Consider the following 57,671-nt stretch of genomic DNA (forward strand, 5'->3'; position numbering starts at 1 on the left):
CGGCGGCGGGGGCAGCAGCGCGGGAGCGGCGCTCTCCCGGGCGACGGTCCAGAAGCGTTCGGCGACGCCGACGACGAAGACCGTGGCGAGCACGTACGCCACAGCACTGTCCGGGGTCCAGTCGATCCACAGCGGGGCGATGACGAGCAGGGCGATACGGATGCCGTCGGCGCCGATCATGGTCCAGCGGCGGTCCAGCGGTCCGCCCGGCGCGGTCAGTGCGGTGAGCGGGCCGAGGAGTACGGCCCCGAAGAGGAACGTGGCGAGTATCCGGATCCCGAAGACGGCTGCGACGGCGAAGGCGGCGCCCCGGTACCCGCCGCCGAAGGCTCCCTCGGCGACCGCCGTCTGGAGCGCCAGCAGGACCAGCACCAGGAGGGCGAGGGCGTCACCGATTCCGCCGACGACTTGCGCACTCCACAACCGGCGCAGCGCGGGTACACGCAGGAGCGACCGTACGGCGCGCTCGCGTGAGTCCGCGGCCAGTGCGTCGGCGGCACGTGCTTCGGGTTCAGAGGTGGGGCTCTGGGCCGTTGGCTGCTCGGCTCGCGTCATTCGCCCAGCCTATCCGGAGGTGATTGCTCCCCGGAGGCCCCGCCCGAACAAACGGGCGGCGGCGCCCGAAACGGCGGAGGGGCGCCCCGTGGTCCTCCACAGGACGCCCTCTTGCCGGACGCTGGTGACGCCGGAGCCGCGGCCGCTCGCGAACCCGCTACGCGTTACTCGTCCGGGGACGACGTCTTCGCCGCCGCGGTCCTCCCGGCCGTCGTCTTCTTCGCGGCCGACTTCGCCGTGGTCGTCTTCTTCGCCGTGGTCTTCCTGGCAGCCGTCGTCTTCTTGGCGGCCGTGGTCTTCTTCGCCGCGGTCTTCTTGGCCGTCGCCTTCTTCGCGGGAGCCTTCTTGGCGGCCTTCTTCGCCGGGCCCTTGGCGCGCTTCTCGGCGAGCAGCTCGTAGCCGCGCTCCGGGGTGATCGTCTCGACGCTGTCGCCGGTCCGCAGGGTGGCGTTGGTCTCGCCGTCGGTGACGTACGGGCCGAAGCGGCCGTCCTTCACCACGACGGGGCGCTCGCTCACCGGGTCGGTGCCCAGCTCCTTCAGCGGCGGCTTGGCGGCCGCGCGGCCACGCTGCTTCGGCTGGGCGTAGATCGCCAGCGCCTCGTCGAGCGTGATGTTGAAGATCTGGTCCTCGGTCTCCAGGGAGCGGGAGTCCGTGCCCTTCTTCAGGTACGGACCGTAGCGGCCGTTCTGGGCGGTGATCTCGACCCCTTCGGCGTCCTTGCCGACGACGCGCGGCAGCGACATCAGCCTGAGCGCGTCCTCGAGGGTCACCGTGTCGAGGGCCATCGACTTGAAGAGGGAGGCGGTCCGCGGCTTGACCGCGTTCTTGCCGGTCTTCGGCGTGCCCTCGGGCAGGATCTCGGTGACGTACGGGCCGTAGCGGCCGTCCTTGGCGACGATCTCGTGGCCGGTCTCGGGATCCTTGCCCAGCTCGAAGTCACCGCTCGGCTTGGCCAGCAGTTCCTCGGCGAGCTCGACGGTCAGCTCGTCCGGCGCGAGGTCGGCCGGCACGTCGGCGCGCTGGTGGCCCTCCGCGTCCTTCTCGCCTCGCTCCACGTACGGTCCGTAGCGGCCGACGCGCAGCACGATGCCGCTGCCGACCGGGAAGGACGAGATCTCGCGGGCGTCGATCGCACCGAGGTCGGTGACGAGTTCCTTGAGTCCGCCGAGGTGGTCGCCGTCGCCGTTCCCGGCCTCGGCGGCCCCGCCGGTCCCCGTGCCCTCACCGAAGTAGAAGCGCCTCAGCCACGGCACCGCCTGGGCCTCGCCCCGCGCGATACGGTCGAGGTCGTCCTCCATCTTGGCGGTGAAGTCGTAGTCGACGAGTCGGCCGAAGTGCTTCTCCAGCAGGTTGACCACGGCGAAGGAGAGGAAGGACGGCACGAGTGCCGTGCCCTTCTTGAACACGTAACCGCGGTCGAGGATGGTGCCGATGATCGACGCGTACGTCGACGGGCGGCCGATCTCTCGCTCTTCCAGCTCCTTGACCAGGCTGGCCTCGGTGTAGCGGGCCGGGGGCTTGGTCGCATGCCCGTCCGCCGTGATCTCCTCGGCGGTGAGCCGGTCGCCCTCGGCGACCTGCGGCAGCCGTCGCTCGCGGTCGTCCAGCTCAGCGTTCGGGTCGTCCGCGCCCTCGACGTACGCCTTCATGAAGCCGTGGAACGTGATGGTCTTGCCCGAGGCCGAGAATTCGGCGTCCCGGCCGTCGGAGCCGGTGCCGCCGATCCTGACGGTGACGGAGTTGCCGACCGCGTCCTTCATCTGGGAGGCGACGGTCCGCTTCCAGATCAGCTCGTACAGACGGAACTGGTCACCGGTCAGACCGGTCTCTGCCGGGGTGCGGAAGCGGTCGCCCGAGGGGCGGATCGCCTCGTGCGCCTCCTGGGCGTTCTTGACCTTCCCGGCGTACGTACGCGGCTTCTCGGGCAGGTAGTCGCCGCCGTACAGCTGGGTGACCTGCGCCCGGGCCGCCGTGACGGCGGTGTCGGAGAGCGTGGTCGAGTCCGTACGCATATAGGTGATGAAGCCGTTCTCGTACAGCTTCTGCGCGATCTGCATCGTCGCCTTCGCGCCGAAGCCGAGCTTGCGCGAGGCCTCCTGCTGGAGCGTCGTCGTACGGAACGGGGCGTACGGGGAGCGTCGGTACGGCTTGGACTCGACCGAGCGGACCGAGAACGCGGCGTTCTCGAGGGCCGCCTTCAGGGCGCGCGCGTTCGCCTCGTCGAGGTGGAGCACCTGGTCCGACTTGAGCCGTCCGTCCGGACCGAAGTCGCGGCCCTGGGCGACGCGCCGTCCGTCGACGGTGGACAGCCGCGCGGTGAAGGCCGCGGGGTCGGAGGCGTCACCGGCGCGGCCGGTGGAGAACGTGCCGGTCAGGTCCCAGTACTCGGCTGAGCGGAACGCGATGCGCTCACGCTCCCGCTCGACGACGAGACGGGTGGCCACGGACTGGACACGACCCGCGGACAGTCGCGGCATGACCTTCTTCCACAGGACCGGCGAGACCTCGTAGCCGTAGAGGCGGTCGAGGATGCGCCGGGTCTCCTGGGCGTCGACCATGCGCTTGTTGAGCTCGCGCGGGTTGGCGACGGCCTCCTGGATCGCGGCCTTGGTGATCTCGTGGAAGACCATCCGCTTGACCGGGACCTTGGGCTTGAGGACCTCCAGCAGGTGCCAGGCGATGGCCTCGCCCTCGCGGTCCTCATCGGTGGCGAGGTAGAGCTCGTCCGAGTCGGCCAGCTGCTCCTTGAGCTTTCTGACCTGAGCCTTCTTGTCGGCGTTGACGACGTAGATCGGCTGGAAGTCGTGCTCGACGTCCACACCGAGCCGCCGCACCTCACCGGTGTACTTCTCGGGGACCTCGGCGGCACCGTTCGGGAGGTCGCGGATGTGCCCGACGCTCGCCTCGACGACATAGCCGGGGCCGAGGTAGCCCTTGATCGTCTTCGCCTTGGCAGGCGACTCGACGATGACGAGTCGGCGGCCGCCCTGTGCGGTCTCGCTGGTCGGGGACAACTTCGCTCTTCTCTCCGGTCGACGCTCGGTGGGCTCGTACGGCGTACAACGTACGGCGTACGGCCGTACTGCACTTTGCTGTCGCTGCGGAGTGTGACGGTACAACCCGCCCCCGTGTCAAACGGCAAAAGCTCGCAACGGCCACTCGAACGGTAACCCGACTTCGGGCATTCCTGCCGCCCGGACTCCCATCGCGGACGCCGGGGAGTGGGGGCCGGACAAGGAGCGCGAGGCGGTCAGAGTCGGCTGAAGCACCAGACGCCGGCGAGCAGGAAGCCCGCGCCGAAGATCGTGGTGAGGGCGGCGGCCGTGGCGGGATTCACGCCGTGCGCGACCGGGGCCCGGTGCCGGACCCGCGCTCCCGTCCATATCAGCAGTGCGGCTCCGAACAGCGCGAACACCGCTCCCGCGAAGATCGCCGGACCGCTCTCCATACCCGTCTCCCATTTCTCGGCCTGCCCCGGGAGGCCCCGCGGCCGAGGCTCGCACCTCCGGGCGTCCCCCACTCGAATTCCAGGTGAACGCGACACGGGTTCACCCGGGCGGCGCCGCCCGGGGGCGATTTCCGGAGCAATGGCTTCCGAGAGGCGGGCGGGCGGGTGCCCGGGGCAGCCGGGACCCGGAGCGGCCCACCCGCCGGTTCCGCCGCGGACTCACCCGAGGCCGTGCAGACATGCGCACAATGGCCGGTTTCGTGCGGGAGCGATGGCTGACGGGCGCCTCCCGGCCCAGCGGAAGGAGCCGCTCCGGCCCTGCGGACGGAGTGAGCCGCTTCGACGGCCCGAGCGCCGACGGGAGGGAACCCTGCCGGGCCGACGGCGGGAGCGCGTCGGTCCGGCGGCCGCACGGAGATGAGGAAGGAGCCGTTCCGCCGGCGGGGAGGCCCCGGTGAGCGGCCGGGCGGCGCACGGAAGGCCCCGGCACCTCGTGCGCCGGCGCGGACCGCTGCGGACGTCCGGGCCCCCGGCGCGTGGCTCAGCCGCGTGGAGCGGCGGGCTCCAGGAAGCCCTCCTGCACCAGCAGCCTGATCGCCTCGGGCGTGCGGTCGCGCAGCAGCACCGGATCCTCGCCGACCAGCTGGGCGATGGCGTCGAGGATCCTGCCCGCGCTCAGCGTGCCGTCGCAGACCCCGGCGAAGCCTGCACCGACCGTGTCCACCTTCGTGGCCCGCCGCATACCGCGGCTCTGACGCAGCACGACGTGCTCGGGGTCCTCGGCGCCGGGCATCCCGACCTGCTCCTGCACCACCTCGTCCACGAGCACGAAGTGGTCGGCGAGCAGCGCCGCGTCGTCGTGCGTGCGCAGATAGTCCTGTCGGGCGAAGTGGGCCCGCACGGCTTCGCCGAGCGGCTGCTCGACCGGGTGGGGCCACTCCTCGACGACGACCGACGGCCGGTTTGAGTCCGTCTTCCGGAGGGTGATCCAGCCGAAGCCGACCGCCTTGGTCCCGCGCGCCTCGAACTCGTCGAGCCACTCGGCGTACCGCGCCGCGTAGGCGTCGGGAGCGGTGCGGTGGTCACCGCTGTCCCTGAGCCACAGCTCGGAGTACTGGGTCACGTCCTGCACCTCGCGCTGAACGATCCAGGCGTCGCAGCCCCGCGGCACCCAGGAGCGCACCCGCTCCTGCCACTCCTCCCCCTCCACGTGCTGCCAGTTTGCGAGGAACTGCGCGAACCCCCCTTGGTTCAGACGGTCCCCGGCCTGCTGGACGAGCGAGCGGCACAGATCGTCCCCGCCCATCCCGCCGTCCCGGTACGTGAGCCGGGCACCCGGCGAGATGACGAACGGCGGGTTCGACACGATCAGGTCGAACGTCTCCGACCCGACCGGCGCGAAGAGGGAGCCCTCGCGCAGATCCGCCTCGGGAGCGCCGGACAGCGCCAGGGTGAGGCGGGTGAAGGCCAGGGCCCGTGGATTGAGGTCGGTGGCCGTGACCCGGGTGGCGTGCTGGGTGGCGTGAAGGGCCTGGATGCCGGAGCCGGTACCGAGGTCGAGGGCGGAGGACACCGGAGTGCGGACCGTGATGCCGGCGAGGGTGGTGGAAGCGCCGCCGACACCGAGGACGACGCCCTCGTCACGGCCGCTCGCGCCGCCGGCCCCGCCCACCGCGCAGCCGAGGTCGGAGACGATGTACCAGTCCTGCCCCTCGGGCCCGCCGTAAGGGCGGATGTCCACCGTCGCCCGGACGCCGTCGGCGGACTCGGCCACCCAGCCGTCTGCGAACGCCACGTCCAGAGGCAGCGCCTCCCGGACACGCTCGGGTGCCACCGGGTGCTGCAGCAGGAAGAGCCGTACGAGCGTCTCCAGCGGGGACGCGCCGCGCGTGGCGCGCAGGGCCGGGACGGTCTCGCTGCGGGCGAGGGCGCTGTAGGCGGGCGCGCCGAGCAGTTCGAGCAGCCCGTCGGCGGTGAAGTCGGCGGCGAGCAGGGCGTCGCGGAGCCGGGCGGACTGGTCGGGAGCGGGAAGGCCTGCGGCAAGGCTGGTCGTACTCACCCACCCATTCTCACCCGCGGCACTCCGCCTTCGCCGCCGCTGCCACGCGCACCCGAGCGACCGCGAGCCCATCCGGTTCAGTACACGGTTGGGTTGCAGCAGCCGGCTTCGCGGAGCGGGGGTCGCGGAACGGGGGTCACGGAACGGGGGTCACGCGGGGGACGCCGTCGAGGACCACGGCGCTCCAGCCCCGCTGGACCGTGTCGTACCGCGGCCCGCCCCGGCGCGGCCGGCCGACGGAAAGGCGGATCACCGGCGTGGCAGGGCACCGGAAACAGTGCCAGGGGGTTCGTCCGTCGGCCGCGGCACCGGCTCGACTACTCGGACGTCCCCTTGGACGCCTCGGGCCCGGCGGATCCGGCCGACTTCGACGGGCCGGCCGCGTTCGACGGCTTGCTGCCGGGCTCGGAGGCGCCGTCGCCCGTGCCTGCGGGAGCGGTCGCCGACGGCTTCGCCCGCTGGCAGCCCTTCTGCTTCCCCATCGCCCGGCCCAGATCGCCGGACTGCAGCTTGCCGAGGGCGACCTGGTCCATCTTCTGGATCTTCTTCAGCCCGTTCGCGACATCCTGCAGGCCGTCCGCGAACTTCTGCTGGTTCTTCGGGTCGAGCGCGTCGACCTTCTTCTTGAGGTCGAGGTACGCCGTCGCGGTCGCGTTGAGCTCCTTGACCGCGTCCTGCCGGAGCTGCTCCTGGCCCTCACCGGGCGGGGAACCGGCGGCCTGCACCGCGGAGGCCAGCGCCTTGTTGGCGTCGGCGATGTCCTGGAATGCCTTGGAGTCGGCCGCCTGTATGTCGGCGGGCTTGCCGTCCACGGAGGTCGAGATGATCGCCTGCTGGGCGTCGGTCCGCTTCTGGATCTGCGGCCGCGCCTTGTCGCAGACGCTCTTCGCCCACGCGTCCACCTTGTCGCTGTCGCCTTCTCCACTGCAGCCCGTCAGCGCGAGCACCAGCACCGCACCGCCGGACACGGCGGCCGCGAGCTTCTTGTTCACCTTCACCGGATCGGTCCCTTCCAAGGCTCTCGGCCCCGGAACATACACGGCCTCCGCACAACAATCCCGTGTCAAATGTCTGGCTTATTCCGATATGCAATTATTTGCCCCAGGAGAGACAAGGCTCACCGCCGTCTCCGCTCCCGACCTGCGCCCGGGTGGGCGAACGGGCGGGCATCGTGGTCGACCACGATGCCCGCCCGTGCTGTGAGCAGGTGTTTCGTCCAGGTGAGAGCTCTACTGCGAAACGACCGCCGGGTCCGGTGACTTCGACGACCGCTCGGCGGCGTTGTCTTCGTCACCCACCGCGACCGACCGCCTCTTCGAGATGTACACCGCGCCGACGATGACCAGGATCGCCAGGGTCGCGATCACCGCCCGCACGCCGGCGTTGGCGTCGTCGCCGTAACTGAACTGCACGACCGCGGGCGCGATGAGCAGCGCCACGAGGTTCATCACCTTCAGCAACGGGTTGATCGCCGGGCCCGCGGTGTCCTTGAACGGATCGCCGACCGTGTCACCGATCACCGTCGCCGCGTGCGCCTCACTGCCCTTTCCGCCGTGGTGCCCGTCCTCGACGAGCTTCTTGGCGTTGTCCCACGCGCCACCGGAGTTGGCGAGGAAGACGGCCATGAGGGTGCCCGTGCCGATCGCGCCGGCGAGGTACGAACCGAGGGCTCCGACGCCGAGCGTGAAGCCGACCGCGATGGGCGCCATGACGGCGAGCAGACCCGGTGTGGCCAGCTCGCGCAGGGCGTCCTTGGTGCAGATGTCGACGACGCGTCCGTACTCCGGCTTCTCGCTGTAGTCCATGATCCCGGGGTGCTCGCGGAACTGCCGCCGCACCTCGAAGACCACGGAACCGGCGGACCGGGACACGGCGTTGATCGCCAGCCCGGAGAACAGGAAGACGACAGCGGAGCCGAGGACCAGACCCACCAGGTTGTTGGGCTGGGAGATGTCCAGACTCAGGCCCATCTCCCCGGCCTTGGCGCTCACCTCCGCGACCGCGGTGGCGATCGCGTCCCGGTACGAGCCGAAGAGCGCGGCCGCCGCGAGCACGGCCGTCGCGATGGCAATGCCCTTGGTGATCGCCTTGGTGGTGTTGCCGACGGCGTCCAGGTCGGTGAGGACCTGCGCCCCGGCACCCTCGACGTCACCGGACATCTCCGCGATGCCCTGGGCGTTGTCCGAGACCGGCCCGAAGGTGTCCATCGCGACGATGACACCGACGGTGGTGAGGAGTCCGGTACCGGCGAGGGCCACGGCGAACAGCGCGAGCATGATCGACGTACCGCCGAGCAGGAATGCCCCGTACACGCCGAGGCCGATCAACAGCGCGGTGTAGACGGCGGATTCCAGACCGATGGAGATGCCGGCGAGGACGACGGTGGCCGGACCGGTGAGCGACGACTTGCCGATGTCGCGTACCGGGCGGCGGGTGGTCTCGGTGAAGTACCCGGTCAGCTGCTGGATCAGGGCGGCCAGCACGATGCCGATGGCGACGGCGACCAGCGCGAGGATGCGCGGGTCTCCCTCGTGGCCCCTGATCGCGGGCTCGGTGACTCCGCTCAGCTCGGCGTACGACGACGGCAGGTAGGCGAACACCGCCGCGGCCACCAGGGCCAGCGAGATCACCGCGGAGATGAAGAAGCCGCGGTTGATGGCGGACATCCCGCTGCGGTCGGCGCGCCGCGGGGCGACCGCGAAGATACCGATCATCGCGGTGACCACGCCGATCGCCGGAACGATCAGCGGGAAGGCCAACCCCAGATCGCCGAAGGCGGCCTTGCCCAGGATGAGGGCGGCGACGAGCGTGACGGCGTACGACTCGAAGAGGTCGGCGGCCATGCCGGCGCAGTCGCCCACGTTGTCACCGACGTTGTCCGCGATGGTCGCGGCGTTGCGCGGGTCGTCCTCGGGGATACCCTGCTCGACCTTGCCGACGAGGTCCGCTCCGACGTCCGCGGCCTTGGTGAAGATGCCGCCACCGACACGCATGAACATGGCGATCAGAGCGGCGCCGAGGCCGAAGCCCTCCAGGACCTTGGGGGCGTCCGCGGCGTAGACGAGGACGACGCAGGAGGCACCGAGCAGGCCGAGGCCCACCGTGAACATGCCCACCACACCGCCGGTGCGGAAGGCGATCTTCATTGCCTTGTGCGCGACGGCCGTCAGATCCTTCGCCGGCTCGCCTTCAGCCGGGGTCGCCTCACGCGCCGCCGCGGCCACGCGCACATTCGCGCGTACCGCGAGGCGCATGCCGATGTATCCGGTGGCGGCTGAGAACAGCGCACCCACCAGGAAGAAGACCGAACGTCCCAGTCTCTGCGACCAGTCGTCCGCCGGCAGAAGCATCAGCAGGAAGAAGACGATCACGGCAAAGATGCCGAGAGTGCGCAACTGCCGGGCCAGATAGGCGTTTGCGCCTTCCTGAACGGCTGCCGCGATCTTCTTCATGGACTCGGTGCCTTCACCGGCTGCCAGCACTTGACGCACCAGCAACTGGGCGACGACCAGCGCCGCGATCGCGACGACCGCGATGACAATTACGATCATTCTGTTGTCATCGGTGAGTACTGCGGCTGCAAGGGTAGTGGGTTCGGTCAGGGTTGGGTTGAAGAGCCCCGCCATTCGTCCTCCTTGACGTTCAGAGCTCAAGATGTGGACGGATTGTAGGGAGCGGAACCTGATCAAAACAGTGCGCGACAAATGGAATTGACCTTCGTCCGCTCCTCAGCAAATGATCGCGCCTCGGGATTGCCCCCGAAAGCGGTAATGGGGCAAAAGCATTGACACTTGATCAATGATCTAGGGAAATGAAAAAGGCCCTGCTCAGCAGGGCCTCTCAGTAAGGTGGGCGCGGATGCCGCCGTCAGCGCGGCGCGCCAGGGGCGGTCATCGGGTCATGACACGATCGTGGCCGGATTCGTCGGCCAGGTCATCCGGATGACACCTCCGTGCTCGCCCGTCGTCACCGCCACGTCGTCGACGAGACCGCTGATCACCGCGAGCCCCATCTGGTCCCGCCCGTCGGCATCCTCGTGGTCGTCACCGGAACCGGAGCCGTGCTTCCCGGCCTCGGCTCCCGAGGGGACGCCGGACACGGGCACCTCGTCGCCGACCTCGATCGAGAAGGACTTCTCCTCCTCGGTGAGCAGGACGCGCACGGGAGCCGTGACGCCATGACTGCGGTGCAGCCCGACGGCACGACTGCACGCCTCGCCGACGGCGAGCCTGACCTCGTCCAGCACCGCCTCGTCCACCCCTGCCCGCCGCGCTACGGCCGCTGCCACGAGGCGGGCCGTCCTGACGTGCTCGGGCTGAGCACTGAAGCGGAGTTCAACGGTGGCCATGCGGTCCCCCTCGACGTACGAGCGTGCGAGCGTGCTTCTCGAGGGCACCGGGCCGACGCCCGGCACCCTGGCCTTCCTCCGGACTCCCCGGAGCCTCCGAACACGTCGGAGCCCCCGGGGAACCCCCGCGGCGACTCAGTCGGTCGCCGCGACGGCCTCGTCGACCGTGGTGTGGATGGGGAACACCTTGGTCAGACCAGTGATCCGGAAGATCTTGAGAATGCGCTCCTGGTTGCAGACCAGGCGCAGCGAGCCTTCATGCGCACGTACGCGCTTCAGACCGCCCACGAGCACGCCGAGGCCGGTCGAGTCGAGGAAGTCCACGCCCTCCATGTCGACAACCAGGTGGTAGCTGCCGTCGTTCACCAACTCGACCAACTGCTCGCGCAGCTTGGGCGCGGTATACACATCAATCTCGCCACCGACCTCGACGACCGTGCGGTCGCCGCCAGGGCCGGACACATTGCGAGTCGACAGGGACAGGTCCACGGATCCTCCAGCACCTTGCTATCGAGCGGTCGCCCCTCGGTCTCCCCGGCGGAGCCAGGGGACGGATCGCCAGCCGCGATGGCATTCAATCACTTACCAGCAGCCATGCACGACGCCTTGGGACCATTGTCCGTCACGCCGGTGACACACTCGGTCCCGATGGCCATGAATCACCGACCCAGACGCCCCGCCGAGAGCGGGGAAACCAGCCCCTCCCCCGGTACGGTCCTCGACCGGCTCACCGCAGGGGCGGGCCGGGCTGCGCGCATCACTCATACGGAGCACTTGCCCCCCAGGCCCGGCCGCCATGCAGTCTGGCCGCACCGTATCCGCGCGGAAGTGATCAACGCCATCCAGCAGGCCGGAATCGAACACCCCTGGGCCCACCAGGCGGCCGCCGCCGAGCACGCCCTGGACGGCGAGTCGGTCGTGATCGCCACCGGAACCGCGTCCGGCAAGTCGCTCGCCTACCTCGCGCCGGTCCTCAGCACCCTGCTGGACGGCTCGGAGGCGCCCAACGGACGGGGCACCACCGCCCTCTACCTGGCTCCGACGAAGGCCCTCGCCGCCGACCAGCGCCGCGCCGTGAAGGAGCTCGCGTCGCCACTCGGCAACCGGGTGCGACCGGCCGTGTACGACGGTGACACCCCCGTCGAGGAGCGGGAGTGGGTCCGCCAGTACGCGAACTACGTCCTGACCAACCCGGACATGCTGCACCGGGGCATACTCCCGTCACATCCCCGCTGGTCCTCCTTCCTGCGTTCCCTGCGCTACGTCGTGATCGACGAGTGCCACACCTACCGCGGGGTCTTCGGGTCCCACGTCGCCCAGGTGCTCCGCCGGCTGCGCCGGGTGTGCGCCCGCTACGACGCGCATCCGGTGTTCCTCCTGGCCTCGGCTACGGCCGCCGACCCCGCCGTCGCCGCCGGCCGTCTGACCGGCCTTCCCGTCACCGAGGTCTCGGACGACGCCTCGCCCCGCGGTGAGCTCGTCTTCGCGCTCTGGGAGCCGCCGCTCACCGAGCTGCACGGCGAGAAGGGGGCCCCCGTCCGCCGTACGGCCACTGCGGAGACAGCGGACCTCCTGACCGACCTGACCGTCCAGGGCGTCCGCACGGTCGCCTTCGTGCGCTCGCGGCGTGGCGCCGAGCTGATCTCGGTCATCAGCCAGCAGCGCCTCGCCGAGGTGGACCGGGCCCTCGCACGGCGTGTCGCCGCGTACCGGGGCGGTTACCTGCCCGAGGAACGTCGCGCCCTGGAGCGTGCCCTGCACTCGGGCGAACTGCTCGGGCTGGCCGCCACCACCGCCCTGGAACTGGGCGTCGACGTGTCCGGCCTGGACGCGGTCCTGATCTCCGGCTACCCCGGTACCCGCGCCTCGCTCTGGCAGCAGGCGGGCCGCGCCGGCCGCTCGGGACAGGGTGCCCTCGCGGTGCTGGTCGCCCGCGACGACCCGCTGGACACCTTCCTCGTCCACCATCCCGAGGCGCTGTTCCGGCAGCCCGTGGAGTCGACCGTCCTCGACCCGGACAACCCCTACGTCCTGGCACCGCACCTCTGCGCGGCCGCTGCGGAGCTGCCCCTGACGGAGCGGGACCTGGAGCTGTTCGGCCCGGCCGTCCCCGGGCTGCTGCCGCAGCTGGAGAGCGCGGGGCTGCTGCGCAGACGCACCGCCGGCTGGTACTGGACCCGCCGGGAGCGGGCAGCCGACCTCACCGACATCCGTGGCGAAGGCGGACGGCCCGTGCAGATCGTCGAGGCCGCCACCGGCCGCCTGCTCGGCACGGTCGACGAACCGGCGGCCCACACCGCCGTCCACGACGGCGCCGTGCATCTCCACCAGGGTCGTACGTACCTGGTGAAGCGACTGGACCTGGACGACTCCGTCGCCCTCGTCGAGGAGGCGAACCCGCCCTACTCCACCACCGCCCGGGACACCACCTCCATCTCCGTCCTCGAGACCGACACCGAGATCCCATGGGGCGCCGGCCGTCTCTGCTACGGCTCCGTCGAGGTCACCAACCAGGTCGTCTCCTTCCTGCGCCGGAGGCTGATCACCGGTGAGGTGCTCGGCGAGACCAAGCTCGACCTGCCGCCGCGCACCCTGCGCACCCGTGCCGTGTGGTGGACCGTGACCGAGGACCAGCTGGACTCCGCCCGGGTGAACCCGGAGCAGCTGGGCGGGGCGCTCCACGCCGCCGAGCACGCTTCGATCGGGCTCCTCCCGCTCTTCGCCACCTGCGACCGCTGGGACATCGGCGGGGTCTCCGTACCGCTGCACCCGGACACCCTGCTGCCGACGGTCTTCGTCTACGACGGACACCCCGGTGGTGCGGGTTTCGCCGAGCGGGCCTTCCACACCGCCCGTGAGTGGCTCGGCGCGACCCTGGCGGCCATCGCCTCCTGCGAGTGCGAGGCGGGCTGTCCGTCCTGCATCCAGTCCCCCAAGTGCGGCAACGGCAACGACCCGCTCCACAAGCGCGCCGCCGTCCGCCTGCTCACCGTCCTCCTGAGGGATGCCCCGGGCGCTCCCGGTGCCGGCTCCCCGGACTCCCGACGGGCCCCGGGCCGGGAAGCGGAGTCGACCGGGGGGCCACCGGGCCGTCAGGGTGGGCCGGCCAGCGCGCAGGACCCGGCCCCGGGCGCCCCGGCGAAGCCGGAACGCCGGGACCTACCGGAAGCCCCCGAGGCCTGACGGATCTCGCCGGCCCCGGCGGAGCGCGCCGGCCGCCCGGAGCGAGCCCACCGAACGGGCGGGTCCGGCCGGGCCGCCCCGACGCCTCCGCACGGGCGGAACGGGTCAGGCGGGCTTGGCGAGTCCGAAGAGCCGGACGGGTCGTCCCGCAGACTGCGAGGGCCCTACGAGCGGGCCGGGGCCGACGGAGCGGACGCCGGCGGGCGAAACGGGGCCGGCGGGCCCGCCCGGGATCTGACCTCGGGCCGGTACGGGCCGAGGGCGGCTCCGGCCGTCACGTCGGCGATCTCACCGGCAACCGCGCACCGCACGACCACCGCCCCCTGTGCCCGGGCCACGCGTGCCGCCCAGGCGCACGCCGGTCCGGCGCCTGCCAGCGCCCGGTCGGCCGCGGCGAGCGCCGCAAGGTCGGCGGCGGCGCCCGCACGGTGACGGGCGACGACCGCCTGCCCCAGGGCGAGCACCACGGCGAAGACCGCGCACATCGCGCACGCCGCCATGGCCACCCAGACGGTCGCCGAGCCCCTGTCGCGACTCCTCATGGTTCACCGCCCCTCACCGCGTCCTCCGCGAGAGCGACGGCTTCGGCCGTCAGGGTGAGGGCCGCTGTCCCGGGACCGGGGCTCGCCGCCTCGACCCGCACCCGCCAGAGGTCCCCGTCCCTGCCCAAGGAGATCTTCGAGCCGGCCGGTGCCGCCGAACGGGCGGCGGAGAGGGCCGCGGCCTCCGTCTCCGAACGGGCGGCCGCCCGAGCGCCCGCCCTGGCTGCGTCCACGCACTGGATCTGCGCCGACGCCGCCATCAGCGCCCAGACGAGCGCCATCGTGAACACCACCAGGGCGGGCACGGCCACCGCGGCCTCTGCCGTGACGGATCCCCGGTCGGCCTCACGGCAGGAGGGCCGAAGCACGGACGTCGCGGTGTAGGAGGCCCCGGAGGTGTCAGAACTGCCCATTGAGCGCCTTCCCGATGATCGATTCGAGTGCCGTGGAGACCGTGTCGCTGGTGATCACCTGATAGAGAGCCGCTGCGAAGGCGCATGCCGCGATCGTGCCCATCGCGTACTCCGATGTCGTCATTCCGGCATCGCCCCGAGGGAGTCGGCCCGACAGCCGGTCACGCGCCCTGGTGAGGATTTCGCTGGCCCGAGACGCGGCCCTGGTGCGTGCGAAGTTCGCGGAGCCCACCCCGGTCAGTACCGCTCCCTGGGTCTTCACATCGGTCACGCTCATGTCGATCCCCTCGATTCCGAATGGTGTTGGTGCTGTTGGTGTTGGTGTTGGTGCTGTTCGCTGCACCAGCGCCGCTGGTGCCGCTTCCGAGTGCCGCCGATGTTCCGGTCATGCGCTGATCCGGTGCACCGCCGGGTCAGTTGCCTCCGTTGCCGTGCAGCAGCCCCGTGGCGAGGCCGATCACGACGGGGGCCACCCCGATCGCGAGGAAGGCGGGCAGAAAGCAGAGCCCCACCGGTGCCGTGATCAGTACCTGGGCGCGCTGCGCCCGGGAAGCCGCGATGCGGGCCTTCTCGGCCCGGAGCCCCGCAGCCAGCCGGGCGACCGGTTCCGCAGCAGGAGCTCCCGTCGCGGACGCCTGCTCCAGACAGCGGGCGAGCCTCGCCGCCCCCGGAATCTCCCCGAACCTCCCCCAGGCGCGGGACGGTTCGCTTCCCAGCCGAAGCTCGGCCGCGGTCTGTGCCAGTCGCTCCCCGACCGGCCCGCCGAGCGACTGGCCGACTGCGAGCGCCGCCTCGCGCGGCCCGGCTCCCGCCGAGACACAGGCGGCCAGCAAGTCCGCGGCGAGCGGCAGTTGATCGGACGCAGTCCTCTCCGAGGCGCCCGCCGCCCTGTCGCGTGCGCGGCCCCGCTGCCACCTCCGGAGGCCGTACGCTCCGGCGAGTCCCAGCAGACACCCGGCGACGCCCCCCGCGATGACCCAGCCTGTGACCACCGCCACGACCGGGACCATCCACGGACCCGCCCAGGCCGGTGCGCGTACAGGGCGCCGACGACGCAACGTCCCGTGCCGCACGGAGCCCGGCCCCAGGAGTGCGTGGAGCCGCCTGAGCGCCTGTCGGCGACGCAGCCGCCCTCTCACCCTCCAGGCCGCCACCGCGGCCAGCGGAACGGCGATGCCCAGGCTCCTGATGAACTCATCGCTCACGGCCGCTCCCCGCCCGTACGATGCGCGTCGCCCAGTACAGCCCGACGGCCTCCAGCAGTCCGCCGACCAGCAGACAGCACAGCCCCGCGGGGCTGTGCAGCAGGACGCGCAGGGGATCGGCGCCGAGCGCCCAGCCCAGTGCCAGCCCGATCGCCGGGAGCAGCGCCAGCACCACCACAGTCGACCACGCCCCGGCCAACTGCGCCGTCAACGAGTCCCGTTGTTCCTGCTCGGCCCTGAGGGCGGCCTCGAGCCGGTCGATTCCCGTCGCCAGACCCGCCCCGCTGTCCACGGCGACGAGCCAGCAGGCGGCCAGCCCGGCGAGTCCCTCCGCACCCGGTTCACCGGACGCACGCCTCAGCTCCGCCGGCACGTCCCCGCCGAACCGGGCGGCCGCCAGCACCGCCGCCTCCGCGGCACCCAGCGCTCCGGTGGCCCGGCCCGCGGTCAGCAGTGCCTGTCCCGGCTGGCTACCGGCCCTCAACTCGCCCGCGGCAACGCCGCACAGAGCGATCACCGCGCCGGCCCTGCCGTCCCTCGTCCTTCCGTGCTCGGATGCCCTCAGCCGCCGCCCCAGCAGGGGGACAGCCACCGCACCCGCCAGGAGCGGCAGCACCGACTCGCCCAGCACAGCCAGGAAAGCGCCCGCCGGCAGGCACAGCCATTCGCGCCGAAACCGGTCCAAGGGGCGCCGCCAGCGTTCCCAGGGCCATCGGGTGTCCGGTCGCACGGCGCCGCCGGACGCCAGCACCAGCCGCGCCCTTCGCAGCCCTTCGTCCCGGCCGACCGTCAGGCAGGCGGCAGCTCCGGCGCACACCACCGCATACATCGTCGCCGTCGTCATCGAGGACCGCCGATCAGGGACCGCAGTCGCTCCCAGCCTCGTTCACGGACGAAGTGCGCCGCGCCCCACCGCAGCGCCGGCACGGTGAGCACGAGCCCGGCCGCGTCCCGCTCCAGCACGTGGACCTCGGCAACCCGGCGTCCGCCGTCCCGCCGCCGTACGAGATGCACCACGACCGACAATGCGGCGGCCAACTGGCTGTGCAGCGCGGCCCGGTCGAGACCGGCGGCCGTCCCGAGGGCCTCGAGCCGCGCGGGGACGTCCGCGGCCGTGTTGGCGTGCACGGTTCCGCAACCGCCGTCGTGTCCGGTGTTCAACGCCGCCAGCAGATCGGTCACCTCGGAACCGCGCACCTCCCCGACGACCAGCCGGTCCGGACGCATGCGAAGCGCCTGCCGCACCAGGTCGCGAAGAGTGACCAGACCCGCGCCCTCCTGGTTGGCCGGGCGGGATTCCAGGCGCACGACGTGCGGATGGTCGGGACGCAGTTCGGCGGAGTCCTCCGCGAGCACGATGCGCTCGTGCTCGCCCACCAGTCCCAGCAGAGTGGACAGCAGCGTCGTCTTGCCGGATCCGGTGCCACCGCTGATCAGATACGAGACCCTGGCCTCGATCATTGCAGTGAACAGCCGGTCGCCGCCCGGCGGTACCGTGCCGGCCGCCATCAGCTCGTGCAGCGAGAAGGCCCTCGGCCGGACCACCCTCAGCGACAGACAGGTGGATCCGACAGCCACGGGAGGCAACACCGCGTGCATTCGCGTGCCGTCGGGCAGCCTGGCGTCCACCCAGGGGCGGGCGTCGTCCAGTCGCCTTCCCGCCACCGCCGCGAGCCGTTGCGCCAGCCGACGCACCGCTGCCGCGTCGGGGAAGCACACCTCCGTGAGCCGGAGTCCGCAGCCCCGGTCGACCCACACCCGGTCGGGCGCCGAGACCAGCACATCGGTCACGGCTGGGTCGGCGAGGAGTGGCTCCAGGGGCCCGGTGCCGACCAGCTCGCAGCGCAGTTCCTCGGCGGCGCCGAGGACCTCCGCGTCGCCGAGCAGCCGTCCCTGCGCCCGAAGCGCCGCGGCCACCCTGGCCGGAGTGGGCTCGGCCCCGCTCTCGGCAAGCCGTTGCCGTACCGCTTCCAGAAGTACCGACGTCACGCCGCACCTCCACCGCTGAGCGCCCGTGCCCAGAAGGCGGAACAGAACCTGGCCAGCGGGTCCCGCTCTCCCGCGCCCGGCGGAACTCCCGCCTCGAGATCGGCGGTCAGTCCGGCCTCCAGAGGGAGTTCGCCGGCCAGCTGCAGTTTCAGCGCCTCCGCCATCCACCGCTCGTCCAGCCCCGGGCCCCACGGCCCTCGGACGACGAGCCGCAGATCGCCCAGCACCATGCGGACGGTCGACGCGACCCGCTGTGCGGCGGCCACCGCACGCAGGTCGCCCGGCACCACGAGGAGTCCGACGTCCAGCTGCGCCAGCGCCTCCGCCGTCCCTTCGTCGACCCGACGGGGCAGATCCACGACGACGACTCCACCGCGTCTGCGCGCCGCTGCCAGGACCGACCGCATGGCCTCCGGCGGAATCGTCACCGACTCGCCCCGGTCCCAGCTGAGCACCCGCAGTCCGTGCACCGATGGCAGCGACTCCTCCAGCGCGCCACCGGCGACCCGGCCTCTGGACGCCGCGAAGTCGGGCCAGCGTCGGCCTTCCTGCTGCTCTCCGCCGAGAAGGACGTCAAGGCCGCCGCCGAGCGGATCCCCGTCGACGAGCATCGTGCGCCTGCCCTCACGCGCCGCGGTCACGGCGAGTGCGCAGGCCAGCGTGGACGCACCGGCCCCGCCCCGCCCGCCGAGCACACCGACGGTCAGCGCGGGCCGCCCCACGCCCTCCGCGACATCGGCGATCCTGTCGACGAGCCAGCCCTCGGCGTCGGGAAGCCGCAGCACACAGTCGGCGCCGATCTCCACAGCCCGGCGCCACACCTGTGGATCGTCCTGGTCGCGCCCGACGAGGAGCACACCGCGTCTGCGGGTGGCCCCCAGACACCGGGCGGCCGCATCATCGCCGACCAGGACCAGCGGGGCCGCTTCCCAGCCGCCTCCGTCCTCAGGCACCGCGTGGTGGACCTGCGGCTCGGCGCCGGCGGCGGCGCACAGTCTCAGCAGGTCGTCCAGGAGCGGTGGATCCTCCGTGATGATCAAGGGTCCCGTCCGGTGCTCGGCGGGCGGCACCCCGTCCCCGCCGGTGGCCCCGGCCGCGCCCGGTGGGGCGTTCCTGCCGAACGCGCCGGACGTGCTGTGTCGCACCACGATGTCTCCCCCTTTCGCCGCGCTGCCGCGGCGCCTCCCGCGGAAGCCGGCCGACCGGCCCCGCGTGTCTGGCCGCACCGCTCCCGTCGGAGGCGGGATCGATGCGGGATCGGTGATTCCTTCGGCCCGTGAACTTCGCGGACGTAATCACCGTGCGGGGCAGCGGAAAATCGTGTGGATCTTGCTCCAAAACTGTGGACAACTCACCGCTTGTGAATATCCCGTTAGCCCATACCGGTGACTTCCGGCATGACTTCCACAGCGCAGCGCAACAATCACGCAGAGTGACGGAAGGCGGAGAGTGGCGGAGTGACCCGTTCCAGGCATACGTAGGTGAGGACGACCAGCAGCAGAAGGCGAAAATGCGTCCGGACATGCGACGACCCCCGCCGGGGGGGAGAGCGGGGGTCGTCCCCACGGCCGACTCGGGGGGGGAGGAGTCGGACCGGGTTAGCACGGTCGCGAACGATCCGTGACTTCCATGGTGTACCCGAGAGCCTTCTCAGGCAAACCCACGCGCCCCACCTTACGCCGAATGGAGGGCGCATATGCTCTGCGTCGTGGAAAACCACTCCTTGCCGCGCACAGCAGCCTTCTTTGACCTGGACAAGACGGTCATTGCGAAGTCGTCGGCGCTGACCTTCAGCAAGTCCTTCTACCACGGCGGACTGATCAACCGCCGCGCCGTGCTCAGAACGGCGTACACCCAGTTCGTCTTCCTCTCGGGCGGCGCCGACCACGACCAGATGGAGCGGATGCGCAAGTACCTGTCCGCGCTCTGCAAGGGCTGGAACGTGCAGCAGGTGAAGGAGATCGTCGCCGAGACCCTGCACGATCTGATCGACCCGATCATCTACGACGAGGCGGCCTCCCTGATCGAGGAGCACCACACCGCCGGACGCGACGTCGTCATCGTCTCGAGTTCGGGCGCCGAGGTCGTCGAGCCGATCGGCGAGTTGCTGGGCGCCGATCGTGTGGTGGCGACGCGGATGGTGGTCGGCGAGGACGGCTGCTTCACCGGCGAGGTGGAGTACTACGCGTACGGACCCACCAAGGCCGAGGCGGTGAAGGAGCTCGCCGCGTCCGAGGGGTACGACCTCGAACGCTGCTACGCCTACAGCGACTCCGTCACCGACGTCCCGATGCTGGAGGCCGTGGGGCACCCGTACGCGGTCAACCCCGACCGGGCGCTGCGCCGTGAGGCCTCCTCACGCGGGTGGCCGACTCTCGTCTTCAACCGCCCGGTACGACTGAAACAGCGCATCCCGGGCTTCACGATGCCCGCGCGCCCCGCACTCCTCGCGGCGGCGGCGGTGGGAGCGGCGGCGGCCACCGCCGGCCTCGTCTGGTACGCCAACCGGCGCCGCAGCACCGCCGCCTTTGCCCGCACTTGAGAATGAACGTAAAAAGTGCGGTCAGGGGTTCCGCTTGTCGTACCGCTGGAGTACAAAGGAATTAACGGCCCGCGAGACCTGGGACATCCGAGAGGATCACCTTCTACGCAACAAAGGCCCACGGACCGAGCATGGACGCTGAGCACCCACGCGACGTCGACCCGTCGATTACGGGCCAGCCGCACCAGGTGACGGGCAAAGTTCCCGACCTGATGGGCAACATCTCGAGGACGCTTGGTAACTCGGCCGACATGCCAGCGGCGGTACCAACCGGTACCGCCGCAACCCTTTGGTCCGGCGTCTCGCCGCGTTCAAGGCTGTTTGCGAACAGTGCTCTTGGCCCCAGCGCCCCGGCGTTTGCCCTTGGCCCGGCCGGACGGCGCCCGACCCAAGGTCACGCCGCTCCTCGCTGGAGCGCCTCGCACACCGCCGTCGACTCCCGCACACCGAGTTCGACGGCGCGGCCGCAGTGGGTGATCCAGGCGCTCATGCCCTCCGAGGTCCCGGACAGATAGCCGTCGAACGCCTTGAGGTACTCCGTACGGCCGAGCTCGGCGTGACCCACCTCGGCCGGGCAGATCGACTTGGGGTCCAGTCCGCTGCCGATGAGGACGATGCGCTCCGCCGCCCGTGCGACCAGTCCGTTGGCCGAGGAGAAGGGGCGCAGAGCGAGCAGTTCACCGTGCACCACGGCGGCCATGACCAGTGCGGGGGCCGCACTTCCGGCGATGACCAGCCCCGACAGCCCGTCGAGCCGCCCGGCGACCTCGTCCGCGTCCGGCAGCGGTGCATCGATCAGCGGCTCGTCGACCTTCTCCCCCGCGAGCCTCGGCCGGCCGACCGACTCCTCGGGGGCGACACCGCCCTCCGCGACCAGATGGAGCCGAGCCAGGACGCGCAGCGGGGACTGCCGCCAGATGGACAGCAGCTGCCCCGCCTCGGCGGTCAGCCGGAGGGCGGCCCCCACGGTGCGGGCCTCCGCCCCACTCCCGAAATCGGTGCGCCGGCGCACCTCCTCCAGCGCCCAGTCCGCGCCCGAGAGCGCGGCGGACGCCCGGGCCCCGCGGAGCGCGGCCTCCGAGGTGACCTCGCTGCTGCGGCGACGCATGACGCGGTGCCCGTAGACCCGGTCGACAGCCTTGCGCACCGAGTCCACGGCATCCGCGACCCCGGGAAGATCACCCAGTGCGGCCAAGGGGTCAGAGGCGTTCGTACTCATAGGTAGGGAGGCTACGCGCACCGGGCCCGCGCCCCACGTTGGAGTGGTCTTCTTCACGCACACCGGACACCCTGGGCGATGATGCCGCTACCTTAGGTGAACATGAAGATCGCTTTCGTGGGAAAGGGCGGTAGCGGCAAGACGACGCTGTCCTCGCTCTTCATCCGTTACCTCGCCGCGCAGCAGGCCCATGTCATCGCGGTGGACGCCGACATCAACCAGCACCTGGGCGCGGCGCTCGGGCTCGACGAGCAGGAGGCGGCGGCGCTGCCCGCGATGGGCGCGCACCTGCCCCTCATCAAGGAGTACCTGCGCGGCACCAACCCGCGGATCACCTCCGCGGAGACGATGATCAAGACAACACCGCCGGGAGAGGGTTCACGGCTGCTGCGCGTCCGCGAGGACAATCCGATCTATGACGCCTGCGCCCGGACGGTCCGGCTCGACGACGGGCAGATCCGGCTGATGGCGACCGGCCCGTTCACCGAGTCGGACCTCGGGGTCGCCTGCTACCACTCCAAGGTCGGGGCGGTGGAGCTGTGCCTCAACCATCTCGTCGACGGCCCGGACGAGTACGTCGTGGTCGACATGACGGCGGGCTCCGACTCCTTCGCCTCCGGCATGTTCACCCGGTTCGACATGACGTTCCTCGTTGCCGAGCCCACCCGCAAGGGCGTCTCGGTGTACCGGCAGTACAAGGAGTACGCCCGGGATTTCGGCGTCGCGCTCCAGGTCGTCGGCAACAAGGTGCAGGGGCCGGACGACCTCGAGTTCCTGCGTGACGAGGTCGGCGACGACCTTCTCGTGACCGTCGGGCACTCGGACTGGGTGCGGTCGATGGAGAAGGGCCGTCCGCCGCGGTTCACCCGGCTGGAGGAGCCCAACCGGGCCGCGCTGCGCACGCTGCGGCAGTCCGCGGACGCGTCCTTTGCGCGGCGCGACTGGGTCCGGTACACGCGGCAGATGGTGCACTTCCATCTGAAGAACGCGGAGAGCTGGGGCAATGCGAAGACGGGGGCCGACCTGGCGGCCCAGGTCGACCCCGACTTCGTGCTCGGCGGGCAGGCAGCGCGGTTCAGCGCGCCGCAGCCGGCCTGATCGCCGCGGGTCCGTCGTGCGCCAGCCGGTCCGGGACGGGCCCGCCGGCCGCGGCCGGCCAGACCAGACTCGTCCGGCCCGCGGCGGGGATGTCGTCCGCAGCGGATGGACCGGTGGCGGCCCTCGTGCCGGGAGCGGACTTGACCTCCGGTGCGCTCCCTGCCCCGCCGACGCCGGATTCGGCCGTAGCGGATGCGGAAGCGCCGGATCGGGCCGGCCCCGCCCCGGCCCGCGTGCCGGACCGAGCCGGCGTGCTCCCGCCCGGTTTGTCGGACCCCGAGGAGGCGGCGGTCAGGAAGTCCTTCCAGCCGCTCCTCGGCGCCCGGCCGACGGGCAGGGTGCGCAGTCGCCTCAGCACCTCGGGGTCCTGCGCGTCCAGCCAGTCGGCGAGCTGACGGAACGACACGCAGCGCACGTCACGCTGCACACAGACGAAACCGATGGTCTGCTCCACGGCGCGCATGTAGGCGCCGCCGTTCCACGACTCGAAGTGGTTGCCGATGACGAGCGGCGCACGGTTACCCGTGTAGGCCCGGTTGAAGCCCTTGATCAGCCCGTCGCGCATCTGGTTTCCCCAGAAGGAGTGCATGCTGGGAGCGCCCTTCGCGGTGCCCGACTGATTGACCATGAAGTTGTAGTCCGTGGACAACGTCTCGAAGGCGCGGCCAGGCACCGGGACCAGCTGCAGGGAGAGGTCCCACAGTCCGTGTTTCCTGTCCGGCCAGATCTGCTCGCTGATGCCGCTGCTGTCATAGCGGAAGCCCTGCTTCGCGGCGACCCGGAGAAAGTTGTCACGTCCCTCCAGGCAAGGCGTACGGGCGCCGACGAGCTCCCGGTCGTAGTCGAACGGCAGCGACTGCGCGCGCGGCAGGCCCGCGTTGGTCCGCCACTCCTTCACGAACGACTTGGCCTGGGCGAGCTCGCTCTTCCACTCCTCGGGCGTCCAGGTGGCACCACCGCCCAGGGGGCCGCAGAAGTGGCCGTTGAAGTGGGTGCCGATCTCGTTCCCGTCCAGCCAGGCACCCCTCAGTTCGCGAACGGTGGCCTTGATGCCCTTGGTGTCGTTGAAGCCGATGTCGGAGCGGCCCCGTTCGTGCCGGGGAGGGTCGTACAACTCGGCCTTCGAGTCCGGGAGCAGGTACACGCCACTGAGGAAATAGGTCATCGTGATGCCGTGCTTCCTGCCCACTTCCCGGAAGTGGGAGAAGAGTTTGGTGTCGTCCTCGCCGGCCCCGTCCCAGGAGAACACCACGAACTGCGGCGGTTTCTGCCCCGGCTTCATCCGCTCCGGGCGCGCCTGCCCCGGTTGTGCCCCGGTGTACGAGGTCGAGCCGTCGCCGATCTGACCCAGCTGGTTCCCCAGGGCACCGGAGAGCCCCGACCCTCCTTCGCCACCGGAACATGCGGCGAGGCTCATGACGAGCGCGGTGGCCATGGCACCGAGGACAGCCTTCCGTGCGGCGGGCAGCATTCGTCCACCCTCTTTCGACGTGTGCGGTGAAGTGCGATCGATACGCCCATACGACTGCGGGCCAGAACAAAGTCGCACCAAGGGGCATGGAGCAGGGGAGACAGGCCGATCCGGGATGATCAATCACCGGATCGAATGAGTTCATCCCGTCGCTCGCCGACGCCTGCCGGCTGAGCGGGAGGCGCTTCCCGGGCACGTGGCTCGACCACCCGCCCTACCGCAGGGGACGGGCAGCTCCCCGGGGCATCCCGCCGAACCGCTCACCCGGGGTGAACCGACCCGGTGCGGCATACGTGAGTACGAGTGGCCCCTTCCCCCACCGCCCGGGGAGAAGGGGCCACTTGTCCAGGACGGCGGACCGGGCGTCCCACCGGCCACCTCAGCCCTCAATAGGTCTAAACCAATTTCTTGAAGGCCCTTGTCACCCGGCCATCCGCCTGATGAGCTATGGCGTGGGACACATAGGCACATAGGACGCCCTGGGAAAGGGAGATGTCGTGAGCAACGAGAGCCTGGCCAACCTCTTGAAGGAAGAGCGGCGGTTCGCACCGCCGGCCGAGCTGGCCGCGCACGCCAACGTGACGGCGGAGGCGTACGAGCGGGCCGCGGCGGACAGGCTTGGCTTCTGGGCCGAGCAGGCGCGACGGCTCAGCTGGACCAAGGAGCCGACCGAGATCCTGGACTGGTCGAACCCGCCCTTCGCCAAGTGGTTCGCCGACGGCAAGCTCAACGTCGCGTACAACTGCGTGGACCGGCACGTCGAGGCCGGTCACGGGGACCGCGTCGCCATCCACTTCGAGGGCGAACCGGGCGACAGCCGGTCCCTCACCTACGCCGAACTCAAGGACGAGGTCTCCCGGGCCGCCAACGCCCTTACGGAGCTTGGCGTCCGCAAGGGCGACCGGGTCGCGGTCTACCTGCCCATGATCCCCGAGGCCGCCGTGGCCATGCTGGCCTGCGCCCGGATCGGCGCCGCGCACTCGGTCGTCTTCGGCGGATTCTCGGCGGACGCGGTCGCGTCCCGCATCCAGGACGCCGACGCCAAGCTGGTGATCACCGCCGACGGTGGCTACCGCCGCGGCAAGCCCGGCGCCCTCAAGCCCGCCATCGACGAGGCGGTCGCCAAGTGCCCGCAGGTCGAGCACGTGCTGGTGGTCCGCCGCACCGGCCAGGACACCGCGATCACCGAGGGCCGGGACGTGTGGTGGCACGACGTCGTCGACCGCCAGCCGACCGAGCACACCCCCGAGGGGTTCGACGCGGAGCACCCGCTTTTCATCCTGTACACGTCCGGCACCACGGGTAAGCCGAAGGGGATCCTGCACACCTCCGGCGGCTACCTCACCCAGGCGGCCTACACCCACCACGCCGTCTTCGACCTCAAACCGGAGACCGACGTCTACTGGTGCACGGCCGACATCGGCTGGGTGACCGGACACTCGTACATCGTGTACGGCCCCCTCGCCAACGGGGCGACGCAGGTGATGTACGAGGGCACGCCCGACACCCCGCACCAGGGCCGCTTCTGGGAGGTCGTCCAGAAGTACGGCGTCACGATCCTCTACACGGCGCCGACGGCGATCCGCACGTTCATGAAGTGGGGCGACGACATCCCCGCCAAGTTCGACCTGTCGAGCCTGCGCGTCCTCGGCTCGGTCGGCGAGCCGATCAACCCCGAGGCGTGGATCTGGTACCGGGAGCACATCGGAGGCGGATCCGCGCCCATCGTGGACACCTGGTGGCAGACCGAGACCGGGGCCATGATGATCTCGCCGCTGCCCGGCGTCACGGAGACCAAGCCCGGATCGGCCCAGCGTCCCCTGCCCGGCATCGCCGCGACCGTCGTCGACGACGACGGCCACGAGGTGCCCGACGGCGGCGGTGGCTATCTGGTCCTCACCGAGCCGTGGCCGTCGATGCTCCGCACTATCTGGGGCGACGACCAGCGCTTCATCGACACCTACTGGTCGCGGTTCGAGGGCCGGTACTTCGCGGGCGACGGCGCGAAGAAGGACGACGACGGCGACATCTGGCTACTGGGCCGCGTCGACGACGTGATGCTGGTCTCCGGCCACAACATCTCGACGACCGAGGTCGAGTCGGCCCTGGTCTCGCATCCCAAGGTCGCCGAGGCCGCCGTCGTCGGCGCGGCCGACGAGACGACCGGCCAGGCCATCGTGGCGTTCGTGATCCTGCGCGGGACCGCGAGCGAGGACGAGAGCCTCGTCGCCGAGCTCCGCAACCACGTCGGTGCGACGCTCGGGCCGATCGCCAAGCCCAAGCGCGTACTGCCGGTGGCCGAGCTGCCCAAGACCCGGTCCGGCAAGATCATGCGCCGGCTGCTGCGGGACGTGGCGGAGAACCGCCAGCTCGGTGACGTCACGACACTCACCGACTCCTCCGTGATGGATCTCATCCAGTCCAAGCTGCCTACGGCGGCCTCGGAGGACTGAGTCGGCAGGTCACCGCCAGGGGCACCCGGAGCGAACGCGCCGGGTGCCCCCTTTGCGCCTAAGGTGAAGATCAACGGTTGTCCCGACGTACCTCCGCCCAGGTCATTAGGTAGGGTAAGGAATCGCGTCAACGACGCGGCAGGAAACCGAGGTGTGCCGGGAAGTCTGGTCGGCATGTGCCGTGCCGTGCCCATCCGACCGGAGGTCCCCACTCGTGGCAGCGCCGACCCCCACCCCCCGCAAGTTCCTCGGACGCCTCTCCCTCCCCGAGCGGAACTTCGTGGCGGACGCCCTGCGCACCGAGACGGTCGGCGGGATCCTGCTCCTGGCCGCCGCCGTCGCCGCACTCCTCTGGGCGAACACCCCGCTCGGCCCCAGCTACGAGGCCGTGGCCGACTTCCATCTGGGCCCGGCGTCCCTCGGGCTCGACCTGTCCATCCAGCACTGGGCGGCCGACGGACTGCTGGCGATCTTCTTCTTCGTCGCCGGGATCGAGCTCAAGCGGGAGCTCGTCGCAGGCGAGCTGCGCGACCCCAAGGCCGCGGCGCTCCCCGTCATCGCCGCCGTGTGCGGTATGGCGGCCCCCGCACTGGTCTACACGCTGGTCAGCAGCGCCGGCGGCGGCTCGCTGGCGGGCTGGGCGGTGCCCACGGCCACCGACATCGCCTTCGCCCTCGCAGTGCTGGCGGTGATCGGCACCTCGCTCCCGTCCGCAGTCCGCGCCTTCCTCCTCACACTCGCCGTCGTCGACGACCTCTTCGCGATCCTGATCATCGCGATCTTCTTCACCAGCGATCTGAACTTCGCCGCGCTCGGCGGGGCCCTGGCCGGCCTCGCGGTCTTCTGGCTGCTGCTGCGCAAGGGCGTACGCGGCTGGTACGTCTACGTCCCGCTGGCCCTGGTCATCTGGGGACTCATGTACAACAGCGGCGTCCACGCCACCATCGCCGGTGTCGCCATGGGCCTGATGCTGCGCTGCACCCGGCGCGAGGGCGAGGAGCAATCCCCCGGCGAGCACATCGAGCACCTCGTGCGGCCGATCTCGGCCGGCCTCGCCGTACCGCTGTTCGCGCTGTTCTCGGCCGGGGTCAGCGTCTCGGGCGGCGCACTGCACGCCGTCTTCACCCGTCCCGAGCCCCTCGGGGTCGTGCTCGGCCTGGTGGTCGGCAAGACCTTCGGCATCTTCGGCGGCACCTGGCTGGCCGCCCGCTTCACCAGGGCCGAACTCAACGAGGACCTTGCCTGGCCGGACGTCTTCGCCGTCGCGTCGCTGGCCGGCATCGGCTTCACGGTCTCCCTGCTCATCGGCGAGCTGGCCTTCGCCGGCGACGCCGTCCTGGCGGACGAGGTCAAGGCGGCCGTGCTGCTCGGCTCCCTGATCGCCGCGGTGATCGCCTGTGTGCTCCTGAAACTACGAGTACGCACGTACCAGGCGCTGTGCGAGGCGGAGGATCGCGACGAGGACCAGGACGGCATCCCGGACGTGTACGAACAGGACAACCCGGAGTATCACCTGCGGATGGCCGAGATCTACGAGAAGAAGGCCGCGGAGCACCGGCGCAAGGCGGAAGTCGCGGGTGCGTCGCGCGCCGACGGCGACAGTCCGGCATGATCTGACAGCAGATCCGAAGCAGAGATGAGGGAGTCACCGATGAGCGACCCCGGCAGCACGACCACCGCCGTCGAAGCCGCGGGCGACGTGGTCGGACCGGTTCGGCTGGCCGGCGCCGACAAGACCATGGGACAGCTGGTGGCGACGGCGACCGCCGAGATGTCCGCCCTGGTGCACGACGAGATCGCGCTGGCCAAGGCCGAACTCAGGCAGGACGTCAAGCGGGGGGTGACGGGCGGGGTGGCCGGCACGGTCGCCGGGGTGCTCGCCCTGTTCTCCCTGCCGGTGCTGAGCTTCGCCGCCGCCTACGGCATCCACAACCTCGGTCTGGGACTCGCCTGGTCGTTCCTGATCGTGGGAGCGGCTTTCCTGCTGCTCGCGGGCCTGGCGGCGCTGCTGGCCATGACCAAGTTCAAGAAGGTCAAGCCGCCGGAGCGCTCCCTCGCCTCGGCCAAGCAGACGGCCGCCGTGCTCCAGAACGCCAAGCCGCACCCCCGAGGGGCGAAGGACCCGTCCACATCTGTGGCACGCTCGTCCGCATGACGGCACCCGATACGCCCTCTGTCGGCAACGGAAACAGCACCGGAAACAGAAACGGCGGCCCCGTGCGGATCGATGGGCCCTGGACCCATCGTGACGTGGCGGCCAACGGTGCGCGCTTCCACATCGCGGAACTGGGCGACGGGCCGCTGGTGCTGCTGCTGCACGGCTTCCCACAGTTCTGGTGGACCTGGCGGCACCAGCTGACCGCGCTGGCCGACGCGGGCTTCCGCGCGGTCGCGATGGACCTCCGCGGCGTGGGAGGCAGCGACCGTACGCCCCGGGGTTACGACCCGGCGAACCTCGCGCTCGACATCACCGGCGTCGTACGGTCCCTCGGCGAGCCCGACGCGGCCCTCGTCGGGCACGGCCTCGGCGGCTACCTCGCCTGGACGGCGGCCGTGATGCGGCCCAAGCTCGTCCGCCGGCTCGCGGTCGCCTCGATGCCGCACCCGCGCCGCTGGCGCTCCTCGATGCTCGGCGACTTCGCACAGAGCCGCGCCGGATCGTATGTGTGGGGCTTCCAGCGGCCGTGGCTGCCGGAGCGTCAGCTCCTCGCGGACGACGCGGCCTTGGTCGGCCGACTGATCCGGGAGTGGTCCGGTCCGCGCCCTCCCGAGGAGGACACACTCGACGTCTACCGCCGGGCCATGTCCATCCCGTCGACGGCGCACTGCTCGATCGAGCCGTACCGGTGGATGGTGCGGTCGATCGCGCGTCCGGACGGCATCCAGTTCAACCGCAGGATGAAGCGCCCCGTCCGGGTGCCGACGCTCCATCTCCACGGCTCACTGGACCCGGCGATGCGTACGAGCAGCGCGGCGGGATCGGGCCGGTACGTCGAAGCCCCGTACCGCTGGCGGCTCTTCGACGGTCTCGGCCACTTCCCCCATGAGGAGGACCCCGCGGCGTTCTCCAACGAGCTCATCAACTGGCTGAAGGACCCCGAGCCCGACCGCTGACCGCGGCTGCGGCGCGCCCCGGCCCGGCAGAGCCGATTCCGACGACGGGACCGCCGGACGCCGACAGGGGGCACCGTCCCGCGAACGGGTGTGCGACGAACGGGGATTGCCCGGCGCATAGGCCAATTGGCGGGCCCAGACGCGGTTACCGACCTTGGGGCACGGGCACACGTCGGGGTATGGGCTGGACGCACGACTACAGTGACACAGCACGCAACTCCCGCTCGGCCTCCGCGCCGGTAGGGGACGAAAGGGGCGGCCCCCAGGGGCGGGGCCATGATCCCCGTCTCGGGATTCCGCGCATCCTCCGCCGCCGGGCCCGCTGGGTCTCGGCACGACTGCGCCATCCTCGCGGCTGACGCCGTCACAGCGGCGTCCGCGTCACCTGCTCACACACGTCCACAGGGGCTGACGCTCCTGTGGACGCGGAGACCTGCGCAGAGGCACATGCCTTCCCGGGGACAACCGTCTGTCCGGGGTGCTGTTCTCCGGGGTGCGCCACACACCCGGGCCGGCTGTTCGCCGGCACGGGTCATGCCCGGGCGCATGGGTGCCCGGCCCACACGGAACGTCCCGACGCCGGCGTCAGAGGCACAGCGGGTGTCCGTGCCCGGACCGTAACGGCAGGTGCCGTGTGCCCGGACCGGACGGCACACCTGCACACGGGCGAGGGGCCTCCTCACGCATGCCGTGTGCCCGGGCCATGACACGCGTCCGCGACCGACGTCCGGGCCGGGGGCGGTGCCGGTCGTCGCGCACCCGTCGGCGGCTCGCGTCAGAGCGCGCAGCCCTGGCTGTCGACCTCCTGGTTGGCCATGCGGCCGAGCCTGATGTCGTCGCGAATCTCGTCCGCCGTCAGCGCATAGCCGGTCTCGGCGTCGTCCAGGGACCGGGCGAAGATCACTCCGTACACCTGCCCGTCGGCGGTGAGCAGCGGACCGCCGGAGTTGCCCTGGCGGACCGTCGCGAACAGCGAGTAGACGTCGCGGCGCACCTCGCCGCGGCGGTAGATGTCGGGACCCTTGGCGTCTATACGGCCGCGGACGCGCGCCGAGCGCACGTCGTACGACCCGTTCTCCGGGAAGCCCGCGACGATGGCACTGTCACCGGTGCGGGCGTCACCGTCGGTGAAGCGGAGGGGCGGTGCCTTCAGGTCGGGGACGTCCAGTACGGCGATATCACGCTGCCAGTCGTAGAGGACGACCTTGGCGTCGTACCGCCGGCCCTCGCCGCCTATCTGCACGGTCGGCTCGTCCACTCCGCCCACGACGTGCGCGTTCGTCATGACCCGGCGCTCGGCGAAGACGAAGCCCGTGCCCTCGAGCACCTTGTTGCAGCTCTGCGCGGTGCCGACGACCTTGACGATGGACCGCTGGGCGCGCGCCGTGACCGGGCTGTCGACCAGCGCCGGGTCCGGCGGCCTGACCTCGGTGATGGGCTCGTTGGCGAAGGGGCTGAAGACGTGCGGGAAGCCGTTCTGCGCGAGGATGGACCGGTAGTCGTCGAACCACGTGCCCGCCTGTGCCGGCAGCACCCGGGAGACACCGTGAAGGATCTTGGAGTTCCGGACCTCCGTGCCGAACGGGGGCAGGGTGGTGCCGGCGACGAGGAGGCCGATGATCCAGGCCACCAGCAGCATCGCGAGGACGTTCACGAGGGCGCCGCCGGTCGCGTCGAGCGCGCGAGCCGGGGTCCAGGTGATGTACCGGCGGAGCTTGTTGCCGAGGTGGGTGGTGAGCGCCTGCCCGACGGACGCGAAGACGATCACGATCACGACGGCGACGATCGCCGCTGCCGTGGACACCTCCGTCCCGTTCGTCATCCGGTCCCAGACGAACGGGAGCAGATAGACCGCGACGAGTCCACCGCCGAGGAACCCGATCACCGACAGGATGCCGACGACGAAGCCCTGACGGTACCCGACGACGGCGAACCACACAGCGGCGAGCAGCAGCAGGATGTCCAGCACGTTCACCGTCATTAGCCTCGCAGTTTCGTCGTCCGGCACTCCGTCCGGCAGGAAGGTCCCGGATCAGCTCCTGGTGACACCGGACCGGCCACCGGAAGAACACAGCACGTGGGCAACGGTCTCATGCGCGCCAGTCGAGCGGGACCTGCTTGGCCCGGTCCCATGGGCGTTCCCAGCCGGCGAAATGAAGGATGCGGTCGATCACTCCGGCGGTGAATCCCCAGACCAGAGCCGATTCGACCAGAAATGCCGGACCGAGGTGACCGCTGGGGTGGACGCTCGTGGCCCGGTTCGCGGGGTCCGTGAGATCCGCCACGGGAACCGTGAAGACCCGGGCGGTCTCGGCGGGGTCGACGGCGGCGACCGGGGAGCGCTCTCGCCACCAGCCGAGGACGGGGGTGACGACGAAACCGCTCACGGGGATGTACAGCCGGGGCAGCACCCCGAAGATCTGGACGCCGGACGGATCCAGACCCGTCTCCTCCTCCGCCTCCCGGAGGGCCGCGCGGAGCGGCCCGGTGGTGGCCGGATCCCCGTCCTCGGGGTCGAGGGCGCCGCCCGGGAACGACGGCTGGCCGGCGTGGGAGCGCAGGCTGCTCGCCCGTTCCATGAGCAGCAGCTCGGGGCCCCGCGCGCCGTCCCCGAAGAGGATCAGCACGGCGGACTGCCGCCCTCCGCCGCTCTCGGGCGGCAGGAACCGGCTGAGCTGCTCGGGAGCGATCGTCCCGACGGACCGTTCCACGGGCTGCAGCCACTCGGGCAGGCCGTCGCCGCTCACGACCACATCGCCGCCGTAAGTCTCATGTGTGCGTGTCATGGGCACCCCCGTGGTGTGCAACGAGTGCGGTGGCCGGGATCGTTCCGGCCGGCTCGGGCAGACCCGGGGCCCGGCAGGGCTCGGGAGACCCGGCAGGAGGACGGGACGACGAGCCCGGCAGGAACGACGGGGCCGCCGGCCCCGGGCGCAGCGGAGCCGGGCAACCGGGACCCCGCAGCCGACGTCCGGTCCGGCGGCAGGCACTCGGAGGGATCACCCGGCCCCCAGCGGGGGCGCGGGCTCGCCCGGGTAGTCGGGCGGAGGGTTGAGACGCTGTCCGGGGAAGCCGCCCTTCTCGTACTTGAGGAGCTTCTTCGCCTTCTCCGGGTCGGTCTCGCCCTCCCCGTAGGAGGGGCACAGATGCGTGATGGGACAGGCGCCACAGGCGGGCTTGCGGGCGTGGCAGATCCGGCGGCCGTGGAAGATCACCCGGTGGGAGAGCATCGTCCACTCGCTCTTCGGGAAGATCTCGGCGATCTCCGCCTCGATCTTGACCGGGTCCTCCTGCTCGGTCCACTTCCACCGCCGGGCGAGCCGCATGAAGTGGGTGTCGACGGTGATGCCGGGGACGCCGAACGCGTTCCCCAGCACGACGAAGGCCGTCTTGCGCCCCACGCCCGGCAGCCTGACCAGGTCCTCCAGCCGCCCCGGAACCTCTCCGCCGAAGTCGTCCCGCAGGACCCTGGAGAGGCCGAGCAGGGACTTCGCCTTCGACCGGAAGAAGCCGGTCGGCCTGATGAGCTCTTCCAGCTCCTCCGGCGCTGCCGCGGCCATGTCCTCGGGCGTCGGGTACTTCGCGAAGAGGGCGGGCGTCGTCTGGTTCACCCGCAGGTCCGTGGTCTGGGCGGACAGGACCGTGGCGACGAGCAACTGGAAGGGGTTCAGGAAGTCGAGCTCGGGATGTGCGTACGGATACACGTCGGCCAGCTCACGGTTGATCCGCCGAGCACGACGCACCATCGCAAGCCTGGACTCGGGCTTGCCGGCCGGCGCCTGGGCCGACGTCCGGGAGGCCACGGCTTTCTTCGCGGGGACTGCCCGCTTCGCGGTGGCGGCCTTCTTCGCTGCGGGCTTCTTCGCTGCGGGCTTCTCGGGCGCGGCCGCGGCCTTGGAGGCCGTCGGCTCCCCGGCAGAGGCCCCGGCCTCCGCCGGGCCCCTCGGGACGGCATTCTTCTTGACCGCGGTCTTCTTCGCGGCAGCCGTCCTCGCCTCCGGCGTCTTCCGCGCGGCCGCCCGCGGCGTCTCCGGGGAAGCCATGAAGGTAGTCCTATTCTTCGCTTTTGCTACTTCTGTCGGTACGGACGAATCATGTTCGCCCACAGCGGAATCCTGCTCCCCTGCCACTCTGATGGCCCCCTCGGCCTGTGCTCTCACCGGCGAATTGGACACCCGGCCAGCCTAAGGGCCGCCACGGACATCTGCCCCGGCCATGGCGGATCACCACTCGAATCGGCCCCTGCCTCACGACAGGAGGGGCAGGTGCGTCAAACTTGTGTCGGGCCCTTGTGATCGATCGCACTGTTTTGGTGTGCGGCATCATGGGGACCACCGTCCCCTGAGCAGGTCGACAAGGAGAGAACTCGTGGACGACGTTCTGCGGCGCGCCCCGCTCTTCGCGGCGCTCGATGACGAGCAGGCCGCGGAGCTCCGCGCCTCGATGAGTGAAGTGACGCTCGCCCGCGGCGACGCGCTCTTCCACGAGGGCGACCCCGGCGACCGCCTCTACGTGGTCACCGAGGGCAAGGTCAAGCTCCACCGCACCTCGCCCGACGGCCGGGAGAACATGCTGGCCGTACTCGGCCCCGGTGAGCTGATCGGCGAACTGTCCCTCTTCGACCCGGGTCCGCGCACCGCGACCGCCACCGCCCTCACCGAGGTCAAGCTCCTCGGCCTCGGCCACGGCGACCTGCAGCCCTGGCTGAACGCGCGCCCCGAGGTGGCCACCGCCCTGCTGCGCGCCGTCGCCCGCCGGCTGCGCAAGACCAACGACCAGATGTCCGACCTGGTCTTCTCGGACGTCCCCGGCCGTGTCGCCCGGGCGCTCCTCGACCTCTCGCGCCGCTTCGGCGTGCAGTCGGAGGAGGGCATCCACGTCGTCCACGACCTGACCCAGGAAGAGCTGGCCCAGCTCGTCGGCGCCTCCCGCGAGACAGTGAACAAGGCGCTGGCCGACTTCGCACAGCGTGGCTGGCTCCGCCTCGAGGCCCGTGCCGTCATCCTGCTCGACGTGGAACGCCTCGCCAAGCGTTCCCGTTGACCCGCCCGGCCCGTTACGGCCGGGCCACGAGCCCGTACGACCCGCACAGGGCCGTGAGACGGTCGGACGCGGACGCCGGGCCCGGCGTCCGACAGCGCGGCGGGGGCACACGGCGCGTCCCGCACCGCACATGCGAAGGGGTCGCCCGGCGGATGGTCGCCGGGCGACCCCTTCGCACGCCCCGGGTGTCCTCCCGGGCTCGTCGGGACACTCCTGTCCGGTCGGTCAGCGCTTGCCACCGTCCACGATCAGCGGCTTTCCGGTCCCGCCGCCGCACGGAACGGCGTACACGGGATTCTTGGCCGCAGCGTCCCCGTAGGCGTCGATGCACTGGTTCATCAGGACCTTGTCCGTCAGCGAATCGTTGAGGATCTTGTTCGCCCGGACGGCCGGGGGCGAGGGCTCAGCCGGCACGGAGCCCCAGGGCGGGCCGGGGCGGAGACCCCAAGGACTGTTCCGCGATCCCCGGGGGGCGGGCGACGACGGCCACGGCGCTTCGCCGCGTTGTCGAATCATCCGAGTGCACCCGGTACGAGGCCCTGTTCTCGTATAGCTACGGCGAGGTGGCGAGTAGCGCTGCGTAGTCGCGGTGACTCGGCGTGATGGCCGACCCGGCGCCGGTCGAATGGCGAGTGGGGGCGGAATCGACCGATTACGCCCCCTCGGGTCGACCCAATGGCCACAGGCGGGCATATCGGGATAAATCGGTACGCCGATCCAATCGAGTCTGCTCGCCAATTGCGCCTCCCTATTTCGCCCCCTTACGCTCGTGATCTGGCGTCGCCGGAAAGACAAGGAGGGGGACGAAACATGACGGATCGTCTGTATCTGCGGCATTCCACCGACAAGCAGACGAATGCTCGTCAACTTCATGCTCTGGGTGATCTACTCAAGTCCGGCGCTCCGAAGTATGAGGACCCGGCGACGTCGTCCCGCGTCTACGCCATCAACCGCTCCGGGTTCCGCGAGCTTCTCGACGAGGCAGCGGTCGGCGACACCATCGGCATCGCGGATGCCGCGCGGCTGTTCCGCTCGACCAAGGACGTCATCCAGATCCGCGAAGTCCTCCAGCGGCGCGGTCTGCACCTGCGCATCGCGACCGGCGCCTGGTCCGGCTTCGACCTGGCGGCCGACGACCCGCAGACCAAGCTGTTCGTCACGATGCTCGCCGGGGTCTTGGAGTTCCAGCGCGACATGATCTCGGAGAACACCAAGGAAGGCATTGCCGCCGCCGAAGCCGGGGGCAAGACGCTGGGCCGACCGGCCGCGCTCGACGAGGATCAGGCGGCCGACATTGTCGACGCGTACGCTAAGGGTGCCGCGGTCAAGGCGCTCGCCCGGCAGTGCAACGTCGCGCCCAAGACCATCCGCAGGGTGCTCGACGCGGCTGGGGTCCGCGACATCCGCGACGTCCCGGAGTCACTCGACGGCGTGACCACCGACGCCGAGGACCAGGAGCCGGCGCCCGAGCCCGCGCAGCCGCACACCATCGACATGCCCGGCCTACTCGCCGAACACCTCAAGGCCTCCGAGACCGCCGAGATTCGCGAAGCACTGCGCGGGGGCCGGACCATCCGCCGAGGGCAGGGCTACTCTGTGCGCGTCACCGCCCCACTCGCGCTCCACGAGGCCACGCTGGGGCAGTGCGCCGCCCTCGCCGGCGAAGGCTCCACCCCGGCCGGGCGCAAGGCATACCGCGCTTACGCCGACCGGATCGCCGCGGCCATGCGGACGCCCTGACGGGGGCCTACGGAAGGTGCCAACGATCACATGGCGCTACATGCCCCTTCGTCACAGCACGAGAACACTTGGCTGGTCAGTCGGCGGCAGGGCGCCAACGGGAGGCCCCCCGCACTGCTGACCAGGCTCCGCACCCCCAGATCGAGACACTGAGGATCAGCACCCCGCCCAGCAGATATCCCAGTACCGGCCATGACAGTTGCGCGCCGACGACCGGGTCGGTGTAAGGACCCGACAGCCAGAGATACACAAGTGCCCCGATGGCGGCAGCCATGACCGTGGGCATGAGCAGGACCCATGCCGCGACGGATACGAAGAGCCTGCGGCGTCCGGTGAGCACTCCGAGTGGGGCGAACGATCGGCTGTGGCGCAGGAACTCTGCGATGCTGTTGAGCCCGATGGCCAGGCCTACGACGATCAGGGCGAAGCAGCCGAACAGCGTGACCCAGGTGACCCGGCTACCGCGGAGCAGAGCACTGCTCAGCCAGCCGCCTCCCGGGGCCTCCACGACGCTCGCCACGGCGAGTTGAAGGTTCGCGGCATGTTTCACCGCGGCGATATCCAGGTTCTTGCCCAACGGGGCCATGAGAACCACTTGGCTGCTCTCCTCGGCGGGAAGCTCGCTGACGAGTGGGCCCTCCCGCAGCTGGATCCGGCCGCTGGGCGCGTACCATCTGGCGAGCTCGGCCAGTCGGGCATCCCGGTCCGCCACGGTCGCCGGAAAACCGGCCCCGCCGCAGTCCCGCTGGATGGCCCGGAGCTCCTCGCACGGAGCCTGGAGAACGGACAGCACGCTTCCGTCGGGGGCCGGCCCGGTGCGCAGAGAGAAGACGGCCGCGTCCGTGGGGAGATGGGCGAGGAAGGCCGATGTGCGTGCGTTGTCCCGGGGCGTCGCGACGGTGAGCACGCTGGTGCCGATGCGCTGGGCGGTCGCCTGAGCGGCGAGCATGGGTTCGCTCAGCCGACTGGTGTTGAGCTGGACCTGGCCGATCAGACCGATGGCGACGACGAATCCGGCGACCAGCCGCGCGGTGACGCCGGGCTGGGCGGTCAGCCATCGCCCGGCGACCAGAGTGCCCGTGCCGCCTCGCCGGCGTCCGAGCCGCGCGAGGAGCCGTCCCAGGGCCGCCACCATCAGAGCAAGGACGGCAGGAAGCGTGGCGAATGTAATCAGGGCGGCGACGAAGTAGACGGCCAGGAACAGGCGCGGATTGTCGGGCGCGAGGAGTCCTGGGCCGCGGGTCGCGAGCAGCAGGGACACCGGGAAGAGCGCGGGCCACCAGCGGGGCAGTCTGCGGCTTCGGATGCCGGGGCGGGTGGTGGGGAGCGACGCGTTGTGCCGGTGGAGGACGACGACCAGCACGAGGACGACCAGGACGCATGCGGTGGCCGTCAGCCCCAGCGGTACCGCTGCCGCGCGGACGCTCGCTGCGGGGATGGTGAAGCCGGTGAACGGCAGGGAGATGCCTGCTGCCACCATACCCATGAGCGAGCCCAGGCCAAGGACCGCGCCTAGGAGGACCGGCAGCCCTGCCTCACCCACGTTGACCAGCGACCGAGCCGTCTGGCTGGCACCGAGAGCATCCAGGAGCGCCGCCCTTCGGTCCCGAGCCTCCCCTCCTGCCCTAGCTGCGATCACCACGAGCACCGCGGCAGGGAAGATCATGAGCCCAATGACGGCGAGGGCGAAGAGTTCGAGGGGCTCGGCGAACTGCGGATCACCGATGTAGGGGCCCTTGGCACCGTACCCGGTGATGGTGAACATCCGCTCCTTGTCCACCACCGAGTCGAGGGGACGTACGTAGGCCAATCGTTCCGTGGAGTTGACCAGACCGGCCTCACCGATCCGCCCCACGTCACGTCCCAGACGCCCAGAGCTGCCCTCAGCCGCGGCGGCCTCGGCGAGGGCCGGGGACAGCACCGCCTCTCCCGGGCGGGGCCACGCCGTCACACCGGGAGGGGGAGGCGCGTCAGCCGTCAGCGGGACCACCGAAACCACCGAATACTGCAACCCGCCCACGACATCGAAGCCAGGCTTCCACAAGGCGATGGGCTTCTCCGTCGGGTGACCTTGCAGCACGCGCGGGCTGCGCGCCTCGGATTGCTGCTCCATCGAGCCGTAGACGGCAGCGGCTGATACGAGAGCCCCCGCTGCGAAGGTGAGGGCCGCCGCCGCGCACAGCAGCGCGACGGTTCGGATCAGACCGCCACGGGAGCCGGCGCCCGCAGCCCGCCCAACGCGCAGGAGTTGTACGGCCAGGTGCTTGCCGCCCTTCACTCTGCCTCACCGCCGGCTTCGCCGGCCGGGACGAGCTTCCCGTCCGACAGGACGAGGCAACGATCGGCCCGGTGGGCGATCTCGATGTCGTGCGTGACGACCAGCAGCGCACAGCTCCATCGGCGGGGCACGGAGAAGAGCAGTTCGGCTACGGAGTCCCGATTGCGGGTGTCCAGAGCGCCAGTCGGTTCGTCCGCCAACAGGACCGCGGGCTTGTTGATCAACGCGCGTGCCACCGCGGCCCGCTGCCGCTCGCCTCCGGAGAGCTGCGACGTGGGCGTGAGGTCACCGGGCACGCCGAGTTCGGCCAGCAGCGACTCCGCGTCCGCATACGCCTCGGCGTGGGGTACCCCCGCCAGCAATGCCGCCAGCGCGACGTTCTCCACCAGTGTCAGCTCGGGCAGCAGCTCGCCGAACTGAAACACGACGCCCATGTGCCGGCGCCGGTGCCGCGCCAGGCCGCGCCGCCCCAGCGTGGTGATGTCAGTTCCCGCCACACGCACGCTTCCCTCCTGGGGCTTGACCAGCCCCAGGGCACAGGCGAGCAGGGTGCTCTTGCCGCTGCCGCTCGGCCCCATGACCGCTACAGACTCGCTGGCCGCCACTTCGAGTTCTGCTCTCGCGAGCAGCTGCCGGTCTCCGACCCGGCAGGACAAGCCGTGCACGGCGAGGGAGGGATCCCGTGTTTTCTCCGCGCTTCGGCTCCTGGCCGTTACGGCGGCGCCTTGGTCTGACATCCCTACCTCATTCACGTAACGGGAACGGGCCGGCCGCAGTGTGCGGCCGGCCCGATGACTTGAGCAGGCGGAGCTGACGCCTACAACTCGTGGCGATCAGCTCCGGCCACGATCACGCGGCCCAGGGACCACAGGTGTCGGACGAAAACTGCTCCTGACGGCAGGCGCGGATCTGGTAGATACCCGAACTGGCGGTCGAGGACACGGTCGTGTTGGAGCCGCTCTTGTTCCAGAGGGTCTTGGTGGAGCCCGGCGCCGAGTAGCGGTAGTACTGCCCGTACGCGGAGCGGCTGTCGGAGGCGCACGCCGTACCGGTGCCCCACCACATCTCGTCCCGGGCGGCGAAGGTGGCGTTCACCAGCTTCCGCAGGGCCGCGCGCATGTTGGCCCGGTTGACGAACAGATGCCGCACCCGCCGCAGCGTCGCCTCGCTCTCACCGTGCTTGCCAGTCACCGCGACCCGCTTGATCCCCATATTCATACCCAAACCGAACAAAACGAGGAGCAGGCGACGACGCAGCACGTCCTTGGACAAATTCTCGCGCGTGGCCACCGAGGTGAACTCGGCGATGAAGTCCGTGTCGAACTCGGCGTATTTCAGTATGTCCAGGAGATCGATGGTGCCCCACCGCCGCTCGATCTCGCCCTTGATCGCCACCAAAGATTCCGGCTCCTCCTGCTTCTCGCGCGGGGAAACCCGGATCCACGGCTCGCCGTGCTTCTTCACGATCGCCACCCCGCCCGTGGTGCCCTCGGCCAGGGCCCGCTCGAAGCGGTTCAGCGAGGTGCGGAGCTTGCCTTGGAGGGCGTCGATGAACTCCCCGGCGTCCTGCGGCTGGCGGATCGCGGCGTAGTGCACGTCCCGGTTGTCCTCGAAGTCGGCCGGCAGGTCGTCCTCCGGGTTACGCCACCGGTTCGCCCCCACCACCCAGATCTCCCGCCGCCGCAGCGCGTCCCGCAAGCTGACCAGCACGCACAGCTCGTACGGGATGCGCTCGACGCGGCCCTTGTCGTCCACTACCGCCGCCCGCCACTGCTCGGGCACCACACCCTCCAGCGGCACCGTCTCGGCCGGGTCGAAGGACGCGCCCTCCTTCAGGGGCTGCTCCAGATAACGCTGGAGCAGGTCGATCGCGTCCATCACCGGCAGGTAGGCGGTGTTGTTGCACTTCAGCTCCAGCGCCTTGAGCAGCGGCGAGAGCATCCGCCGCCAGTGCGCCGAGTACGACGACCGCAGCACCGTGCGCACCCGGGCCTTGTAGCGGGCCTCGTTCGCCGCGGCCTCCGCGGCGAGGGCCTTCAGCGTCTTCTCCCCGCCGACCACCGGATAGATCACCCGCCGCACCGTCCCGGCCGGGTCGGACAAAGCGGCCTCGGCGACCCGCAGCAGCATCGCGTCCTTGCCCCGGATCTTCTTCAGCTCGGCGTTCAGCTCCTTGTCGACCTTCCGCTCCGCCCGCGTGTTGATCTTCAGCACGAGCCGGATGAACAGGTCCACGAGCGAATCGGTGATCTCCGTCTGCCGCACATGGCACAGCGTGGCCAGCAGCGTCAGGCACCGCGGCGGCTTCATCCGCTCCAGGTTCGCCGGGTACTCCTTCGACGCCCGCGCCCGCCAGGCGTCCACCAGCTTCTCCGACACGTCCGCGAACAGGTCCGCGGGCAGCTCCAGCTTCCGTACCCGCTGGAGCTTGTTCACCTCCGCCAGCAGGCTCTCCAGCCCCGGCGCCCCCGGGTCCGTCTTCAGCTCGGCGAAGTACGACCGCCCGCCACCGGCTACGGCGCCGTCACCGTCGCCTTCCTCATCGTTCTCGGCGCTGCCCGCGATCAGATCCTCCAGCCGCGAGCGGGTCGCGTGCGAAAGCCGGTCCAGCGTGCTACGGCAGAACTGTGCCTCGAAGTCCTTGACCGCCTTGCCCACCAGCCGCCCGACCTGCTTCGGGGCCGGCGGCTCGATGTGGTCGTTGCGGCACCGGGCCACCACGGCCGCCGCAAGGCGCTCCCGCGACAGCTCCACCGGACACAGCTCCGCGGCCAGCCACTGGGCCAGGCGCTCCTAGTCCCTCCTCGGTGTTCGCCCGGAACCCGTACGCCTCCCGGATCTCCTTGCGGTGCCGCTTGATCCGGTCGCCCTGCCAGTCGTAGGACGCCCACGCCTCCGCCGGGACCTTTACCTGCTGGGCCACGTACTCCACCGCGGCGGCCGGCATCTCCTTGGCGGACTCCGGGAACCGGGCCTCCACCTCGAGAAATTTCAGCAGCAGCGCGAATCCGAGCCTGGTCGCCCCGGACTTGTTCCGCACCCTCTTCATGTCGTCTTCGAGCAGCGTCCAGACCTCGATCAGGTCCTCCGGCTCCCAGTCCTGCCTCACCCGTACTCCCTCAGCTAGTTGGATCATCACATCGTGGCGAGCAGGGAGTGGTTCCAAGATCAGAAAGCCACAGCCGTTGTCAGAGGGTTACTTAGAGCTACACGCCACCTGGCCGTAGCTATACGAGAACAGGGCCTACGAGGACGACTCTCCGCCTTGCGACGCACCGCATCCGACGCCGCGCGCCGGCCCCCAGGAATTGCGGGACAGCCCTCAGATGAGACCGTGCTCCCGCAGGTACTCGAGCTGCGCTCGCACCGAGAGCTCGGCCGCGGGCCACAGCGACCGGTCGACGTCCGCGTACACGTGTGCGACCAAATCGGCCGCCGAGCGGTGGCCGTTCTCCACGGCCGTCTCGACCTGCGCGAGCCGGTTCGCACGATGGGCGAGATAGAACTCCACCGCGCCCTGGGCGTCCTCCAGCACCGGTCCGTGTCCCGGGAGCACCGTGTGCACACCGTCGTCCACGGTCAGGGAGCGAAGCCGGCGCAGCGAGTCCAGGTAGTCGCCGAGGCGGCCGTCGGGATGCGCGACGACCGTCGTGCCCCGGCCGAGGATGGTGTCGCCCGTCAGCACGGCCCGGTCGGCGGGCAGATGGAAGCAGAGCGAGTCCGCCGTGTGCCCGGGGGTCGGCACGACCCTCAGCTCGAGGCCGCCGGTACGGATCACGTCCCCCGCGGCCAGCCCCTCGTCGCCGAGCCGGAGCGCGGGGTCGAGGGCGCGCACCCTCGTGCCGGTCAGCTCGGCGAACCGGCCGGCTCCCTCGGCGTGGTCCGGGTGTCCATGGGTGAGCAGGGTCAGGGCGATCCGCCTGCCCGCCTTCTCGGCCGTCGCGACGACGTTCCGCAGGTGCGCCTCGTCGAGCGGACCCGGATCGACGACGACGGCGAGGTCGGAGTCGGGCTCGGCGACGATCCAGGTGTTGGTGCCGTCCAGGGTCATCGCGGACGGATTGGGTGCCAGGACGTTGATCGTGCGGGAGGTCGCGCGCCCCGACACCACCGCGCCGCGCGGCTGCCCCGGCAGTGCCGATGCGTACGTCATGGCGTGCCTCCCGTCGGTCCGGCCGGTCCGGCCCGGCCGACGCGCTTGGTGAACTCCTCGTGGCCGGGCCAGCTGAGCACCAGTTCCCCGTCCTCCAGGCGTGCCTGGGCCAGGATCGGCGCGAGATCCTGCCCGGCAGCCGCCGCGAGGGCCTCTGCGGCGGTGGCGAACCGCCCCAGGACCCGCAGTGTGGCGATCGTCGGCGGCATCATCAGCAGTTCGCCCTTGTCGTATCCGGCGGCGGCGTCCGCGGGCCGGATCCACACCGTGCGGTCCGCCTCGGTCGAGGCGTTCCTGGTCCGCTGTCCACGCGGCAGCGAGGCGACGAAGAACCAGGTGTCGAAACGGCGCGGCTCGAACTCCGGGGTGATCCAGCGGGCCCAGGCCCCCAGCAGGTCCGACCGCAGCACCAGACCCCTGCGGTCGAGGAACTCGGCGAACGACAGCTTCCGGTCGACGAGCGCGGCCCGGTCGGTCTCCCAGTCGTCGCCCGTGGTGTCCCCGACGACGGAGTCCCCGGTCTCCCCCGCCAGCAGGACCCCGGCCTCCTCGTAGGTCTCCCGGACCGCCGCGCAGACGATGGCCTGCGCGGACGCCTCGTCCTCGACGCCGAGCCGCCGCGCCCACTCGGACGGCGAGGGGCCCGCCCAGCGCACCGGCCGAGCATCGCGCTCGTCCACTCCACCGCCGGGGTAGACGTAGGCACCGCCGGCGAAGGCCATGGAGGCGCGGCGGCGCAGCATATGGACGTGTGCACCCTCGGAGGTGTCCTTGAGCAGCATCACGGTCGCCGCCCGCCGGGGGACGGCGGCGGTGATCTCGCCCGCGGCGAGCGCCCGGATCCGGTCGGGCCATTCCGGTGGGTACCACTGACCATTGGACATGGCCGGATGCTATGCGTTCACGCGCGGATGTTCGAGGGGTGGCCGGTCCGCGGCGGCGGGTGGGGGGCCGTCGGTCCCGCGTACGCCGCGGTTCCGCCGGTGACCGGCCGGGGGACGTGTTCCCGCCGGCCCTCCCCGCCTCGCGGCGGCTCCGGGCCGCTCTCCTGCGAGGGTCCGGGCCTCGGCGAGGTCCCGGAGCTTCCGCAGGCGGAAGCTCCGGGACCCGTCGCGTCAGTCCTGGACCAGCTCCACCTGGATCTCGACCTCGACCGGCGCGTCCAGCGGCAGTACGGCGACACCCACGGCGCTGCGCGCGTGCACGCCCTTGTCGCCGAGGACCGCTCCGAGCAGCTCGCTCGCGCCGTTGACGACGCCGGGCTGTCCGGTGAAGTCGGAGGCGGAGGCGACGAAACCGACCACCTTCACGACCCGGGCGATCCGGTCCAGGTCCCCGGCGATGGACCTCACGGCGGCCAGCGCGTTCAGCGCACAGGTGGCGGCCAGCTCCCTGGCCTCCTCCGGGGTGACCTCCGCGCCGACCTTGCCGGTGACCGGGAGCTTGCCCTCCACCATGGGGAGCTGACCCGAGGTGTAGACGTACGGGCCCGACTGCACGGCCGGCTGATACGCCGCCAGCGGCGGGACGACGGCCGGCAGTGTCAGCCCGAGTTCGGCGAGCTTGGCCTCGACGGCACCGCTCATGACTTCTCCCGCTTGAGGTAGGCCACGAGCTGCTCGGGGTTGTTCGGCCCGGGGACGACCTGGACGAGCTCCCAGCCGTCCTCGCCCCAGGTGTCCAGGATCTGCTTGGTCGCGTGCACGAGAAGGGGCACGGTCGCGTATTCCCACTTGGTCATGGAGCCGACTGTAGCCGCACCGGCGGGCGGCCCCGCGCCACAGGTTCGCGCGGCACGCGAGACGCCCGGTGCGCCGAACCCGCCCAACGCGACCCGGGGTCGCTTAGCCCACGGGCCGACTGGTTAGGCTCCAGGACGTGAGCAGGCTCCAGGTCGTCAGCGGCAAGGGCGGTACCGGCAAGACGACGGTCGCCGCGGCCCTCGCGCTCGCCCTCGCGACCGAGGGAAAGCGCACCCTCCTCGTCGAGGTCGAGGGCAGGCAAGGCATCGCACAGCTCTTCGAGACGGAGGCGCTGCCCTACGAGGAACGCAAGATCGCCGTCGCGCCCGGCGGCGGTGAAGTCCACGCGCTGGCCATCGATGCCGAGCGCGCCCTCCTCGACTACCTCCAGATGTTCTACAAACTCGGGTCGGCCGGGCGGGCCCTGAAGAAGCTCGGCGCGATCGACTTCGCCACGACCATCGCACCGGGCGTGCGGGACGTGCTCCTGACGGGCAAGGCATGCGAGGCCGTGCGCCGCCGGGACAAGCAGGGCCGGTACGCCTACGACCACGTCGTCATGGACGCCCCTCCGACCGGCCGCATCACCCGTTTCCTGAACGTCAACGACGAGGTCGCGGGGCTGGCCAAGATCGGCCCGATACACAATCAGGCCCAGGCCGTGATGCGCGTCCTCAAGTCCGCGGAGACCGCGGTGCACCTGGTGACGCTGCTGGAGGAGATGCCCGTTCAGGAGACCGCGGACGGCATCGCCGAACTGCGCGCCGCGGACCTCCCCACCGGCAAGGTGATCGTGAACATGGTGCGGCCGCACATCCTCGACGAGGAGGCGGTCCGGGCCGCCGCGACCGCCGGACGCCGCAAGGACATCGCCAAGGCGCTGACCGGGGCGGGCCTCAGCGGCCCCGCCAAGCTGGTGGGACCGCTGCTGGAACAAGCCGCCGAGCACGCCCAGCGCGTCGAGCTGGAACGCGAGCAGCGTGCCGCGCTGGAAGCGCTGAAGCTGCCGACCTACGAACTCCCGCTGCTGAGCGAGGGGGTCGACCTGGCGGGGCTCTACCAACTGGCGACCGAACTGCGAAAGCTCGGAGTGGACGCCGAAGCCGATGCCGGGACGGATGCCCAATGACCGGAGTGAACGGATGACGTCGTCGATGACGCAGGGCAGCACCCTGCGGGACACACCGCTGCTCGAGATCGATCCCCTGCTCGACGACCCTGGGATCCGCATCATCGTGTGCTGCGGCGCCGGTGGGGTGGGCAAGACGACGACCGCTGCCGCCCTCGGGGTACGGGCGGCGGAGCGCGGCCGCCGGGCGGTCGTGCTCACCATCGACCCCGCACGCCGCCTGGCCCAGTCGATGGGGATCGACCTGCTGGACAACACCCCGCGCCGGGTGGAGGGCATCGAGGGCGAAGGCGAGCTGCACGCCATGATGCTCGACATGAAGCGCACCTTCGACGAGATCGTCGAAGCGCACGCGGACCCGTCACGGTCCCGCGCCATCCTGGAGAACCCCTTCTACCAGTCCCTGTCGGCCGGCTTCGCGGGCACGCAGGAGTACATGGCGATGGAGAAGCTGGGGCAGCTGCGGGCGCGTGACGAGTGGGACCTGATCATCGTGGACACTCCCCCCTCGCGGTCGGCGCTGGACTTCCTGGACGCTCCGAAGCGGCTGGGGTCCTTTCTGGACGGCAAGTTCATCAGGCTGCTGATGGCTCCCGCGAAGATGGGCGGCCGGGCCGGGATGAAGTTCCTGAACGTCGGCATGTCGATGATGACCGGCACGCTGGGGAAGCTGCTGGGCGGTCAGCTGCTGCGCGACGTACAGACCTTCGTGGCCGCGATGGACACGATGTTCGGCGGGTTCCGCACCCGTGCCGATGCCACGTACCGGCTGCTGCAGGCGCCCGGCACGGCGTTCCTGGTGGTCGCCGCCCCGGAGCGGGACGCGCTGCGCGAGGCGGCGTACTTCGTGGAGCGCCTGGCGGCGGAGGAGATGCCGTTGGCCGGGCTGGTGCTCAACCGCGTCCACGGCAGCGGCGCCGCCCGGCTGTCGGCCGAGCGGGCGCTGGCCGCCGCGGAAAATCTTGACGAGGGCCGCATTGTCGATCAGGAGGCCGGGAAGGCTGCTGGGCGTGGCTCCACGCGGTCCTCTCCCACCTCTTCCGCAGTGGAGCCGGATTCCGAGTCCGACCAGCCCTCGGCACCTCCGACCTCACAACTGACCGCCGGCCTGCTCCGTCTGCACGCCGAACGGATGCAGGTGCTGTCGCGCGAGCAGCGCATGCGTGACCGTTTCACCACGCTCCATCCCGAGGTGGCCGTGGCCGAAGTGGCCGCGCTGCCGGGCGATGTGCACGACCTCGCCGGCCTTCGGGCCATCGGCGACAGGCTCGCGGGCGGCGCCCTCCCCGCCGGAGCCGCGTAAGGGCTGTCCCGTAATCCCCGGCGGGCGCACGACGACAGCCGCGGCACCTCGCTGCGTTGCCGGATCGCCCGAATACGCCCAGTATGAGGACGACCCTCCGCCTTGCGATGCACCGCATCCGACGCCGCGCGCTGATCCACCGGTGATGACGGGACAGCCCTTAGGCCGGAGCGCGACGGCCGCCTACCCGCTCGGGCATCCGGGCGCACGCCGGAGCGACACGGCCGCCGGTCGGCCGCGGAGTGCACGCCGAGTCGCGTGACTTCTGGGTCGCACCAGCAGATGGCGGAGCGACACGGTCGCCGACCGTACTGCGTAGTGCCCGCGCACAGGCGACCGCGGGCGCGCCCCTGCCGAGGACCGGTACCCGGCCCTGTCCGCTGTGTGACGGCTCACATCCGGGTGGAGCGCGCCAACGCCGAGACCACGCACGGCGAGGCGGACCGGGTACGGCGTACGGCGGCTCACTCCCCGGACGGCACGGACGGCACGGACCGGAGGTACGACCGCCGGGCCCCGTCAGCCGGCGAAACCGACCGGGCGCGCTCGGCGGAACACGCTCCAGGGCGCGACACCGAGCCCGATGTCCCCATGGCCCCGCGGAGCGGCCGGAGGCCCTCGGACCCCGAGCCGCGCGGAGGGTCACGATGTGGCGTGACCGGGCGGGACCCGCGGCCGCTTCGGCCCCGCTTCAGCCCACGGCGGCGAACGTCTCGTAGGTCTCGTCGTCCTCGAGGCCCACGGGCAGGATGCCCGCGCTCCGCTCGTACTCCGTACGCGCGGTCTCCAGCAGGCGACGCCAGGAGGTGACAGTGGGGCGCCGACGCAGCAACGCGCGCCTTTCCCGCTCGGTCATGCCACCCCACACACCGAACTCGACACGGTTGTCGAGCGCGTCGGCCAGGCACTCCGTCCGCACCGGACACCCGGTGCACACCGCCTTGGCCCTGTTCTGCGCCGCTCCTTGTACGAACAGTTCATCCGGATCGGTAGTGCGGCAAGCTGCCTGCGCACTCCAGTCGGTTACCCAGCCCATGCCGGCGCCGTCCTCTCCCGAATCGAGGCTCCCCCACGGCGGCAGCGGCATATTCACCGCTGCCAGTTGAGGACGTTACGGAAGGTGGGCACAGCGCAACACCCCCTTCGGGCCCAATCTTGAATGGTCCGAACGGACTATGCGTAAGCGGCAGATCACCCGGGGGAGTGACCTGAGGGCATACGTAATAAATCCGGCATGTCGGCCAGGAAAACGGAACGGCCGGAGGGGAGGACGTCGCTGCGGAGCGACTCGGAGATGGCGCGGGTCTTGATACACAACCGCACTGCTGTGACAGTTGGGAGCAGCTTAGGCCAAGGCATGTACGCGTGTCCGGAGAACGAGAACGTAGGCTGCCCCTATGTCGAAGAAGCGATCGGGCGGTGGTCTGACCGGGACCCAGCAGGCCGCCAAGTTCCTCGGTGTCAGTGTGCTCGCGGGAGCCGTGCTGGCGGGCCTCGCCCTGCCGGCCGCCGGCGCGCTGGGGCTGGCCGCCAAGGGCACGGTCGAGGGATTCGACGAGATCCCCGCCAATCTCAAGACCCCGCCGCTGAGCCAGCGCACGACGATCCTGGACACCGACGGGGGCCAGATCGCGACCGTCTACTCGCGTGACCGCACGGTCGTCCCGCTGAAGGCCATTTCGCCGTACATGCAGAAGGCCATCGTCGCCATCGAGGACGCTCGCTTCTACGAGCACGGGGCGATCGACCTCAAGGGCGTGCTGCGCGCCGTCAACCGCAACGCGCAGGAGGGCGGCGTCACCCAGGGCGCGTCGACCCTCACTCAGCAGTACGTCAAGAACGTCTTCGTCGAGGAGGCCGGCGACGACCCGGACAAGGTCGCCCAGGCCACCCAGCAGACCATCGGCCGCAAGGTCCGCGAGCTCAAGTACGCGATCCAGGTCGAGGAGGAGCTCGGGAAGAAGAAGATCCTCGAGAACTACCTCAACATCACCTTCTTCGGCCAGCAGGCCTACGGCGTCGAGGCGGCGTCCAAGCGCTACTTCTCGAAGTCGGCGAAGGACCTGAAACTGGAGGAGGCCGCGCTGCTCGCCGGCATCGTCCAGTCGCCCAGCCGCTACGACCCCGTCAACGACGGTGAGGAGGCGACCAAGCGGCGCAACACCGTGCTCCAGCGGATGGCCGACGTCGGCGACATCTCCCAGTCCGAGGCCGACTCGGCCAAGGAGACGCCGATCACGCTGAAGGTCAGCAAGCCCAAGAACGGCTGCATCACGGCCGTCGACGGCGCGGGTTTCTTCTGCGACTACGTGCGCGAGGTCTTCCTCACGGACCCGGTCTTCGGCAAGACGCGCGAGGAGCGGGCCAAGGTCTGGAACCAGGGCGGCCTGACGATCCGTACGACCCTGGACCCGCAGGCGCAGAAGTCCGCCCAGGAGTCGCTGAAGGACCACGTCTACCAGGACGACAAGGTCGCGGCGGCGGTCACCATGGTCGAGCCGGGGACGGGGCGGATCATCGCGATGGGCCAGTCCAAGCCGTACGGCTTCGGCGAGAACGAGACGCAGATCAACTACTCGGTCAACGCCAAGATGGGCGGCTCCAACTACGGCTTCCCGGTGGGCTCGACCTTCAAGCCGTTCGTGGCCGCGGCCGCGCTGGAGCAGGGCCGGCCGCCGACGCAGTCGTACCCGGCCCCGTACAAGATGCCGTACCCGGACTCGATCGCGAGCTGCTCCGACCGGCCCTGGCGGAACCGCGGCGGCGACACGGTGGAGAACGAGAACGAGAAGGAAGTCGGGCCCTACGCCCTGCGCGAGGCGATGGAGCTCTCCGTCAACACGTACTTCGTGCAGATGATAGGAGACATCGGCCTCTGCCCCGTGGTGGAGATGACCGACCGCCTGGGCGTGGTGCAGGGCAACGGGAAGAAGCTCCCGGCCAGTCCCGCGCCGCTGACCCTCGGCTCGACCGGCATCTCGCCGCTCACGATGGCCAACGCGTACGCGACGTTCGCCAACCGCGGCACGCACTGCACACCGACGGCGATCGAGTCGATCACGACCGCCGACGGCAAGAGCCTCAGGGTGCCGCGGACCGAGTGCGGCAAGGTGATGTCGGAGCGCACCGCGGACACCGTCAACACGCTGCTGCGCGGCGTGGTCGACTCCGGTACCGGCCAGGAGGCCGGTCTGACGGACCGTGACAACGCGGGCAAGACGGGTACGACGGACGAGCGCAGGAACGCCTGGTTCGTGGGCTACACCCCGAACCTGTCCGGAGCGGTCTGGGTCGGCAGCGCCACCCAGAAGGTGAAGATGGTGAACATCCGCATCGGCGGCCGCTACCACGGCAAGGTCTTCGGCGGTCAGGTCCCCGGCCCGATCTGGAAGGACGCGATGGCGGGGGCGCTGAAGGGCAAGGAGGCCCCGGGCTTCAACACCGTCCACGTGCCCGACACGTCGAAGGACGAGGGCGGGGAGGACGAGGGGCGCCGTGACGACGACGGCGGCGACGACAAGCCCGGCAGGAACGGCGGCCGGGACCCGTTCCCCGACATCTCGCTCCCGCCGGACTTCATCGGCGGCAACGTCACCCGCGGCCAGGACAGCGGCGGCGGGAACGGAGGCCGGCAGCGCGGGTGACCCGGCACCGGCCTCGGGCCCGAACGCCGTCCCGGCCCCGGTCCGACGTGAGCCGTCAGGCCCGGACACGTGACTGGGCGGACCGCGCGTCCGGTGGTCCGCGACGGAGCCGGGTGCCGGCCCCGGTCCACTCGGCGCGTACCGCCGGACCGGGTAGGGGCCCTGGCACGGGACGGTGGTGCGGCCCCGCGGGTCACCGTGACGCCACGGGTGTGAAGCAGTACGGCGAAGGGTCCCGGTGCGGATGGCACCGGGACCCTTCGCCGTACGGGCGCGGCGCGGCACGCGTGCCGTGCGCGGGGCCCTCCGCGCGGGGTCAGCCGGCGAGAAGCTTCCTGACCGCCGCGGCCACCCGGCCGCCCTCGGCGCGGCCCGCCACCTTCGGGTTGACGATCTTCATGACCGCACCCATCGCCCGGGGGCCCTCGGCGCCGGCGCCCCTGGCCTCCTCGACGGCCTGCGCCACGATGCCGTTCAGCTCGTCGTCCGTCAGCTGCTTGGGCAGGTAGGCGTCGAGGATCTCGCCCTCCGCCTTCTCACGGTCCGCCTGCTCGGCGCGACCACCCTGGGCGAAGGCCTCGGCGGCCTCGCGGCGCTTCTTCGCCTCCTTGGCGATCACCTTTCGGACCTCGTCGTCAGAGAGTTCACGCGCCTCCTTGCCCGCGACCTCCTCCTTGGTGATCGCGGAGAGGGTCAGCCGGAGCGTCGAGGAGCGCAGTTCGTCGCGCGCCCTGATCGCCTCCGTGAGGTCTTCCTGCAGCTTGGACTTGAGCGTGGTCATGCGTCGATTGTGGCAGGCGCGCGTCCCGACGCGCCCGCGCATTTCCCCGGCGGCGGCCCGGACCACCCCGTGCCGTGCCGCAGGCCGCCGCAGGCCGCGGCCTGCGGCCCCTAGCCCCCTGACGTCGGTCCGGCCGTCACCTCTGTCCGGCCCTCACCACCGCCCGGCCTTCACCTCGGTGTGGCCGCCAGATCGCCCACCCATCGCCTCGGCCCTTCCGCCGGATCGCCCACCCATCGCCTCGGCCCCGGCCACCACCTCGGCCCCCAGTCCGTAAGGCGCCGGACACGTCGTGGCCGTTTCCGGGTGGCGCCCGCGTCGGCCTGCGGCCACCGGCCGTTGACAGCCTGCGCGCATGCCGGTCCTCCGCGTTCCCGTCGACATCCGCCGCTGCCAGTGGCTGGGGCTGACGGGGTCGGCGGCGCTGGCTGCGGGCGGCACGGCTGCAGGTGCCCTGCCCGTGCGCGACGTACCGGCGCCGCACTCCGGAACGGCCGTGGTCGGCCTGGCCGCGGTGTACTTCGGGCTGGTCCTGCTGGTGGCCGCCTGGGCGCTGCTCGGCCGCACGGCAAGCGGGCCCGCGCCGCCGAGCCTTCGCGGCCTGCTGCTCACCCTCGCGCTGTGGGCGGCGCCGCTGCTCCTGGCCCCGCCCCTGTTCAGCCGGGACGTGTACAGCTATCTCGCGCAGGGGGCGATGGTCGACGCCCGGATCGATGTGTACGCCCACGGCCCGTCCCGGCTCGGCGGACCGCTGACGGCCGAAGTGGCGCCGATCTGGAAGCACACCCCCACCCCGTACGGGCCGGTATTCCTCGGCTGTGCCTCCGCGGTAGCCGGGTTCGCCCGCAGTGAGGTCGCCACCGGGGTCCTCGGCATGCGGCTGGTGGCCCTGCTCGGTGTGGCGCTGATGGCGCTGTGCCTCCCGGCTCTCGCCCGCCACTGCGGCGCCGACCCGCGCACCGCCATGTGGCTCGGCGGGCTCAACCCGCTCGTGCTGCTCCACCTCGTCGGCGGTGCCCACAACGACGCGGTCATGCTGGGTCTGCTCGGCGCAGGTCTCGTGGCGGCGCTCGGGCGGTGGCCGGTCGTCGGTGCCGTACTCGTCACCCTCGCCGCGCTGGTGAAGGCCCCGGCCGTGCTCGGCCTGCCGGCCGTCGCCCTGCTCGGGGCCCGACGCCGGTCCGGCAGGAGCCCCCGGCTGCGTGCCGTCCTCGCCACCGGCGGCGCGGCGGCAGCCACTACCGTCGCCGCGACCGCGCTGGCCGGCACCGGCTACGGCTGGGCGGCCGCTCTCGACACCCCGGTGTCACCGGGGAACTGGTCGCTGACCTCGACGCTCGGCCGCCTGACCCGGGCGGCGCTGCGGAGCGCGGGCAGCGGGCTGACCGAATTCGCGGTACCTGCCGGGCACTTGGCCGGCCTCGCCGCCACCGTTCTCGCCGTCCTCGTCTGCTGGAGGCGCCACCATCTGCGCCGGCCGGTGTACGCGGTCGGACTCAGCCTGGGCGCTGTGGCCGTCCTGGGCCCGGCGATCCGTCCGTGGTACGTCTTGTGGGGCGTGTTCCTGATCGCCGCCACGGCGCCCAGGGGTTCGGTTCGCGCGCGGCGCGTGGCTTGCCTGGTGAGCGGACTTCTCGCTCTCATGGTGATGCCGAGCGGGTTCGCGCCCGACCATAATCAGCTGTTGATCGCAGTTGGCGGAAGCACACTGGGGGTACTGGCGCTGTGGTGCGCATACAGGCTGGCGGCACGAGCGGCAGACCGGGCTCCCCGCCCGGAGGCACCCCCTCCGGCGGCTCTCCGTCCGAAGGAACCTCATCCGGCGGCCCCGTACCCGGAGGACCCACCGCCCCCTGCAGCAACCCTTCCCCCGGATCCTCGTCCACGGCGCGACGACCCGGCACGGGACCCGCACCGTCCGCTGGGGAGCACAGCGTGAGGGTCCCCGTGACCACGCGGGGCCGGGTCCTGGTGGCCCTCGGCATGTCGGCGGTGGCGGTCTTCTTCCTCGGGACCGTGCCGTTCCACCGGCACTGGTTCGACCTGCACGTCTACTACGGGGCGGTCGAGCACTGGATCGGCGGTCACCCGATCTACGACTACCTCCGGCCCGGAACCCGCTACGGCTTCACATACCCGCCCTTCGCGGCACTGTGCATGCTGCCGATGACCCTGGTCGGCTGGCACAGCGCCCTGGCGATAAGCCAGCTGATGAACGTGGCGGCAGCCGCCGTCATCCTCTACGTCTGCCTGGACTCGACCATCCGGCGGGAGAGCCGGCACAGATGGTTCGCGTACGCCGTGGCGGCCTGCATGTTCGCCCTGCTGGAGCCCGTGCGGGACACGGTGAGCTTCGGCCAGGTCAATCTCCTCCTGCTGGCGCTGGTCCTCGCCGACTGCTGGCTGCTGACTGCCGGGCGCGAGCGCTTCCCGTCGCTCGGCCGGCTCGCCGGCCTCGGCATCGGCCTCGCCGCCGCGATCAAACTCACCCCGGCGATCTTCATCTGCTACCTGCTGGTGACACGGCGGTGGCGGCCGGCCGGGGTCGCCGTCGGCACCGCGAGCGGCGCGACCCTGCTCGCCGCATGGGCGGCGCCGACGGCATCGCGCACCTTCTGGACCGAGGCGATGTGGAACACCGACCGGGTCGGTTCGCTCTCCTACGTCTCCAACCAGTCCTTGCAGGGCATGCTCGCCCGGCTCACCGAACCGTTCGCCGAGCCCAGCCGCGCGGTGTGGGCCGTGGGCGTACTGCTCCTGATGTGGCTGTGGGCCCGGCGGGTACGGCAGGCCGTCGCCACGGGGGACGAGCTCGCGGGCTTCGCCCTGACGGGTATCGCCGCGTGCCTGGTGAGCCCGGTCACCTGGGTGCACCACCTGGTCTGGCTGATCCCGGCCCTCGCCGTGCTCACCGGCGAGGGGCTGCGGGCCGCGCCGGGCGGGGAGCGGCGCCGCCGACTGCTGACCTGGGCCCTGGCGAGCTACGCGATCCTGTGCAGCAGCATGGTCTGGCTGTGGCGCTGGAACGACGGCGGTGCGCCCGGATTCCTCGGTTCCAACGCCTATGTATGGATAGCGCTGCTGCTGCTCCTGCTGCTGCCGCTCGGACGGCAGGGCGCGGACGGGGACGGGCCGTATGCGGAGAGCGGACCGTCTGCGACGATGGGCGCATGCGCGCACGCTACGGCCTCCCCCTCAAGATCGGTGCCGGTGTCACGGCTGTCGGAGCAGTCGGCATCGCCTACGCGGCCGGGTTCGAAGCCCGCTCCTTCCGGCTCCGGCGGGTGACCGTCCCCGTTCTGCCGAGAGGGATGCGTCCGCTGCGCGTACTGCAGGTCTCCGACATCCACATGGTGCGCGGGCAGCGCAAGAAGCGGGCCTGGCTCCAGTCGCTGGCGGGGCTGCGCCCCGATCTCGTCGTCAACACCGGCGACAACCTGTCGGACACGAACGCCGTGCCCGAGGTACTCGACGCCCTCGGGCCGCTGATGGAGTACCCGGGTGTCTACGTCTTCGGATCGAACGACTACTACGGCCCGAAGCTGCGCAACCCGGCCCGCTATCTGATCGAGAAGTCCCAGGGCCGCCACGGGCTCAACGGCAACGCTCCGGCGGTGGGCGTCGTGCACAACCCGTGGGAGGGCCTCCGGGACGCTTTCGAGGCGGCGGGCTGGGTCGGTCTGAGCAACGCACGCTGCCGGCTGAAGCTCGACGGCGGCCTCGAGCTCGCCTTCACGGGGCTGGACGATCCCCACATCAAGCGGGACCGCTACGAGAAGGTCGCCGGCGGCCCCGACAAGACCGCCGACTTCTCGATGGCCGTCGTCCACGCCCCCTATCTGCGCTCGCTGGACGCCTTCACGACCGAGGGCTACCCCCTGATCCTCGCGGGCCACACCCACGGCGGCCAGCTGCGCATCCCCTTCTACGGGGCCCTGGTCACCAACTGCGACATCGACACCGACCGGGCGAAGGGCCTTTCCACCCACGCGTCCGACGGCCTCGTCTCCTACCTCCACGTCTCCGCGGGCTGCGGCACCAACCGCTACACCCCGGTCCGATTCGCCTGCCCTCCGGAGGCGACTCTGCTGACGCTGGTGGCACGGGACTGAGCTGACCCCCGGCCGTGCCATGACGGCGCGGCCGTCGCGGGACGGCGTATGAGAGCTCGGACGTCGGATGCGCACCGCGCAAGGAGCCGACGGTGCGGGTGGGACGGCTGAGGCTCCCCCGCTCACACAGACCTTCCCCGGTCGGCGTCCGAAGCACGGCGCACGCCGCTCCGCCCCTGGTGAGGGCCCCGTAAAACCGGATTTCGTCTCCGGGCGCCGGTGGGCTAAAGTAAACGACGTCGCCGCGAGAGCGAGTGACATCGGGGTGTAGCGCAGCTTGGCAGCGCGCTTCGTTCGGGACGAAGAGGTCGTGGGTTCAAATCCCGCCACCCCGACAGTGAAACACCAGGTCAGGCCCGGTGCTGAGAGATCAGCGCCGGGTCTGGTTTGTGTTGCGGGCCTGTTCTGGGAGCCATTCGGGAGCCAACTGGGTGTGATCTTCGGGATTCGGCTCCCGGCGGCTCCCCGGGGAGCGGTCTTCTGACTCCTCTTGGTGCGGGCGTACGCATCGCGCCCCGGATGAGTCACTGCACGGCTTGTGCCGAGCAGACCTCAGACGGTACGACGATCGCCATGCACCCTTGGTCTCCGTTGAATGACCGGCAGCTCGCACTGTCAAGCCCTGGGTTTCGTGGAGACCGAGTTAGCTGGTTTTCTGGAGTGACGCAGGAGGTTCGGCCGCGAGGTAGTGGGCGGCCTCGTGTTCGAGACGTTCGGTGTAGCGCAGAGCTCGGTATCGGACTCCGCGGTCCGAGTGGTGTGTGAGGCCGGTGAGGTCGGCGCCGGTGTGCCGGCGGCGCCGGATCGCCATCTCCAGGGCGTCGAGGGAAAGGTCGGTGTAGAGGAAGGTGGCGACCTGCCAGCCGACGACCATGCGGGAGAAGACGTCGATGACGAAGGCGGCGTAGACCCAGCCGGAGAAGGTTCTGATGTAGGTGATGTCCGCGCCCCACAGCTGGTTCGGCGCGCTCGCGGTGAACTGCCGCTCGACCAGGTCGGCGGGCCGGTCGGTCTCGGGTGCGGGGCGGGTGGTGCGTGGGCTCTTGGCCGGATCACCCCGCGCAGACCGGCCGCGCGCACGAGGCGCTCGACCGTGCAGCGGGCCACCTCGAATCCCTCGCGCAGGAGGGCGGCGTGGACCTTGCGGGCCCCGTAGACGCCGTAGTTGGCCCCGTGGATCGGCGGATCTCCTTGGTGATCTCCTCGTCTCGCAGGCTGCGGGCCGACGGCGGGCGGGTGCGGCGGCGTAGTAGGTGCTCGGCGCGATCGGCGCGTCCGTCTCGGCGAGGACGTCGCAGATCGGCTGGACGCCGAACGTCTCCTTGTACTGGTCGATGTAGGCGACCTTCATCGCAGTGGACGGTCCAGCTCCGCAACGAAGAAAGCAGAGGCGGGACTTCAATATCGCGTTCGCCCGCCGCAGTTCCTTCACCTCCCGCTCCAGCTCCGCGATCCGTGCAGTGTCGGTGCTGGTGGTGCCGGGCACGATGCCCTCGTCGGTCTCGGCCCGCTTGACCCAGCCGCGCAGGGCCTCAGGGTGCACGTCGAGCTGGTCGGCGATCCGCTTGACCGCACCGGCCCTGCCAGCGGGGTCCTTGCGGACCTCGATCGCCAGCCGCGTCGCACGCTCGCGCAGTTCGTCGGGGTACTTACCGGGAGCAGCCGTGATCGGCATCCTTCCGGGTCTTCGACGTCTCCATCAAACCCGGGGCGATTCAGTCGCCACTGCCCCGACTTTCGGCATCGTGCTTCTCGTATCCGAGGTGATTGGTGATCTCGCCCTCCAGGGCGGACTCCTGGATCCGTTTGGTCAACTGCTGGAGCAGCCCGCCCTCCCCGGTCAGCTGCAGACCCTCCGACCGGGCCTGGTCCACGAGCATCGCAACCAACTGCCCGTCACTCGCCGCCACGGTCTCCGCCGTCGGCTCGCTGCCCGGTATCTGCTCGATGGTGGTGTCGCTCATCTGGCGTCTCCTTGATCATCGGATCCGCCGATCATTGACCACTCCCAATAGCGGCCACCCCTCGGTTTCGCCGGCTCCCTGCTGCGACGCGGTGCCGCCTGAGCGGTGACCTGCGGCCGACGGGGTGGGGCGCCGCTGCC

Annotated in this window: 47 protein-coding genes, 1 tRNA gene, 4 pseudogenes and 1 other annotated feature (1 of these 53 running past the window's edge); of the genes and pseudogenes, 17 read left to right on the forward strand and 35 right to left on the reverse strand. The window is 70.9% G+C overall.

What is annotated here, in order from left to right; genetic code table 11:
* The 8 genes from tmk to FEF34_RS16765 form a co-directional block, all read right to left on the reverse strand.
* Positions 1 to 555, reverse strand: partial view of a dTMP kinase gene (gene tmk / locus FEF34_RS16730; protein WP_138053909.1) — the beginning only. 2,520 nt of this gene lie to the left of the window's left edge; 555 of the gene's 3,075 nt are visible here — the first part of the coding sequence; its start codon is at positions 553 to 555; its stop codon lies off the left edge, out of view.
* Positions 556 to 719: 164 nt separating this feature from the next.
* Positions 720 to 3,572 carry a type I DNA topoisomerase gene (gene topA / locus FEF34_RS16735; protein ID WP_138053910.1) on the reverse strand — a complete coding sequence of 951 codons (2,853 nt, stop codon included), beginning with the start codon at positions 3,570 to 3,572 and terminating at the stop codon, positions 720 to 722.
* A 236-nt stretch (positions 3,573 to 3,808) separates the two neighbouring features.
* On the reverse strand, positions 3,809 to 4,006 hold the full coding sequence (locus FEF34_RS16740; protein WP_138053911.1) for a hypothetical protein: 198 nt from the start codon (positions 4,004 to 4,006) through the stop codon (positions 3,809 to 3,811).
* A 541-nt stretch (positions 4,007 to 4,547) separates the two neighbouring features.
* Positions 4,548 to 6,065: a DUF7059 domain-containing protein gene (locus FEF34_RS16745; protein WP_138053912.1), complete on the reverse strand. Its 1,518-nt coding sequence runs from the start codon at positions 6,063 to 6,065 to the stop codon at positions 4,548 to 4,550.
* 317 nt (positions 6,066 to 6,382) lie between these two features.
* Entirely contained in the window at positions 6,383 to 7,057 is a 675-nt protein-coding gene (locus FEF34_RS16750; RefSeq protein ID WP_138057527.1) for a small secreted protein, read from the reverse strand.
* Positions 7,058 to 7,294: 237 nt separating this feature from the next.
* Positions 7,295 to 9,691: a sodium-translocating pyrophosphatase gene (locus FEF34_RS16755; RefSeq protein WP_138053913.1), complete on the reverse strand. Its 2,397-nt coding sequence runs from the start codon at positions 9,689 to 9,691 to the stop codon at positions 7,295 to 7,297.
* Positions 9,692 to 9,963: 272 nt separating this feature from the next.
* On the reverse strand, positions 9,964 to 10,413 hold the full coding sequence (locus FEF34_RS16760; protein WP_138053914.1) for an ATP-binding protein: 450 nt from the start codon (positions 10,411 to 10,413) through the stop codon (positions 9,964 to 9,966).
* A 135-nt stretch (positions 10,414 to 10,548) separates the two neighbouring features.
* Positions 10,549 to 10,902 carry an STAS domain-containing protein gene (locus FEF34_RS16765; RefSeq protein WP_003967428.1) on the reverse strand — a complete coding sequence of 118 codons (354 nt, stop codon included), beginning with the start codon at positions 10,900 to 10,902 and terminating at the stop codon, positions 10,549 to 10,551.
* A gap of 78 nt (positions 10,903 to 10,980) precedes the next feature.
* On the opposite strand from FEF34_RS16765, the gene FEF34_RS16770 reads away from it, so the two are divergent.
* The gene (locus FEF34_RS16770; RefSeq protein WP_234042419.1) at positions 10,981 to 13,596 is read left to right on the forward strand and encodes a DEAD/DEAH box helicase; all 2,616 of its coding nucleotides are present in this window, start codon (positions 10,981 to 10,983) and stop codon (positions 13,594 to 13,596) included.
* A gap of 164 nt (positions 13,597 to 13,760) precedes the next feature.
* On the opposite strand, the gene FEF34_RS16775 is transcribed toward FEF34_RS16770, so the two are convergent.
* From FEF34_RS16775 to ssd, 7 genes are all read right to left on the reverse strand, one after another.
* A complete protein-coding gene (locus FEF34_RS16775) occupies positions 13,761 to 14,138 on the reverse strand; it encodes an Rv3654c family TadE-like protein (RefSeq protein WP_138053916.1) in 378 nt (125 codons plus the stop codon).
* Complete coding sequence (locus FEF34_RS16780) at positions 14,135 to 14,551, reverse strand: TadE family type IV pilus minor pilin (RefSeq protein ID WP_138053917.1); 417 nt, start codon at positions 14,549 to 14,551, stop codon at positions 14,135 to 14,137. The genes FEF34_RS16775 and FEF34_RS16780 overlap by 4 nt, the downstream gene beginning before the upstream one ends.
* Entirely contained in the window at positions 14,538 to 14,828 is a 291-nt protein-coding gene (locus tag FEF34_RS16785) for a DUF4244 domain-containing protein (RefSeq protein ID WP_138053918.1), read from the reverse strand. Before FEF34_RS16785 ends, FEF34_RS16780 begins: the two co-directional genes overlap by 14 nt.
* Positions 14,829 to 14,964: 136 nt before the next feature.
* Positions 14,965 to 15,756: a type II secretion system F family protein gene (locus FEF34_RS16790; protein WP_138053919.1), complete on the reverse strand. Its 792-nt coding sequence runs from the start codon at positions 15,754 to 15,756 to the stop codon at positions 14,965 to 14,967.
* A complete protein-coding gene (locus FEF34_RS16795; protein WP_138053920.1) occupies positions 15,746 to 16,600 on the reverse strand; it encodes a type II secretion system F family protein in 855 nt (284 codons plus the stop codon). Before FEF34_RS16795 ends, FEF34_RS16790 begins: the two co-directional genes overlap by 11 nt.
* Positions 16,597 to 17,745 (reverse strand): TadA family conjugal transfer-associated ATPase, encoded by a 1,149-nt coding sequence (locus FEF34_RS16800; protein ID WP_138053921.1) that lies wholly within the window; start codon positions 17,743 to 17,745, stop codon positions 16,597 to 16,599. Before FEF34_RS16800 ends, FEF34_RS16795 begins: the two co-directional genes overlap by 4 nt.
* Positions 17,742 to 18,815 carry a septum site-determining protein Ssd gene (ssd, locus tag FEF34_RS16805; RefSeq protein WP_138057528.1) on the reverse strand — a complete coding sequence of 358 codons (1,074 nt, stop codon included), beginning with the start codon at positions 18,813 to 18,815 and terminating at the stop codon, positions 17,742 to 17,744. The genes FEF34_RS16800 and ssd overlap by 4 nt, the downstream gene beginning before the upstream one ends.
* 626 nt (positions 18,816 to 19,441) lie before the next feature.
* Between ssd and FEF34_RS16810 the strand changes: the two genes are divergently transcribed.
* Positions 19,442 to 20,287 (forward strand): HAD family hydrolase, encoded by an 846-nt coding sequence (locus FEF34_RS16810; RefSeq protein ID WP_138053922.1) that lies wholly within the window; start codon positions 19,442 to 19,444, stop codon positions 20,285 to 20,287.
* Between the two features lie 394 nt (positions 20,288 to 20,681).
* Here FEF34_RS16810 and FEF34_RS16815 read toward each other — a convergent pair whose 3' ends face one another.
* Entirely contained in the window at positions 20,682 to 21,506 is an 825-nt protein-coding gene (locus tag FEF34_RS16815) for a Fic family protein (protein ID WP_138053923.1), read from the reverse strand.
* Positions 21,507 to 21,608: 102 nt separating this feature from the next.
* On the opposite strand from FEF34_RS16815, the gene FEF34_RS16820 reads away from it, so the two are divergent.
* Positions 21,609 to 22,604 carry an ATP-binding protein gene (locus tag FEF34_RS16820; RefSeq protein ID WP_138053924.1) on the forward strand — a complete coding sequence of 332 codons (996 nt, stop codon included), beginning with the start codon at positions 21,609 to 21,611 and terminating at the stop codon, positions 22,602 to 22,604.
* Positions 22,605 to 22,848: 244 nt separating this feature from the next.
* Here the strand turns inward: FEF34_RS16820 and FEF34_RS16825 are convergent.
* A pseudogene (locus tag FEF34_RS16825) lies at positions 22,849 to 24,075 on the reverse strand (hypothetical protein); the annotation flags it as partial.
* Between the two features lie 497 nt (positions 24,076 to 24,572).
* On the opposite strand from FEF34_RS16825, the gene acs reads away from it, so the two are divergent.
* The 5 genes from acs (at position 24,573) to FEF34_RS42865 (ending at position 30,001) form a co-directional block, all read left to right on the forward strand.
* The gene (acs, locus tag FEF34_RS16830) at positions 24,573 to 26,528 is read left to right on the forward strand and encodes an acetate--CoA ligase (RefSeq protein ID WP_138053925.1); all 1,956 of its coding nucleotides are present in this window, start codon (positions 24,573 to 24,575) and stop codon (positions 26,526 to 26,528) included.
* Between the two features lie 214 nt (positions 26,529 to 26,742).
* Positions 26,743 to 28,140, forward strand: a complete 1,398-nt coding sequence (gene nhaA / locus FEF34_RS16835; RefSeq protein ID WP_138053926.1) for a Na+/H+ antiporter NhaA — start codon at positions 26,743 to 26,745, stop codon at positions 28,138 to 28,140.
* A 39-nt stretch (positions 28,141 to 28,179) separates the two neighbouring features.
* Entirely contained in the window at positions 28,180 to 28,683 is a 504-nt protein-coding gene (locus FEF34_RS16840; RefSeq protein WP_138053927.1) for a phage holin family protein, read from the forward strand.
* Entirely contained in the window at positions 28,680 to 29,642 is a 963-nt protein-coding gene (locus FEF34_RS16845) for an alpha/beta fold hydrolase (protein WP_138053928.1), read from the forward strand. Before FEF34_RS16840 ends, FEF34_RS16845 begins: the two co-directional genes overlap by 4 nt.
* 179 nt (positions 29,643 to 29,821) lie before the next feature.
* A complete protein-coding gene (locus FEF34_RS42865; protein ID WP_138053929.1) occupies positions 29,822 to 30,001 on the forward strand; it encodes a hypothetical protein in 180 nt (59 codons plus the stop codon).
* 416 nt (positions 30,002 to 30,417) lie between these two features.
* Here the strand turns inward: FEF34_RS42865 and FEF34_RS16855 are convergent, their stop codons facing one another.
* From FEF34_RS16855 to nth, 3 genes are all read right to left on the reverse strand, one after another.
* Positions 30,418 to 31,617, reverse strand: coding sequence for a MarP family serine protease (locus tag FEF34_RS16855; RefSeq protein ID WP_138053930.1), 1,200 nt, complete (start codon positions 31,615 to 31,617; stop codon positions 30,418 to 30,420).
* A 115-nt stretch (positions 31,618 to 31,732) separates the two neighbouring features.
* On the reverse strand, positions 31,733 to 32,428 hold the full coding sequence (locus FEF34_RS16860; RefSeq protein ID WP_138053931.1) for an NUDIX hydrolase: 696 nt from the start codon (positions 32,426 to 32,428) through the stop codon (positions 31,733 to 31,735).
* Positions 32,429 to 32,641: 213 nt separating this feature from the next.
* Positions 32,642 to 33,685 carry an endonuclease III gene (gene nth / locus FEF34_RS16865; RefSeq protein WP_138057529.1) on the reverse strand — a complete coding sequence of 348 codons (1,044 nt, stop codon included), beginning with the start codon at positions 33,683 to 33,685 and terminating at the stop codon, positions 32,642 to 32,644.
* A 325-nt stretch (positions 33,686 to 34,010) separates the two neighbouring features.
* On the opposite strand from nth, the gene FEF34_RS16870 reads away from it, so the two are divergent.
* A complete protein-coding gene (locus FEF34_RS16870; protein ID WP_017947815.1) occupies positions 34,011 to 34,685 on the forward strand; it encodes a Crp/Fnr family transcriptional regulator in 675 nt (224 codons plus the stop codon).
* A 225-nt stretch (positions 34,686 to 34,910) separates the two neighbouring features.
* Here FEF34_RS16870 and FEF34_RS16875 read toward each other — a convergent pair whose 3' ends face one another.
* A complete protein-coding gene (locus FEF34_RS16875) occupies positions 34,911 to 35,099 on the reverse strand; it encodes a hypothetical protein (RefSeq protein ID WP_234042421.1) in 189 nt (62 codons plus the stop codon).
* Positions 35,100 to 35,495: 396 nt separating this feature from the next.
* Here FEF34_RS16875 and FEF34_RS41270 point away from each other — a divergent pair, with 396 nt between their 5' ends.
* On the forward strand, positions 35,496 to 36,425 hold the full coding sequence (locus FEF34_RS41270; protein ID WP_171052977.1) for a recombinase family protein: 930 nt from the start codon (positions 35,496 to 35,498) through the stop codon (positions 36,423 to 36,425).
* Positions 36,426 to 36,501: 76 nt separating this feature from the next.
* Here the strand turns inward: FEF34_RS41270 and FEF34_RS16885 are convergent, their stop codons facing one another.
* The 8 genes from FEF34_RS16885 to FEF34_RS16920 form a co-directional block, all read right to left on the reverse strand.
* A complete protein-coding gene (locus FEF34_RS16885; RefSeq protein ID WP_138053932.1) occupies positions 36,502 to 38,703 on the reverse strand; it encodes a hypothetical protein in 2,202 nt (733 codons plus the stop codon).
* A complete protein-coding gene (locus tag FEF34_RS16890; protein WP_138053933.1) occupies positions 38,700 to 39,440 on the reverse strand; it encodes an ABC transporter ATP-binding protein in 741 nt (246 codons plus the stop codon). The genes FEF34_RS16885 and FEF34_RS16890 overlap by 4 nt, the downstream gene beginning before the upstream one ends.
* A gap of 112 nt (positions 39,441 to 39,552) precedes the next feature.
* Entirely contained in the window at positions 39,553 to 41,013 is a 1,461-nt protein-coding gene (locus tag FEF34_RS42870; RefSeq protein WP_325063671.1) for a Tn3 family transposase, read from the reverse strand.
* A 304-nt stretch (positions 41,014 to 41,317) separates the two neighbouring features.
* The gene (locus FEF34_RS42875) at positions 41,318 to 41,812 is read right to left on the reverse strand and encodes a DUF4158 domain-containing protein (RefSeq protein ID WP_234042422.1); all 495 of its coding nucleotides are present in this window, start codon (positions 41,810 to 41,812) and stop codon (positions 41,318 to 41,320) included.
* 213 nt (positions 41,813 to 42,025) lie between these two features.
* Positions 42,026 to 42,856 (reverse strand): MBL fold metallo-hydrolase, encoded by an 831-nt coding sequence (locus tag FEF34_RS16905; protein WP_138053936.1) that lies wholly within the window; start codon positions 42,854 to 42,856, stop codon positions 42,026 to 42,028.
* Positions 42,853 to 43,740, reverse strand: coding sequence for an NUDIX hydrolase (locus FEF34_RS16910; RefSeq protein ID WP_138053937.1), 888 nt, complete (start codon positions 43,738 to 43,740; stop codon positions 42,853 to 42,855). The genes FEF34_RS16905 and FEF34_RS16910 overlap by 4 nt, the downstream gene beginning before the upstream one ends.
* 231 nt (positions 43,741 to 43,971) lie before the next feature.
* Positions 43,972 to 44,442, reverse strand: a complete 471-nt coding sequence (locus FEF34_RS16915) for a RidA family protein (RefSeq protein WP_138053938.1) — start codon at positions 44,440 to 44,442, stop codon at positions 43,972 to 43,974.
* Complete coding sequence (locus FEF34_RS16920) at positions 44,439 to 44,597, reverse strand: DUF4177 domain-containing protein (protein ID WP_017947820.1); 159 nt, start codon at positions 44,595 to 44,597, stop codon at positions 44,439 to 44,441. The genes FEF34_RS16915 and FEF34_RS16920 overlap by 4 nt, the downstream gene beginning before the upstream one ends.
* A 137-nt stretch (positions 44,598 to 44,734) precedes the next feature.
* On the opposite strand from FEF34_RS16920, the gene FEF34_RS16925 reads away from it, so the two are divergent.
* On the forward strand, positions 44,735 to 45,727 hold the full coding sequence (locus tag FEF34_RS16925; RefSeq protein WP_138053939.1) for an ArsA family ATPase: 993 nt from the start codon (positions 44,735 to 44,737) through the stop codon (positions 45,725 to 45,727).
* A gap of 13 nt (positions 45,728 to 45,740) precedes the next feature.
* A complete protein-coding gene (locus FEF34_RS16930; protein WP_138053940.1) occupies positions 45,741 to 47,030 on the forward strand; it encodes an ArsA family ATPase in 1,290 nt (429 codons plus the stop codon).
* Between the two features lie 691 nt (positions 47,031 to 47,721).
* Here the strand turns inward: FEF34_RS16930 and FEF34_RS16935 are convergent.
* Positions 47,722 to 48,066, reverse strand: a complete 345-nt coding sequence (locus FEF34_RS16935) for a WhiB family transcriptional regulator (RefSeq protein WP_171052979.1) — start codon at positions 48,064 to 48,066, stop codon at positions 47,722 to 47,724.
* Between the two features lie 361 nt (positions 48,067 to 48,427).
* On the opposite strand from FEF34_RS16935, the gene FEF34_RS16945 reads away from it, so the two are divergent.
* Positions 48,428 to 50,674: a transglycosylase domain-containing protein gene (locus tag FEF34_RS16945; protein ID WP_138053941.1), complete on the forward strand. Its 2,247-nt coding sequence runs from the start codon at positions 48,428 to 48,430 to the stop codon at positions 50,672 to 50,674.
* Between the two features lie 316 nt (positions 50,675 to 50,990).
* Here FEF34_RS16945 and FEF34_RS16950 read toward each other — a convergent pair whose 3' ends face one another.
* Positions 50,991 to 51,455: a GatB/YqeY domain-containing protein gene (locus tag FEF34_RS16950; RefSeq protein WP_138053942.1), complete on the reverse strand. Its 465-nt coding sequence runs from the start codon at positions 51,453 to 51,455 to the stop codon at positions 50,991 to 50,993.
* A gap of 355 nt (positions 51,456 to 51,810) precedes the next feature.
* Between FEF34_RS16950 and mptB the strand changes: the two genes are divergently transcribed.
* The 4 genes from mptB (at position 51,811) to FEF34_RS16970 (ending at position 55,902) form a co-directional block, all read left to right on the forward strand.
* Entirely contained in the window at positions 51,811 to 53,394 is a 1,584-nt protein-coding gene (mptB, locus tag FEF34_RS16955) for a polyprenol phosphomannose-dependent alpha 1,6 mannosyltransferase MptB (RefSeq protein ID WP_199800671.1), read from the forward strand.
* The gene (locus FEF34_RS16960) at positions 53,391 to 54,743 is read left to right on the forward strand and encodes a glycosyltransferase 87 family protein (protein WP_138053943.1); all 1,353 of its coding nucleotides are present in this window, start codon (positions 53,391 to 53,393) and stop codon (positions 54,741 to 54,743) included. Before mptB ends, FEF34_RS16960 begins: the two co-directional genes overlap by 4 nt.
* A complete protein-coding gene (locus FEF34_RS16965; protein ID WP_138053944.1) occupies positions 54,626 to 55,567 on the forward strand; it encodes a metallophosphoesterase in 942 nt (313 codons plus the stop codon). The genes FEF34_RS16960 and FEF34_RS16965 overlap by 118 nt, the downstream gene beginning before the upstream one ends.
* Positions 55,568 to 55,828: 261 nt before the next feature.
* Positions 55,829 to 55,902 (forward strand) — tRNA-Pro (locus FEF34_RS16970).
* Positions 55,903 to 56,210: 308 nt separating this feature from the next.
* Here FEF34_RS16970 and FEF34_RS44235 read toward each other — a convergent pair.
* The 4 genes and pseudogenes from FEF34_RS44235 to FEF34_RS44250 form a co-directional block, all read right to left on the reverse strand.
* Positions 56,211 to 56,681 carry a DDE-type integrase/transposase/recombinase gene (locus FEF34_RS44235; protein WP_407698351.1) on the reverse strand — a complete coding sequence of 157 codons (471 nt, stop codon included), beginning with the start codon at positions 56,679 to 56,681 and terminating at the stop codon, positions 56,211 to 56,213.
* Positions 56,669 to 56,746, reverse strand: a pseudogene (locus FEF34_RS44240) (hypothetical protein); the annotation flags it as partial. The pseudogene FEF34_RS44240 and the gene FEF34_RS44235, both read right to left, overlap by 13 nt.
* Before the next feature lie 79 nt (positions 56,747 to 56,825).
* Positions 56,826 to 56,954 (reverse strand) — a sequence feature (AL1L pseudoknot).
* 30 nt (positions 56,955 to 56,984) lie between these two features.
* Positions 56,985 to 57,242: pseudogene (locus FEF34_RS44245) on the reverse strand (transposase); the annotation flags it as partial.
* A 43-nt stretch (positions 57,243 to 57,285) separates the two neighbouring features.
* A pseudogene (locus FEF34_RS44250) lies at positions 57,286 to 57,531 on the reverse strand (IS256 family transposase); the annotation flags it as partial.
* Between the last annotated feature and the right edge of the window lie 140 nt (positions 57,532 to 57,671).

Source organism: Streptomyces marianii (assembly GCF_005795905.1).
GTDB lineage: Bacteria > Actinomycetota > Actinomycetes > Streptomycetales > Streptomycetaceae > Streptomyces > Streptomyces marianii.

Bases quoted from the DNA above. Each gene is read 5' to 3' on its own strand.
- FEF34_RS16740 (WP_138053911.1), bottom strand. From the start codon at position 4,006: ATGGAGAGCGGTCCGGCGATCTTCGCGGGAGCGGTGTTCGCGCTGTTC.
- FEF34_RS16755 (WP_138053913.1), bottom strand. From the start codon at position 9,691: ATGGCGGGGCTCTTCAACCCAACCCTGACCGAACCCACTACCCTTGCA.
- FEF34_RS16760 (WP_138053914.1), bottom strand. From the start codon at position 10,413: ATGGCCACCGTTGAACTCCGCTTCAGTGCTCAGCCCGAGCACGTCAGG.
- FEF34_RS16770 (WP_234042419.1), top strand. From the start codon at position 10,981: ATGGCATTCAATCACTTACCAGCAGCCATGCACGACGCCTTGGGACCA.
- FEF34_RS16775 (WP_138053916.1), bottom strand. From the start codon at position 14,138: ATGAGGAGTCGCGACAGGGGCTCGGCGACCGTCTGGGTGGCCATGGCG.
- FEF34_RS16780 (WP_138053917.1), bottom strand. From the start codon at position 14,551: ATGGGCAGTTCTGACACCTCCGGGGCCTCCTACACCGCGACGTCCGTG.
- FEF34_RS16785 (WP_138053918.1), bottom strand. From the start codon at position 14,828: ATGAGCGTGACCGATGTGAAGACCCAGGGAGCGGTACTGACCGGGGTG.
- FEF34_RS16795 (WP_138053920.1), bottom strand. From the start codon at position 16,600: ATGACGACGGCGACGATGTATGCGGTGGTGTGCGCCGGAGCTGCCGCC.
- FEF34_RS16810 (WP_138053922.1), top strand. From the start codon at position 19,442: ATGCTCTGCGTCGTGGAAAACCACTCCTTGCCGCGCACAGCAGCCTTC.
- FEF34_RS16815 (WP_138053923.1), bottom strand. From the start codon at position 21,506: ATGAGTACGAACGCCTCTGACCCCTTGGCCGCACTGGGTGATCTTCCC.
- FEF34_RS16820 (WP_138053924.1), top strand. From the start codon at position 21,609: ATGAAGATCGCTTTCGTGGGAAAGGGCGGTAGCGGCAAGACGACGCTG.
- FEF34_RS16840 (WP_138053927.1), top strand. From the start codon at position 28,180: ATGAGCGACCCCGGCAGCACGACCACCGCCGTCGAAGCCGCGGGCGAC.
- FEF34_RS16845 (WP_138053928.1), top strand. From the start codon at position 28,680: ATGACGGCACCCGATACGCCCTCTGTCGGCAACGGAAACAGCACCGGA.
- FEF34_RS42865 (WP_138053929.1), top strand. From the start codon at position 29,822: ATGGGCTGGACGCACGACTACAGTGACACAGCACGCAACTCCCGCTCG.
- FEF34_RS16860 (WP_138053931.1), bottom strand. From the start codon at position 32,428: ATGACACGCACACATGAGACTTACGGCGGCGATGTGGTCGTGAGCGGC.
- nth (WP_138057529.1), bottom strand. From the start codon at position 33,685: ATGGCTTCCCCGGAGACGCCGCGGGCGGCCGCGCGGAAGACGCCGGAG.
- FEF34_RS41270 (WP_171052977.1), top strand. From the start codon at position 35,496: ATGACGGATCGTCTGTATCTGCGGCATTCCACCGACAAGCAGACGAAT.
- FEF34_RS16890 (WP_138053933.1), bottom strand. From the start codon at position 39,440: ATGTCAGACCAAGGCGCCGCCGTAACGGCCAGGAGCCGAAGCGCGGAG.
- FEF34_RS42870 (WP_325063671.1), bottom strand. From the start codon at position 41,013: ATGAAGCCGCCGCGGTGCCTGACGCTGCTGGCCACGCTGTGCCATGTG.
- FEF34_RS16905 (WP_138053936.1), bottom strand. From the start codon at position 42,856: ATGACGTACGCATCGGCACTGCCGGGGCAGCCGCGCGGCGCGGTGGTG.
- FEF34_RS16910 (WP_138053937.1), bottom strand. From the start codon at position 43,740: ATGTCCAATGGTCAGTGGTACCCACCGGAATGGCCCGACCGGATCCGG.
- FEF34_RS16915 (WP_138053938.1), bottom strand. From the start codon at position 44,442: ATGAGCGGTGCCGTCGAGGCCAAGCTCGCCGAACTCGGGCTGACACTG.
- FEF34_RS16920 (WP_017947820.1), bottom strand. From the start codon at position 44,597: ATGACCAAGTGGGAATACGCGACCGTGCCCCTTCTCGTGCACGCGACC.
- FEF34_RS16930 (WP_138053940.1), top strand. From the start codon at position 45,741: ATGACGTCGTCGATGACGCAGGGCAGCACCCTGCGGGACACACCGCTG.
- FEF34_RS16935 (WP_171052979.1), bottom strand. From the start codon at position 48,066: ATGGGCTGGGTAACCGACTGGAGTGCGCAGGCAGCTTGCCGCACTACC.
- FEF34_RS16945 (WP_138053941.1), top strand. From the start codon at position 48,428: ATGTCGAAGAAGCGATCGGGCGGTGGTCTGACCGGGACCCAGCAGGCC.
- FEF34_RS16950 (WP_138053942.1), bottom strand. From the start codon at position 51,455: ATGACCACGCTCAAGTCCAAGCTGCAGGAAGACCTCACGGAGGCGATC.
- mptB (WP_199800671.1), top strand. From the start codon at position 51,811: ATGCCGGTCCTCCGCGTTCCCGTCGACATCCGCCGCTGCCAGTGGCTG.
- FEF34_RS16965 (WP_138053944.1), top strand. From the start codon at position 54,626: ATGCGCGCACGCTACGGCCTCCCCCTCAAGATCGGTGCCGGTGTCACG.